The sequence below is a fragment of the Campylobacterota bacterium genome, assembly GCA_040752835.1.
Lineage (GTDB): Bacteria > Campylobacterota > Campylobacteria > Campylobacterales > Sulfurimonadaceae > Sulfuricurvum.
Genome location: JBFMGG010000007.1, coordinates 341766 through 398089 on the forward strand (window position 1 = coordinate 341766; position 56324 = coordinate 398089).

59 protein-coding genes (2 of these 59 cut by a window edge) are annotated in these 56324 nt (G+C 54.5%); 34 read left to right on the plus strand and 25 right to left on the minus strand.

The window, feature by feature from the left end; translation table 11 throughout:
- The 4 genes in view from AB1763_07745 to AB1763_07760 are tightly spaced (at most 57 nt apart) and all read left to right on the plus strand, a layout consistent with a single transcriptional unit that may run on beyond the window.
- On the plus strand, nucleotides 1-43 hold the end of the coding sequence (locus AB1763_07745; protein MEW5832712.1) for a TOBE domain-containing protein. It extends 401 nt beyond the left edge of the window; the window shows 43 of its 444 coding nt (coding positions 402-444); the start codon falls outside the window, past its left edge; its stop codon occupies nucleotides 41-43.
- Between the two features lie 57 nt (nucleotides 44-100).
- Nucleotides 101-475, plus strand: a complete 375-nt coding sequence (locus tag AB1763_07750; GenBank protein ID MEW5832713.1) for a 4Fe-4S dicluster domain-containing protein — start codon at nucleotides 101-103, stop codon at nucleotides 473-475.
- 12 nt (nucleotides 476-487) lie between these two features.
- Entirely contained in the window at nucleotides 488-865 is a 378-nt protein-coding gene (locus AB1763_07755; GenBank protein MEW5832714.1) for a NifB/NifX family molybdenum-iron cluster-binding protein, read from the plus strand.
- 4 nt (nucleotides 866-869) lie between these two features.
- The gene (locus AB1763_07760) at nucleotides 870-1268 is read left to right on the plus strand and encodes a 4Fe-4S dicluster domain-containing protein (protein MEW5832715.1); all 399 of its coding nucleotides are present in this window, start codon (nucleotides 870-872) and stop codon (nucleotides 1266-1268) included.
- A 53-nt stretch (nucleotides 1269-1321) separates the two neighbouring features.
- Here AB1763_07760 and nikR read toward each other — a convergent pair whose 3' ends face one another.
- Entirely contained in the window at nucleotides 1322-1735 is a 414-nt protein-coding gene (gene nikR, locus AB1763_07765) for a nickel-responsive transcriptional regulator NikR (GenBank protein MEW5832716.1), read from the minus strand.
- Between the two features lie 144 nt (nucleotides 1736-1879).
- Here nikR and AB1763_07770 point away from each other — a divergent pair, with 144 nt between their 5' ends.
- A complete protein-coding gene (locus AB1763_07770; GenBank protein ID MEW5832717.1) occupies nucleotides 1880-3919 on the plus strand; it encodes a TonB-dependent receptor in 2040 nt (679 codons plus the stop codon).
- Nucleotides 3920-4008: 89 nt separating this feature from the next.
- Nucleotides 4009-4284, plus strand: coding sequence for a hypothetical protein (locus AB1763_07775; protein ID MEW5832718.1), 276 nt, complete (start codon nucleotides 4009-4011; stop codon nucleotides 4282-4284).
- Nucleotide 4285: 1 nt separating this feature from the next.
- Here the strand turns inward: AB1763_07775 and AB1763_07780 are convergent, their stop codons facing one another.
- Nucleotides 4286-5164, minus strand: coding sequence for a DMT family transporter (locus AB1763_07780; GenBank protein ID MEW5832719.1), 879 nt, complete (start codon nucleotides 5162-5164; stop codon nucleotides 4286-4288).
- A gap of 110 nt (nucleotides 5165-5274) precedes the next feature.
- On the opposite strand from AB1763_07780, the gene AB1763_07785 reads away from it, so the two are divergent.
- Genes AB1763_07785 through AB1763_07795 form a run of 3 tightly spaced genes read left to right on the plus strand, consistent with a single transcriptional unit; the run spans nucleotide 5275 to nucleotide 8365 of the window.
- A complete protein-coding gene (locus AB1763_07785) occupies nucleotides 5275-7449 on the plus strand; it encodes a SulP family inorganic anion transporter (protein MEW5832720.1) in 2175 nt (724 codons plus the stop codon).
- 46 nt (nucleotides 7450-7495) lie between these two features.
- Complete coding sequence (locus AB1763_07790) at nucleotides 7496-8047, plus strand: hypothetical protein (GenBank protein ID MEW5832721.1); 552 nt, start codon at nucleotides 7496-7498, stop codon at nucleotides 8045-8047.
- 15 nt (nucleotides 8048-8062) lie between these two features.
- Nucleotides 8063-8365: a helix-hairpin-helix domain-containing protein gene (locus AB1763_07795; protein ID MEW5832722.1), complete on the plus strand. Its 303-nt coding sequence runs from the start codon at nucleotides 8063-8065 to the stop codon at nucleotides 8363-8365.
- Here the strand turns inward: AB1763_07795 and AB1763_07800 are convergent.
- From AB1763_07800 to AB1763_07820, 5 genes are all read right to left on the minus strand, one after another.
- Complete coding sequence (locus AB1763_07800) at nucleotides 8362-9756, minus strand: response regulator (protein ID MEW5832723.1); 1395 nt, start codon at nucleotides 9754-9756, stop codon at nucleotides 8362-8364. The genes AB1763_07795 and AB1763_07800 overlap by 4 nt on opposite strands.
- Nucleotides 9756-11921, minus strand: a complete 2166-nt coding sequence (locus AB1763_07805; GenBank protein MEW5832724.1) for an ATP-binding protein — start codon at nucleotides 11919-11921, stop codon at nucleotides 9756-9758. Before AB1763_07805 ends, AB1763_07800 begins: the two co-directional genes overlap by 1 nt.
- Entirely contained in the window at nucleotides 11918-12472 is a 555-nt protein-coding gene (locus tag AB1763_07810; GenBank protein ID MEW5832725.1) for an SCO family protein, read from the minus strand. Before AB1763_07810 ends, AB1763_07805 begins: the two co-directional genes overlap by 4 nt.
- Nucleotides 12473-12608: 136 nt before the next feature.
- Nucleotides 12609-12938, minus strand: coding sequence for a hypothetical protein (locus tag AB1763_07815; GenBank protein MEW5832726.1), 330 nt, complete (start codon nucleotides 12936-12938; stop codon nucleotides 12609-12611).
- The gene (locus AB1763_07820; GenBank protein ID MEW5832727.1) at nucleotides 12938-14122 is read right to left on the minus strand and encodes a NifS family cysteine desulfurase; all 1185 of its coding nucleotides are present in this window, start codon (nucleotides 14120-14122) and stop codon (nucleotides 12938-12940) included. Before AB1763_07820 ends, AB1763_07815 begins: the two co-directional genes overlap by 1 nt.
- Nucleotides 14123-14418: 296 nt before the next feature.
- Here AB1763_07820 and AB1763_07825 point away from each other — a divergent pair, with 296 nt between their 5' ends.
- Nucleotides 14419-15480 carry a hypothetical protein gene (locus tag AB1763_07825; protein MEW5832728.1) on the plus strand — a complete coding sequence of 354 codons (1062 nt, stop codon included), beginning with the start codon at nucleotides 14419-14421 and terminating at the stop codon, nucleotides 15478-15480.
- Nucleotides 15481-15674: 194 nt separating this feature from the next.
- On the plus strand, nucleotides 15675-17936 hold the full coding sequence (locus AB1763_07830; GenBank protein ID MEW5832729.1) for a glutamine--tRNA ligase/YqeY domain fusion protein: 2262 nt from the start codon (nucleotides 15675-15677) through the stop codon (nucleotides 17934-17936).
- A gap of 51 nt (nucleotides 17937-17987) precedes the next feature.
- Here the strand turns inward: AB1763_07830 and clpX are convergent, their stop codons facing one another.
- Genes clpX through AB1763_07855 form a run of 5 tightly spaced genes read right to left on the minus strand, consistent with a single transcriptional unit; the run spans nucleotide 17988 to nucleotide 21654 of the window.
- Nucleotides 17988-19202: an ATP-dependent Clp protease ATP-binding subunit ClpX gene (clpX, locus tag AB1763_07835; protein ID MEW5832730.1), complete on the minus strand. Its 1215-nt coding sequence runs from the start codon at nucleotides 19200-19202 to the stop codon at nucleotides 17988-17990.
- Nucleotides 19202-19798: an ATP-dependent Clp protease proteolytic subunit gene (locus AB1763_07840; GenBank protein ID MEW5832731.1), complete on the minus strand. Its 597-nt coding sequence runs from the start codon at nucleotides 19796-19798 to the stop codon at nucleotides 19202-19204. Before AB1763_07840 ends, clpX begins: the two co-directional genes overlap by 1 nt.
- 10 nt (nucleotides 19799-19808) lie before the next feature.
- Nucleotides 19809-20642 carry a hypothetical protein gene (locus AB1763_07845; GenBank protein ID MEW5832732.1) on the minus strand — a complete coding sequence of 278 codons (834 nt, stop codon included), beginning with the start codon at nucleotides 20640-20642 and terminating at the stop codon, nucleotides 19809-19811.
- Entirely contained in the window at nucleotides 20639-21157 is a 519-nt protein-coding gene (locus AB1763_07850) for a hypothetical protein (GenBank protein ID MEW5832733.1), read from the minus strand. Before AB1763_07850 ends, AB1763_07845 begins: the two co-directional genes overlap by 4 nt.
- A gap of 56 nt (nucleotides 21158-21213) precedes the next feature.
- Nucleotides 21214-21654 (minus strand): hypothetical protein, encoded by a 441-nt coding sequence (locus tag AB1763_07855; protein ID MEW5832734.1) that lies wholly within the window; start codon nucleotides 21652-21654, stop codon nucleotides 21214-21216.
- Between the two features lie 216 nt (nucleotides 21655-21870).
- On the opposite strand from AB1763_07855, the gene nifB reads away from it, so the two are divergent.
- The 19 genes from nifB to AB1763_07950 all read left to right on the plus strand — a co-directional run bounded on the left by nifB (nucleotide 21871) and on the right by AB1763_07950 (nucleotide 39135).
- Nucleotides 21871-23286, plus strand: a complete 1416-nt coding sequence (gene nifB, locus AB1763_07860; GenBank protein MEW5832735.1) for a nitrogenase cofactor biosynthesis protein NifB — start codon at nucleotides 21871-21873, stop codon at nucleotides 23284-23286.
- A gap of 10 nt (nucleotides 23287-23296) precedes the next feature.
- Nucleotides 23297-24412, plus strand: coding sequence for a homocitrate synthase (gene nifV / locus AB1763_07865; protein ID MEW5832736.1), 1116 nt, complete (start codon nucleotides 23297-23299; stop codon nucleotides 24410-24412).
- Entirely contained in the window at nucleotides 24403-25230 is an 828-nt protein-coding gene (locus tag AB1763_07870; protein MEW5832737.1) for a GNAT family N-acetyltransferase, read from the plus strand. The genes nifV and AB1763_07870 overlap by 10 nt, the downstream gene beginning before the upstream one ends.
- Before the next feature lie 42 nt (nucleotides 25231-25272).
- Nucleotides 25273-25464 carry a CCE_0567 family metalloprotein gene (locus tag AB1763_07875; GenBank protein MEW5832738.1) on the plus strand — a complete coding sequence of 64 codons (192 nt, stop codon included), beginning with the start codon at nucleotides 25273-25275 and terminating at the stop codon, nucleotides 25462-25464.
- A 10-nt stretch (nucleotides 25465-25474) separates the two neighbouring features.
- On the plus strand, nucleotides 25475-25753 hold the full coding sequence (locus tag AB1763_07880; protein MEW5832739.1) for a hypothetical protein: 279 nt from the start codon (nucleotides 25475-25477) through the stop codon (nucleotides 25751-25753).
- The gene (locus AB1763_07885) at nucleotides 25753-26190 is read left to right on the plus strand and encodes a GNAT family N-acetyltransferase (protein ID MEW5832740.1); all 438 of its coding nucleotides are present in this window, start codon (nucleotides 25753-25755) and stop codon (nucleotides 26188-26190) included. Before AB1763_07880 ends, AB1763_07885 begins: the two co-directional genes overlap by 1 nt.
- 217 nt (nucleotides 26191-26407) lie before the next feature.
- Entirely contained in the window at nucleotides 26408-27304 is an 897-nt protein-coding gene (gene nifH, locus AB1763_07890; protein ID MEW5832741.1) for a nitrogenase iron protein, read from the plus strand.
- A 114-nt stretch (nucleotides 27305-27418) separates the two neighbouring features.
- Nucleotides 27419-27778 carry a hypothetical protein gene (locus AB1763_07895; protein ID MEW5832742.1) on the plus strand — a complete coding sequence of 120 codons (360 nt, stop codon included), beginning with the start codon at nucleotides 27419-27421 and terminating at the stop codon, nucleotides 27776-27778.
- A gap of 11 nt (nucleotides 27779-27789) precedes the next feature.
- A complete protein-coding gene (nifD, locus tag AB1763_07900) occupies nucleotides 27790-29256 on the plus strand; it encodes a nitrogenase molybdenum-iron protein alpha chain (GenBank protein ID MEW5832743.1) in 1467 nt (488 codons plus the stop codon).
- A 31-nt stretch (nucleotides 29257-29287) separates the two neighbouring features.
- On the plus strand, nucleotides 29288-30832 hold the full coding sequence (nifK, locus tag AB1763_07905; protein MEW5832744.1) for a nitrogenase molybdenum-iron protein subunit beta: 1545 nt from the start codon (nucleotides 29288-29290) through the stop codon (nucleotides 30830-30832).
- A 356-nt stretch (nucleotides 30833-31188) separates the two neighbouring features.
- Nucleotides 31189-32217: an ATP-binding protein gene (locus AB1763_07910; GenBank protein ID MEW5832745.1), complete on the plus strand. Its 1029-nt coding sequence runs from the start codon at nucleotides 31189-31191 to the stop codon at nucleotides 32215-32217.
- A complete protein-coding gene (locus AB1763_07915) occupies nucleotides 32214-32918 on the plus strand; it encodes a response regulator transcription factor (protein MEW5832746.1) in 705 nt (234 codons plus the stop codon). Before AB1763_07910 ends, AB1763_07915 begins: the two co-directional genes overlap by 4 nt.
- Nucleotides 32839-34251, plus strand: a complete 1413-nt coding sequence (locus AB1763_07920; GenBank protein ID MEW5832747.1) for a TrkH family potassium uptake protein — start codon at nucleotides 32839-32841, stop codon at nucleotides 34249-34251. Before AB1763_07915 ends, AB1763_07920 begins: the two co-directional genes overlap by 80 nt.
- On the plus strand, nucleotides 34248-34898 hold the full coding sequence (locus tag AB1763_07925) for a TrkA family potassium uptake protein (GenBank protein MEW5832748.1): 651 nt from the start codon (nucleotides 34248-34250) through the stop codon (nucleotides 34896-34898). The genes AB1763_07920 and AB1763_07925 overlap by 4 nt, the downstream gene beginning before the upstream one ends.
- A 91-nt stretch (nucleotides 34899-34989) precedes the next feature.
- Nucleotides 34990-37053, plus strand: a complete 2064-nt coding sequence (locus AB1763_07930; GenBank protein ID MEW5832749.1) for a diguanylate cyclase — start codon at nucleotides 34990-34992, stop codon at nucleotides 37051-37053.
- A 42-nt stretch (nucleotides 37054-37095) separates the two neighbouring features.
- Nucleotides 37096-37320 (plus strand): hypothetical protein, encoded by a 225-nt coding sequence (locus AB1763_07935; GenBank protein MEW5832750.1) that lies wholly within the window; start codon nucleotides 37096-37098, stop codon nucleotides 37318-37320.
- A gap of 76 nt (nucleotides 37321-37396) precedes the next feature.
- The gene (locus tag AB1763_07940) at nucleotides 37397-37807 is read left to right on the plus strand and encodes a hypothetical protein (protein MEW5832751.1); all 411 of its coding nucleotides are present in this window, start codon (nucleotides 37397-37399) and stop codon (nucleotides 37805-37807) included.
- A 160-nt stretch (nucleotides 37808-37967) separates the two neighbouring features.
- The gene (locus tag AB1763_07945; GenBank protein ID MEW5832752.1) at nucleotides 37968-38798 is read left to right on the plus strand and encodes a serine hydrolase; all 831 of its coding nucleotides are present in this window, start codon (nucleotides 37968-37970) and stop codon (nucleotides 38796-38798) included.
- Nucleotides 38799-38919: 121 nt separating this feature from the next.
- Nucleotides 38920-39135 (plus strand): hypothetical protein, encoded by a 216-nt coding sequence (locus AB1763_07950; GenBank protein ID MEW5832753.1) that lies wholly within the window; start codon nucleotides 38920-38922, stop codon nucleotides 39133-39135.
- Between the two features lie 119 nt (nucleotides 39136-39254).
- Here the strand turns inward: AB1763_07950 and AB1763_07955 are convergent, their stop codons facing one another.
- The 5 genes from AB1763_07955 to AB1763_07975 all read right to left on the minus strand — a co-directional run bounded on the left by AB1763_07955 (nucleotide 39255) and on the right by AB1763_07975 (nucleotide 41788).
- Nucleotides 39255-39590, minus strand: a complete 336-nt coding sequence (locus AB1763_07955; GenBank protein ID MEW5832754.1) for a hypothetical protein — start codon at nucleotides 39588-39590, stop codon at nucleotides 39255-39257.
- A 76-nt stretch (nucleotides 39591-39666) separates the two neighbouring features.
- Complete coding sequence (locus tag AB1763_07960; GenBank protein MEW5832755.1) at nucleotides 39667-40632, minus strand: glycosyltransferase family 2 protein; 966 nt, start codon at nucleotides 40630-40632, stop codon at nucleotides 39667-39669.
- 163 nt (nucleotides 40633-40795) lie between these two features.
- The gene (locus AB1763_07965) at nucleotides 40796-41095 is read right to left on the minus strand and encodes a GIY-YIG nuclease family protein (GenBank protein ID MEW5832756.1); all 300 of its coding nucleotides are present in this window, start codon (nucleotides 41093-41095) and stop codon (nucleotides 40796-40798) included.
- A gap of 25 nt (nucleotides 41096-41120) precedes the next feature.
- Nucleotides 41121-41312, minus strand: a complete 192-nt coding sequence (locus AB1763_07970) for a hypothetical protein (protein ID MEW5832757.1) — start codon at nucleotides 41310-41312, stop codon at nucleotides 41121-41123.
- A gap of 62 nt (nucleotides 41313-41374) precedes the next feature.
- Nucleotides 41375-41788: a rhodanese-like domain-containing protein gene (locus tag AB1763_07975; protein MEW5832758.1), complete on the minus strand. Its 414-nt coding sequence runs from the start codon at nucleotides 41786-41788 to the stop codon at nucleotides 41375-41377.
- A 241-nt stretch (nucleotides 41789-42029) separates the two neighbouring features.
- On the opposite strand from AB1763_07975, the gene AB1763_07980 reads away from it, so the two are divergent.
- The 4 genes from AB1763_07980 (at nucleotide 42030) to AB1763_07995 (ending at nucleotide 45777) form a co-directional block, all read left to right on the plus strand.
- Nucleotides 42030-42287, plus strand: a complete 258-nt coding sequence (locus AB1763_07980; protein MEW5832759.1) for a hypothetical protein — start codon at nucleotides 42030-42032, stop codon at nucleotides 42285-42287.
- Nucleotides 42287-43816 (plus strand): AarF/UbiB family protein, encoded by a 1530-nt coding sequence (locus tag AB1763_07985; protein ID MEW5832760.1) that lies wholly within the window; start codon nucleotides 42287-42289, stop codon nucleotides 43814-43816. Before AB1763_07980 ends, AB1763_07985 begins: the two co-directional genes overlap by 1 nt.
- 96 nt (nucleotides 43817-43912) lie before the next feature.
- Complete coding sequence (locus AB1763_07990) at nucleotides 43913-44518, plus strand: class I SAM-dependent methyltransferase (GenBank protein MEW5832761.1); 606 nt, start codon at nucleotides 43913-43915, stop codon at nucleotides 44516-44518.
- 35 nt (nucleotides 44519-44553) lie between these two features.
- On the plus strand, nucleotides 44554-45777 hold the full coding sequence (locus AB1763_07995) for an HD domain-containing phosphohydrolase (GenBank protein MEW5832762.1): 1224 nt from the start codon (nucleotides 44554-44556) through the stop codon (nucleotides 45775-45777).
- Nucleotides 45778-45786: 9 nt separating this feature from the next.
- On the opposite strand, the gene AB1763_08000 is transcribed toward AB1763_07995, so the two are convergent.
- From AB1763_08000 to AB1763_08035, 8 genes are all read right to left on the minus strand, one after another.
- On the minus strand, nucleotides 45787-46908 hold the full coding sequence (locus AB1763_08000) for a HAMP domain-containing sensor histidine kinase (protein MEW5832763.1): 1122 nt from the start codon (nucleotides 46906-46908) through the stop codon (nucleotides 45787-45789).
- Entirely contained in the window at nucleotides 46901-48559 is a 1659-nt protein-coding gene (locus tag AB1763_08005) for an EAL domain-containing protein (GenBank protein MEW5832764.1), read from the minus strand. Before AB1763_08005 ends, AB1763_08000 begins: the two co-directional genes overlap by 8 nt.
- Nucleotides 48552-49232 carry a response regulator transcription factor gene (locus AB1763_08010; GenBank protein MEW5832765.1) on the minus strand — a complete coding sequence of 227 codons (681 nt, stop codon included), beginning with the start codon at nucleotides 49230-49232 and terminating at the stop codon, nucleotides 48552-48554. Before AB1763_08010 ends, AB1763_08005 begins: the two co-directional genes overlap by 8 nt.
- Nucleotide 49233: 1 nt before the next feature.
- Nucleotides 49234-50415, minus strand: coding sequence for a response regulator (locus AB1763_08015; protein ID MEW5832766.1), 1182 nt, complete (start codon nucleotides 50413-50415; stop codon nucleotides 49234-49236).
- An 18-nt stretch (nucleotides 50416-50433) separates the two neighbouring features.
- A complete protein-coding gene (locus AB1763_08020) occupies nucleotides 50434-52203 on the minus strand; it encodes an EAL domain-containing protein (GenBank protein ID MEW5832767.1) in 1770 nt (589 codons plus the stop codon).
- On the minus strand, nucleotides 52193-53362 hold the full coding sequence (locus tag AB1763_08025) for a HAMP domain-containing sensor histidine kinase (protein MEW5832768.1): 1170 nt from the start codon (nucleotides 53360-53362) through the stop codon (nucleotides 52193-52195). The genes AB1763_08020 and AB1763_08025 overlap by 11 nt, the downstream gene beginning before the upstream one ends.
- Before the next feature lie 69 nt (nucleotides 53363-53431).
- Nucleotides 53432-55513 carry a WD40 repeat domain-containing protein gene (locus tag AB1763_08030; protein MEW5832769.1) on the minus strand — a complete coding sequence of 694 codons (2082 nt, stop codon included), beginning with the start codon at nucleotides 55511-55513 and terminating at the stop codon, nucleotides 53432-53434.
- 18 nt (nucleotides 55514-55531) lie between these two features.
- Nucleotides 55532-56324: the 3' portion of a response regulator gene (locus AB1763_08035; GenBank protein ID MEW5832770.1), read on the minus strand. 14 nt of this gene lie beyond the right edge of the window; only the last 793 of its 807 coding nucleotides appear in the window; its start codon lies off the right edge, out of view — the gene reads right to left on this strand; its stop codon occupies nucleotides 55532-55534.

Here is a 56324-nt window from a genome sequence, read left to right on the forward strand (position 1 = left end):
GCTCTCGTATGAAAAATGCAAAGAGAAGCTGTATCCGGTTTAGTACGGATAAATCGCGACAGAAGCGTATTAACCTTTACCATCCGACAAGGAGTTTACAATGGCGGTAATGATTAACGATTTGTGCATCAACTGCGATGCCTGTATCGAGGTGTGCCCGGTGGGCGCAATCGTAAGCGAAGGCGATTCCCCGCGCAGCGACTGGGAATACACCTACGTCAAACCCGAAAAATGCATCGAGTGCGTCGGCCATGCCGAAACGCCCGCCTGTGCGGCCGAGTGCCCCACCGAGGGGTGCATCGTCTGGGATATGCCTTACACGGCCGAATACAACGACTATTTCGTCAACAGTGCCGATTACGTCATCGGCGAGTCGAAAAAACGGGGGGTACTGACTCCCGAGGTTTCGCCTCAGCCGTTCAAGGAAGAGATCTCCATCGCCGCGCGCGAAGCGCACGAAGCGGTCGCGGTCTAAGGGGAGGGGACCGTGCTCGTCGCGTTTGCCTCTTCCGACGGCGTTTTTGTCAATCAGCATTTCGGGTGGTCGAAAAGTTTTGAACTCTACCGCGTAACCCCCCAGAGCGCCGAATACGTCAAGACGATCGACAGTTCCGAAGATGCGATCGCCGACGAGCACGAGAAACTCGCCTACAAAATCGGTACGGTCAGGGAAGCGGACATTCTGTATTGCTCGCAGATCGGGCCGACGGCATCGAAACTGGTGCTGGCCGAAAAAATCCATCCCCTGCGCTGCGGCGAAAACGATCGGATCGACGACTCGATCGCCAAGCTCCAGGAACTGCTGCTGGGCAATCCGCCCCCGTGGCTGTTGCGTATTCTACACACTTCAAAAGACAAGGGGTAACATCATGTCCGTTATCATCAACGATACCTGCATCACCTGCGATGCCTGTTTACAGCAATGTCCCGTGGGGGCGATTCTCGACGATGCGCACAACCCGGTAGGGGAAAAACGCTATTACGTCCAGCCCGAGAAGTGTGTCGAATGCGTCGGCATCTATGACGATCCGCAGTGTGCCGCGATCTGCCCGAGCATCGGGTGCATCACGTGGGATATGCCCTTTAGCGCGGCTTTCGATGAACATTTTCGCAACGAAACGATCTACAAACTGGGAAGGACGAAAGAGGGAATCCTCAAATCGCCTCTTTACAAAGAAAAACCGTGCCGGAGCGACATCCCCCTCGAAGATCGCGGGGTGGGGCGTCTTGTGCAGGAAGAACCGGACGGTCTCGAAGAAGCGGGGTGAGGGCGGCGCCTGGACGAGCGCTTCCCGTCGAATCCTTTTCCCCTGCCGGACACTCAGAACGTGGCGGTTTTCGTCAGTTTTGAAAAATTGATCCCTTTGAGGCCGCTGATTTTGCCGGCCAGCTCTTCCACCTGATGCGCCGTACCTTTGATCATAATCGTTTCGAGGCAGTTATGGTGATCGATGTGGATGTGGGTATTGCACAGTACCTGCGCATCGGTATCGTGCTGAAAATCCGTCATTTTTTGAAGAAGATCACGCTGGTGATGGTCGTAAATCAACGTCAATACGCCGATGACTGCATCTTCCCCGCTATTCCACCGGTCTTCGACGATCTGCTCGCGGATGAGGTCACGGATAAATTCCGAACGGGAAACGTACCCCTGATTGATAATTTGGTTGTCCAGCGAGATCAGCAGCTCTTCGGGGAGCGAAACGCTGAACCGTATGATTGCGTCGTTGGCCATCTCCGCTCCTGTCCGTTTTTTCCCCGTCATTATAGCAAACACCGTGTCGGGAAAAAGTCAATGAACAATCATTCAGTTTATTTTAATGGGGAGAGGATAATAATACTAAAATAAAAAAAATATTACCGATCGAGGGGGTGGAGCGTGGATCATCGGGTTGCCGGCCGCATCTTTGCCGTTTTGGGTGCCGTTTCTCCGTTATACGCAGGGGGAGAACAAACCATCTCCGACATCTTTGTTCCCGGCGTCACCGTCGAGGCCGCTGCCGACGCCGCTGCGTCCCGCACCTCTGCGGGAGAGGGGACGGTGAACGCCCGGCAGCTGGAGGAACGTCCGCTGCTCCGTCCTGCCGAAGTGCTCGAAACGGTTCCGGGATTGATCGTGACCCAGCACAGCGGCGACGGCAAAGCGAACCAGTATTTTCTGCGGGGGTTCAGCCTCGATCACGGGACCGATTTTTACACCACGATCGAGGGGATGCCGACGAATCTTCCCACCCATGCCCACGGGCAGGGGTACAACGATCTCAATTTCCTGATCCCGGAGCTGATTTCGCAGATTACGTATAAAAAAGGGCCCTATTATGCGTCGGAAGGAGATTTTGCCTCCACCGGAAGCGCCCGTATCCGCTACGCCGATCGGTTCGATGCGGGTCTGGTGAGCGTCACCGGGGGGAGTTTCGGCCACCGAAGGGTGTTGAATATCGACTCGTTCGAAGCGGACGGGGGGACGCTGCTGTACGCGCTGGAATATTTTCATAACGACGGTCCGTGGGATCATCCCGAAGGGTACGAGCGTTTCAACGGTGTCGTGAGCTATACGAAAGAATCGGCGAATCGGCGGTACAAAATTACCGCCATGGGGTATCGCGGAGAATGGGACGCGACGAACCATGTTCCCGTTCGGGCGATCGACAGCGGCCTGATCGGACGCTACGGTTCACTGGATACTTCAGACGGAGGTACAACCCACCGTTACAGCCTGTCGGGAGAATACGAACGCCGCGACAGCCGAGGCGTGACGAGCCTGAACGCATACGTCATCGATTACGGGCTTGATTTGTATTCGAATTTCACGTATTTTCTGAACGACCCCCTACACGGAGACCAGTTCCGACAAAAAGACGCACGCACCATTCTTGGCGGTGAAGCGAAACGGACCGAAGCAGGGTCTTTTTTCGGTGCCGATTCGATTCGCACGTACGGTTTGCAGCTGCGCCACGACGCGATCCGAAACGTCTCCCTCTCCAACACCCAAAACCGCGTATTCGTCAGCCCCGTGACCTCGGACCGTGTCGATGAGAGTGCGGCGGGAGCGTACTGGCAGGAGGAGATCGAAGCGGCAGACAAAGTGCGGGTCACCCTCGGAATTCGGGGGGACACCTACCGTTTCGGCGTCGAAAGCGGGGTCAATCCCGCCGATTCGGGAACGGTCCACGATTCGATCCTGAGCCCGAAACTGGGATTGATCTTCGGACCGTGGGGCCAAACGGAGATATTCCTCAACGGCGGGTACGGATTTCACAGCAACGACGCCAGGGGGGTGACGAAGGAATCCGATCCGGCCACGCCGCTGGTACGGACCAAAGGGGCCGAAATCGGCGTACAAAACCGCTCGGTGAGCGGCTTGCAGACGGCATTGTCGTTGTGGATGATGCAAAGCGATTCGGAACTGGTCTTTGCCGGAGACACCGGCGGGACCGAAGCAACCGGCCCTTCGCGACGGATGGGAATCGAATGGGCCAACTACTGGACCCCCGCACCGTGGTTTATCCTCGATGCCGATGCCGCAGTCTCCCGCGCCCGTTACAGGGATCCCGCTTCGGCAGGAGGGAAATACGTTCCCGAAGCGATCGAGCAGGTGGTATCGCTTGGAGCGGCCGTAACCGACTATAACGGTTGGTTTGGCGGGCTTCGGCTCCGTTATTTCGGAAGCCGCGCGCTGAACGAGGAGAATACGCAGCGCTCGAAACCTTCGACGCTTGTCAATCTCAAAGCCGGACGCCGGATTGCGAAAAACGTTGATCTCGCGTTGGACGTGTACAATCTTTTCAACCGTAAAACCTACGATATCGAGTATTTTTACGAATCGCGGCTGGCGTCCGAAGCCGCGGGCGTTGCCGATCACATGGTCCATCCGGGCGAACCGCGTTCGTTTCGGATCAGGCTGGATATGCGCTATTGAGGCGGCGGCGTTTACCAAACCGGTCGATTCGTTGACAATTGTCTGCTAACATAACGTCAGACAAGTTAGAATTAGTAGAAGGAGACGCGATGCGTTTAGTAGTGTATGCGGTTGCCCTCATCATCGCTTTTTTGGTCTTCAAGGCGTTTTATCTCGATGCGTATCTCGCCGAACGCAAAGCAGCCGAAGCCAATGCCAGCGAAGAGACGAATGTCTCGACCCTGCCTGCGGCGCAGACTCCGCCAAACGTTCCGGCGGCTGAACCTGCCGAAACCAACACAACCCCTACCAAAGCCCCCTACAGCGATATGCCCCTCGAACGTGCGGGCGAGAAAATCGCCGAAACGATCGGCTCGAAATTCTGATTCAGCGGCTGCGGATCAGCAAAATACCGCTGAGGACAACCAGCGCTCCCCCCGCGATTACCATCGGGGTCGGCAGCGCATCCCCCAAAACGATTCCAAACGCCGTCGCAAACAAAACGACCGAATAACTCGTCGTGCTCACGATCCCCGCTTTGGCGTAAAAATAGGCGCGGGTCATAAAGATCTGTCCGTAGGCCGCCGCACTCCCCATCAGGACGATCCACAGCCAGTCACGCCCCTTGGGGATCACGAACGGGCTGAGGGCGAAGGCAAACAGTTCCGAGGTGTAGCGTTCCGCCGCGATCATGAGTGCCGCGGGGATCAGAACCCCGAAGATCATGAAGGAGAGGACGACCGTCCGTTCGTCGTAATGGGATTTGAGGCTTCGGACGCTGGTATAGGCCAGTGCCGAGAGGAACCCCGTCAGCAGCCCCATCGCGTGGAGGTACCCGAAATCGGCCCCGCTGAGCATCACTACCCCCGTAAAACCGACGACGATCGCTAAAACCGCCCGTTTGGAGAGGTGCTCCCCCATCAGAAGAAATGCGAGGATCGCCGTAAATATGGGTTCGGTTTTGGAATAGACGATGGCGTTGGAGAGGGTGGTCGCGCCGACCGTGTAGAAAAAGGCCAGCAAGGCCACCGTTCCCACAATGCCGCGAAAAACGAGGGTAAAGGGGCGTCCTCCGACGTTGCGGATCGGTTTGCGAAACGCGAGGGAAAGGATCAGCACCAGCCCGACGGCATTGCGCCAGAAGGTTACTTCGACCGATCCCATCGACGAGGAGAGGAGTTTGGCAAACGCGACGGTGAGGGCGAACAAAAACGAGGCGGCGAGCATGTAAAGGATGCCGAGCCGGGTATCGGGATGGAAAATCATGGGCGCGATTGTAGCACGAATCGCCCTCTTGGAGGCAAACTAATCGCCTTTTGGATACAATGGAAAGAAAAAGCGAAGAAGTTTGTCGAATGGTGAAGAAAACGGGATGGATGGGTGATTTTTGGGGCGGAACGGCGGCGATGCTCGTCGCGCTCCCCTCGGCGATTGCGTTCGGCGTCATCGTCTACGCCTCGATCGGAGGCGATTACGGCGCGTACGGTGCGATAGCGGGGATTTTGGGTGTCGTCGCGGTCGGAGGCATCGCCGCGCTGATGGGAGGGACGAACCGCCTGATTTCGGCTCCGAGTGCTCCGGCCGCAGCGGTACTCTCGGCGTTTTGTCTGGAATTTATCGCGCGCGGATACGGTGCGCAGAGCGTATTTACGATGGTCATGCTCGTTGCGCTGATGGCGGGGATGATCCAGATCGCTTTTGGGGCTGCAGGGCTGGGGAGGCTGATCAAATACATGCCTTTTCCCGTAGTCAGCGGCTATCTCAGCGGGGTGGGACTTTACATTATCGCCTCGCAGGCTCCCAAATTCCTTGGGCTCCCCGAGGAGGTCGGATTCTGGGACGGGGCGCTGAACCTTTTTATGTGGGAATGGCAAAGCATTGCCGTGGGGACCGCGACGGTACTGGCGATGCTCTATGCCGATCGGATCGTCCGGCACGTGCCGGCGGTCATCGCGGCGCTGGCGGCGGGAACGGCGGCCTATTTTCTGCTGGGGCTGGCGGACCCTGCGCTCTACCGCCCGAACAATCCCTTCGTCATCGGTACACTCGGCGGGAGCGGAGGTATCGATTTTTTCGGCGCCCTTGAAGGGCGTTTCGGTCTCCTGGCAGAATTCTCGTTGAACGATGCGGCATTGTTGCTGCTCCCCGCCCTGACTCTTGCGGCGCTCCTTTCCATCGATACCCTCAAAACGTGCGTGATCGTCGATTCGATGACCCACTCCTATCACGATTCGAACCGCGAACTGGTCGCGCAAGGGTCGGCCAATACCGTCTCAGCCCTCATCGGGGGGATGCCCGGATCGGGGACGATGGGGCCGACGATGGTCAATATCGCCTCGGGTTCGGAAAGCGCGCGCTCGGGGTTGATTGCCGCTTTGATGGCCGTGATCGCGTTTTGGGTATTGGGCAGCTTCATCGCCTGGATTCCCGTTGCCGTCCTCTCGGGGATACTGATTGTGATCGGGTGGCGGATGATCGACCGTCACAGCATCCGGCTGGTGCGCAACCCCAAGACGGCCTTCGATTTCATCATCATCGCGACCGTCGCGGTGATCGCCGTTTCGGTGAGCCTGATCGTCGCGGCGGGGGTGGGACTGGCGCTGGCGGTGGTGCTTTATATTATCCGCCAGATCGGGATGTCGGTCGTCTACCGGCGGATCGAGGGGACCGACGCCCGCAGCAAAATCGTCCGTAAACGGGACGAAGAGGCCATTCTGCGGCAAAGCGGGGATCTGTTCGCACTCTACGAACTGCACGGAACGCTGTTTTTCGGGACGGCGAACCAGCTGTATTCGGTGCTGCGCAACGACCTCGCCGACAAAAAATACATCATCATCGACATGAAACGGGTGCAGACGGTGGACATCACCGCGGCCCATATCCTGTTGCAGATCAAGGACATCCTGCACGAAAAAGAGGGATACCTGATTCTCTGCCGTCTGCCGCACAAGCTGCCGACGGGGGATGATCTGGAGATTTTTTTCAACCACGTCGGGCTCCTTAAACACATGAGTCCCGTCAAAGTATTCGGCGACCTCGACGATGCCATCGAATGGGTCGAGGAGAGGATTATCCGTGAAAATCGCGAGGTGGAATTCAGCGAACTGCCCCTTACGCTGGCCCATTTCGATTTTTTCCGGGGACGCCGCACCGATACCCTCGAAGAGATCGAAAGACTCGTCGAACTCCGTACGTTTCACAAAGGGGAAACGATTTTCGCTGCGGGCGACCTGGGATGCGAGCTGTTCCTGATCCGCCGGGGGCTGGTACGGGTAACGCTCCCGATGGGTGAGGGGAAAAGCATCCATCTCAATACGCTGGGGCAGGGGAACTTTTTCGGCGAATTTTCGTTTCTGGAAGGAAGCCCGCAGTACACGATGGCCATCGCGGCGGCCGATACGGACGTTTACGTGATCTCGCGCGAAGCGTTCGAACGCTTTTCGGAACGCCACAAAAAAGCGTCTTTCGAGTTTATGCGCAGCGTCGCGGCGGTGCTCGCCGAGCGGCTTCGATCGACGAGTACCGAGTTGGGGGACGAATACGAAGTTTAAGAACGGTTTTTGCTTGTAGGGCGTATACCGCCATGAGGAGTTTACCATGAACGTCTCGTCTGTATCCGGTGCGTCGGCAGGCTATCCGATACCGAACGCTTTCGAAACCCCAGAGGATGTTTCGGCCTATGCGCAGATTATGGCGCAGCTTTATCCGGTAGAGCCGTATCGCACCCGCGACGAAATCAATGCCGAAGACGCCGCGCTCGCCAAGTTCAAAGAAGACCTCAAAGTCAAAGGGGCCGCTTTGTTCCTGCAAGAACTCAACGAAGAGAAAATCGAAGCCCTCGTCGAAGAGTATCGCCAGAAACTGATGAAACTCAAAGAAGAGAATCCCGAACAGCCCATCGACGTGAACCAGATGGTCAGCGATTTTCGCAAACAGCTTTTGAAAGAACTGGCCGAAGCCCAGAAAGCCGAACAGTCCGAAAAAAGTTCGCCTACGGCCGAGGGGATGATGAGTGCCGATCTGCTCGAAAACATCAAAACGGCGCAATCCAAAGAGAAAACAGCCCTGCAGGGGGAAGAGGGATTTTTGGAAAAGATGCTGAACCCGCAGCCCCAGGAAAAGGAAAAACGCCCTGTTTTTAACCTTTGAAGCCAAGGAGACGCCATGAACCCCTCCAAAGTGATCCGCGAAAAAGTCGAACGGCTTACCGACCTCCCCAACATCGGCAAAACGATGGCGCACGATCTGATGCGCATCGGCATTTCCCGCCCCGCCCAGCTCGTCGGGGAAGACCCCTACGATCTCTACGTCCGGTTCTGCCGGGCGTTCGGGGAGCGCCAGGACCCGTGTGCCCTCGATGTGCTGATGTCGATCACCGATTTTATGAACGGCGGAGAGCCGAAGGTGTGGTGGGCCTATACTGCCGAGCGTAAACGCCGCTACGGGGAGCGGATCACGCTTGACTAGTCTTCGGGGAGGTCTTTGAAGCGTTCCTGTATCTCCAGAAAGCTTTCGAGATTTTCGAACATCAAATCGACCAGATTCGGGTCGAAATGTCTTCCCCGCTCCTGCCGGAAATAATCGAGGATACTCTCGATGGTCCATTCGCTCTTGTAGATCCGTTTGCACCCCAGTGCGTCGAAGACGTCGGCGATCGCGGTGATTCTTCCGAAAATGTGGATATTCTCTCCGCTGTTTCCCTTGGGATAACCCCTGCCGTCCCAGCGTTCATGGTGCTCGTTCGCCACGATCGCAGCCGCCTGAAGGAGCGGGTGGGGGGAATTCCGGAAAAAAGACGCCCCGATTTCGGCATGGCGTTTCATGATGTCGAACTCTTCTTCGGTCAGTTTCCCCGGTTTGTTCAAAATGGCGTCGGGAATCCCGATTTTCCCGATGTCGTGCATCGGGGCGATCAGCCAGAGCCGTTCGGCTTCTTCGCTCGAGAGGCCGCAGGCCTCGGCCAAAATTTTGGAATACTCCGCAACCCTGCGGACGTGCAGCGCCGTCTCTTTGGATCGGCTCTCCCCCACATATCCCAGCGTGATAAAGAGCTCTTTCTGGGTCGCCTCGACCTCTTCTTTGAGATCGAAAATTTCGGTGATGTCGTTTCGGACGCTGATGTATTCGACGATCTCACCCTTGCTGTCGAGGATCGGGCTGACGTACGAATCGACGATGTAGTGCCCGCCGTCTTTTTTGCGGTTTTTGACGATCCCGTGCCACGAGCGTTTGGAGCGGATAATGTCCCACATCTCCTTGTAGACTTCGCGCGGGACGTCGGGATGGCGGACGATCCGATGGTGCTTGCCGATGAGTTCGTCGCGCGTGAAACCGCTGATCTCGCAGAAGGTGTCGTTGACGTAGGTAATCACCCCGGCGAGGTTGGTTTTGCTGACGATGGAACTTTGGTCGACGATCTCTTTGTATTGTTTGAGAAGCTCTTTGTTTTCCGAAAGTTCACTGCTGAGCTGTTTTTGCGCGATCCGGAGTTTGAGCTGGGTGTTGACCCGTGCGGTGAGTTCGCGGCGCTGAAACGGTTTGGTGACGTAGTCCACCGCACCCGCTTCGAACGCGGCAATCAGGCTCTCTTCGTCGTTTTTGGCGGTCAGGAAGATGACGGGAATGTCCGAATGCCGGGGCGAAGCCTGCAGCCGCCTGCAGGTTTCGAGCCCGTCCATCACCGGCATCATCATGTCCAGGAGGATCAGGTCGATGTCGTTTTTATCGATCCTCTCAAGCGCCTGTTCGCCGTTGGTCGCATAAAGGATGCGGCATCCCTGTACTTCTTTGAGGATATTGGAAACAACCTGGATATTGCGGGGTTCATCGTCGACCACCAAAACGGTACACGATTGCATTATTCGGCTCTCCATTGTTTAAGATAGTTGGGATAGGCGTTCAGGAACTGTTCGACGGCGTTGACGTCGAAACTCTCCGCCCCTTCGCGCAGACGGTTGCCGTAGTCGGCAATCTCTTCGATCCCCTCTGCTTCGCCGATACGGGTGAAGGTGTCTCCGAGTGAACGGGCACTTTCCATATCGCCCGATGCGAGGGTGTCGGCGACGGCGGAGCGCAGTTCCAGAACCTGCCGGCGCACGGTTTCCCTGCCGCTTTGCGAAAGATCGACGCCCTGAGTCGCCGGGATCGGCGACAACGTACGGACCGAGTGGGGGACGAACTGACGTATTGTCCCCAGCAGGGCATTTTTGCTGACCGGTTTTTCGAGGAAACCGTCGAACGACTGCACGATCCGTTCGTAGTCGTGTTTCATCACCGATGCGGTGACGGCGACGACGGGGATGGGGTTTTCGGGATTCTCTTCGGCCCGCCAGGTACCGATCGCCTGCCAGCCGTCCATGTTGGGCATCCGTATGTCCATCAGCACGAGGTCGTAATGGCGGTTACGCATCCGCTCGAGCGCGACAAGCCCGTCCTCGGCTTCGTCGATCTCAAAGCCGTATTCGTGCAGGAACTCTTTGAGAAGAAGGCGGTTTTCGGCGATGTCGTCGACGATGAGGATCGTGCGGCGTTCGAAGACGAACTCCTGCGTGTGGTCGATCGGTTCGTCGAGGAACAGCGGTTCGGAGATTTCGAGGCCGTAGAGTTTGAGCGTGAAGGTGCTCCCCACGCCCACTTCGCTCTCCAGCCCCATCTCCCCGTCCATCAGCCGCGCGAGTTTGTCGCAGATCGAGAGCCCCAGCCCCGTTCCACCGTACTGGCGGCTGTCCTGACCGTCGTTTTGGACGAACGCGTCGAAAATCTTTTTGCGGCTGTGCAGGGGGATGCCGATCCCGCTGTCCTGGACCGAAAAGGCGAGGTCCACGCTCCCCTCGTCGGGCTGCGAGAGGTTTGCGACACGGAGCGAGACGCTGCCGTGATGGGTGAACTTGAGGGCGTTGGAAAGGAGGTTTAGGAGAATCTGGCGCAGGTGGATCTCATCGGCGATGATCCAGTCGGGGACTTTGGGCTCGATCCTGTAATCGAGGACGAGACCTTTTTTCTCCGCCGTTTCCTGAAAAAGCGTCACGATGTCTTTGATAAAAGCGTGAAGATTGACCGGGTGGTATTCGATTTTCATGTGCCCCGCCTCGATCTTGGAGAGATCAAGGATGTCGTTGATGAGCGAGAGCAGGGTCCGTCCGCCGTTTTTGATGGCGGTGAGGTATCCCCGCTCTTTGGCCCCTTCGATTTTTTGTTCGAGCAGCTCGGCAAAACCGATGACGGCATTGAGCGGAGTACGGATTTCATGGCTCATGTTGGCGAGGAATTCCGATTTGAGGCGGTTGGCCGAATCGGCTTCTTCTTTGGCGTGTTTGAGGTCTTCGGAGAGTTCGATCTGTTTTTGGAGCGCGCTTTGCAGGTCGCGCGTCCGCTCTTTGATCTCTTCTTCGAGGTGGAGGTTGAAGCGGTTGAGCTTTTCGTTGGAGAGATCCAGAGCCGCTTTCGCCTCGCGGATGCTCAGGAACTGCTGGATCGAAGAGCGGATGATGTAGCCCAGGACGATCGCTTCGGCGACGACCATCACGCCGTGCAGATAGACGTACTCGATCCCGCACCCGTAGCTGAAAATCATGATCGGGTGGCCGTCGATCGTGAACTGTCGGGACTGGAACCAGTTGAAGAGGAAATGGTGGGCGATGATCGTGATGCTCCCCAGCAGCATCGGGAGAGTGTCTTTGTAGATCGTCAGGATCGCCAGTCCGATAAAGACATGGAAATGCATCTCGATCCGCCCCAGATGCTGCTGGATGTAGAGCGCCGAGAACATCATCACCGCGACGGCGGCGATGAGGCGGAACCACACCGTTCCGCGCACGGTAACGTAGGCCAGGGCACTCAGCCCCAGGATGAGGGCGCTGCCGAAGATGCCGATCCAGTAGGTCGAATAGTAGCTCGACGTGACGAATACGGCGATGAACGCATGGGCGAGAAGGATGAGCATCATGTTCCGGTCGGCTTCGAGGTAATGGGCGGCAAGCTCCTCGCGGTCGCGTCTGCGCAGGACGGAAAACGGTGAAATCATCGGGTGTACCTTTGGATATCGTCGAGTACCGAAGCCTCGTGATAGGGGTGGGTGGTGTAGATGCGTTTGAGTTCGTACCCCGAACCGTTACGCACCATCAGGTAGAGGTTCGAGGAATGCGACATTTCCGACTCGCCGCTGATGGCGAGGTTGAAATCTTTTTCGAGCCGCGAGACCTGTCGCAGATCGGCATAGACCCCTTTGAAATCGGGATGGAAACTGCGGGCGAACGGTTCTGCCCATTGCGGGTCTTGCGTGGGGTTGAGGTTGACGAAATAAAACGAGACGTCGTCCGACCGGCGCTGTATTTTCCGATAGAGGGGGGCGAGTTCGTTCAGCGCGGGGATGCAGATCGAGGTACACCCGACGTAGCCGAAATAGACGAGGACGGCCGAAGCGGTTTCGTCTTTTAAAAACCACGGGTTCAGACGGTTGGCAGGGGCGTCGAGCGCATGGGCCTTTTCTCCCAACAACCCTGCCGAAAGCGGGAAAACGGCCAGCAGTGCGAGCATGCTCAGCAGGATAATGCTTCCGATGAGAGTCTGTTTCATCGCTGTCCCGGTATTCAGTATGTTCACCGATTATACCACCGGATAACGCTTTAATCTATATTTTATCCATCGCTATTTTGATAAATCGGTGATGCGTTACGATCCGAATCACTACGGCAAAACGGCAGCCGTTGCTTTAAAAGGAGGAGGGACGTTTGAGAAGATAGAGCTGCCCGTAGCAGTCGCAAAAGCGTTTGCAGCCGCAGGGGACGAACATGTTTTTTCCGCTGTAGAGCGCATAGCTGCCGAAGTCGGTTTTGATCACGTCGCCGCGAATGTCGAGGACCGTGAGGGTACGGACCAGCCGTTTATCGAGAGGGGAAAGCGGCGCGTGTTTTTCGCGTAGGGTATGCACCCACAGCACCTGCGCGGGGAGCGGCGTCCCCAGCAAAGCGGCGGGGTCCCATTCGCGCAGCGCCCCCAGCGATGAAAGCTCGTCGTCGGAGATATTGCGATACGGCCGCATCAGCCCACTTCGTTCGTGTAGGCGTAGGTCGACGAGATCGCGCGCAAGCGCTCGACCGCCTTGGTAAACACCTCGATGGTGTAGTCGATCTCATCGCTTGTCGTAAATCGGCTGAGGCTCAGGCGGATCGCCGTATGGGCAAGCTCGGGGTCCTCGCCGATGGCGGTCATGACCGGATTGGCTTCGAGCGATTCGGACGCGCACGCGCTTCCCGTCGAGGCGGCGATCCCGGCGCGGTTGAGATCCCACAGCATCGCCTCCCCCTCTATCCCGCGCAGCGAGATCAGGATCGTATTCGGGGTGCGGCGCGCGCGATCCCCCACGATAATCGTGTCGGGGATCAGGGCAAGGGCGTCTTCGAGACGGTCACGCAGGGCGCGCACGTCGCTGTTCATCTTGTCGATATGTCCGACCGACTGTTTCATCGCCAGCCCCATCCCGATGATGTAGGCGACGTTGAGGGTACCCGCGCGCAATCCCCCCATCTGCTCCCCGCCGTGGAGGAGATTGGGAAGCTCGCGCCCTTTTTTGACATACAGCCCGCCGATCCCCTTGGGACCGTGGAACTTGTGCGCCGAAAACGTCAGATAATCGACGGGGATTTTCGTGAGGTCGACACTGACCTTGCCGATCGCCTGCACCGCGTCGGTGTGAAACAGTATTCCCCGCTCTTTGGCGATGGCGGCCACTTCGTCGACGGGGAAGATCATCCCCGTCTCGTTGTTCGCCCACATCATCGAGATCAGGATCGTGCGATCCGTGATTGCTTCCTCAAGCCGTTCGGCGCTCACGTAGCCGTACTCATCGACGTCCACGAACGTCACCTCGACCCCCTGTTCTTCCAAAAAGTGCAGCGTCTCCAGCACCGAAGGGTGCTCGACCGCCGAAGCGATGATGTGGTTTTTGCTCGGATCGGGGAGGATATGTTTGAAAAAGATCCCCTTGAGGACGGTGTTGTTGCTCTCCGTCGCGCACGAGGTGATGAGGATGTCGTCCTCGTCGGGGGCGTTCAGCGCGTCGTACAAATAGCCCATCGCTTCGTTCAGGTAGGGGCGTACTTCCATGCCGTATTGGTGGAGGGAGTTCGGGTTTCCGTAAAGCTCTTCGAAGAACGGCTGCATCTTCATCTTGACGAGCGGGTCGAGTTTGGTGGTGGCGTTGTTGTCGAGGTAAACACGTTTCATAGATAGTCCTCAGTGTGTCGGAGATTATGAGGAGGGATTGCAAGATTTGTTCGAGAACTGGAGGAGAGGTGATTTTATTGCTTTCGATAATGTAAAATTCAAAATATTGAACATTTTTGATTCAGTCTTCCATGAATAATCAATGATGGCACACTTCTATCATCATATAAATTTTCTTATTTATTTTATTTAACAATGTAAACTAATAGCTTTAAACTCTTTATGTTTAGTCGCTCGTAAGCTGTATTGCATATAATGTCTAATAATAAACAGTTATTTATAAAGGAAAATGTCAGTTGGCAACCATTTACGCAATAAAAGGTTTATTACTAGAAGAAGTATTACTTAAGTTACTAAGAGAAACAGGTTATTTGACAGTAGATGATGCCACTGGTGATCCTACTTTAAAAATAGGTCGATCTGGTTTAGAAGTGAAAGGAAGAGGTTGGAATCATCAGATTGATGCGATAGCTGATTTCATTATGTCACCTCCTTTTTCATACCCAATAAGATTATTGCTTGAAGCAAAATTTTATACTTCTAAAGTTGGTATTGACATTGTAAGAAATGCTGTTGGTGTTTTGAAAGACGTAGACGAATATTGGGTATCAAACGATCGAAATCCTATTTCTAAACCTAGATATCATTACCAATATGCGATTTTTACATCTTCCTCGTTTACAAATCCAGCACAAAGGTACGCATTTGCTCAAGACATTTATTTGATCAAACTAGAAAATAATAAATACTTTTTACCTATTATTGATGCTATACGAAACTTAACTTTCCAAGACTTCCATGGAACATCAGATGATTCAATAAATATAAATATGTCAGAGTTGAGAAGGGCAATAAGACACAGTCTTAGAAGCAATGATCGGAATATATTGATGGACTATGCTACGAGTAATAGACTTGATCAAAGTATCTTTAATGAGATATTCCAATCATGCCACTCACTGAGTTTGTCATATCTAGGTATGTTAGGGAATAGGTTTCCTGTATTTTTAACACCATCACCAGCATTTGATATAAACTATTTACTAAGAAATCCACGAATCAGAATATGTTGGGATGACAACTATTGGTATTTGGTTAATGATCATGCGAATTGTAGACGCTTACGAGAAGAGGATATATTGTTTTCATTCGACTTGCCTGGTGAACTATTTGAACTGTATGCTGAAAACAATATGCTGACTCAACATCGGGCTTTAGAGTTGAAACGGGAACTGATGTCAAACATTCAAATTATTTTTAAAGACATTGAACGTGGAATCATGTCTTCTTTGGAATTGACACTTGATAATGACTGGATTGAGCGAATAAGGGAACATCTTAATACTGAAGACAGATAATAAACTCAAAAAGCCGTTTATACTCGCTCCCAAACTCAACGAGGACGTTGGGAACGAGAAAATCGAGTCTGGAATTGATGAGTTTTTCACCATCCTATTGAGAGATTCTGCCTCTGAATATCGTTATAATCGAACTAATTCGATAAAATACGGACTTTATTAAGTACAGCATTACGATTGAGAAGGTTTTTTATATGAGCGAGAGCAAAGATTTTTTACGGTCCATTGTCGAAGAGGATTTACAAGCAGGCAAATACAGCGAGGTGGTGACCCGTTTCCCTCCCGAGCCTAACGGCTTCCCCCACATCGGACACGCCAAATCGATCGCGATCAATTTCGGGATCGCGCGGGACTATAAAGGGCATTGTAATCTTCGGATGGACGATACCAACCCGACGACGGAAGACACCCGCTACGTCGAAGCGCTCAAAGATGCCGTAGAATGGCTGGGATTTGAGTGGGAGGGGAATGTACGCTACACCTCCGATTATTTTCCTGAACTCTACGAATACGCCAAACAGCTCATCAAAATGGGCAAGGCATACGTCGACAGCCTGAGCGAAGAGGAGATCCGCGAGTATCGCGGAACGGTGACCGAACCGGGACGTCGCAGCGTCTATGCCGAGCGGAGCGTCGAAGAAAATCTCGACCTGCTGGAGCGGATGAAAAACGGCGAGTTCAAAGACGGCGAACACGTTCTACGTGCCAAGATCGACATGAGTGCGGCGAATATGAAGATGCGCGATCCGCTGCTGTACCGTATCCGACACGCCCATCACTACCGCACAGGGGATGCGTGGCACATCTACCCGATGTACGATTACGGTCACTGCCTCTCGGATTATATCGAGGGGGTGACCCACTCCATCTGTACGCTGGAGTTTGAAAACAACCGCGACATTTACGACTGGGTGCTCGATACGCTGGGACTCAACCCCCCGCGCCCTTACCAGCACGAGTTTGCACGGCTCGGGATCAACTACACCGTCATGAGCAAACGAAAGCTCCTCGAACTGGTCAACGAAGGGTATGTGAACGGCTGGGACGACCCGCGGATGCCGACGATTGCGGGACTCCGAAGAAGAGGGTATACCCCCGAGTCGATTTTAAACTTTTGTCATCAGATCGGTATCGCCAAAGCCAACTCGATGGTCGACGTCGCACAGCTGGAGTTCTGCATCCGGGACGATCTCAATACCAAAGTGCCGCGCGTGATGTGCGTCCTCGACCCGCTCAAAGTGACGATCGAAAACTATGAGGGGAGCGAAGAGCTTGACGCTTCGTATTACCCTGAGGACGTCCCCAAAGAGGGGAGCCGGAAACTCCCGTTTTCGCGTGAGATCTACATTGAGCGCGAGGACTTCAGCGAGAACCCGCCCGCCGGATTCTACCGTCTCACACCGGATCAGCCAGTACGCCTCAAACACGCCTACATCATCACCTGCAAAGAGGTGATCAAAGACGCTGAGGGCAACGTCACCGAGATCATCGCAACATACCATCCCGATTCCAAAAGCGGCTCCGACACGAGCGGTATCAAGGTGAAAAGCGCTATCCAATGGGTCGAAGCGAACACCGCCAAAACGGTCGAGGTGAGACTCTACGACCGCCTCTACTCGTGCGAAGCGCCGGAGGGGGTCGAGGATCTCAACCCCGATTCGCTCAAAATCATCCAAAACGCCCTCATCGAACCCGCCGTCATCACCGAAAAACCCGACGTCCGTTTCCAGTTCGAACGTCAGGGGTATTTTTACGCCGATCCGGTCGACTATACCGACGAAGCGCCGGTATTCAACAAAATCGTAGGGCTTAAAGACTCGTGGAACAAAAAAGCCAAAGCCGAAGATGCCCCGGCTAAGAGTGAACGCAAGGCTCCGGAGAAAAAAGTCCAGGTTGAGGGTGAAGTGGCACCGATGAGCGAAGAAGAGCAGGCGCGATTTGACAAATACACGGGTGAACTGAAGCTCAATAGCGAAGTCGCCAACACCCTCGCACGGGATGAGAAACTCTCAGGCTTCTATGAAGCGGCGCTCGCGGCAAACGCCAGCCCGGTCACCCTCGCCAACATCGTCGCCAACGAAGTGGCGCGGGAGCTGAAAGAAAAGGGCTCTGCTGAGCTGAAATTCACCCCCGCGCAGATCGCCGAACTGGTCACAATGATCGATGATGAGATTATTTCAACCAAAATCGCCAAGCAGGTCTTTGAAGAGATGGTGCAAAGCGGCGAAAATCCCGCAGCGATCGTCGAAGCGCAGGGGCTGGTGCAGATCAGCGATCCGGCCGTGATCGGGCCGATCATCGATGATGTGATGGCGAAAAACCCCGATAACGTCGAAAAGTACAAAGCGGGCAATACGAAACTGTTCGGGTTCTTTGTGGGGCAGGTGCTCAAAGCGACGGGGGGAAAAGGAAACCCTCAGGTAGTTAATGATCTGGTAGCGCAGAAGTTACAATAAAAGCTGGATTTACCCGCAAGGGGCACAATGCCCGCATTCGCGGGAATGCCTTTACTCTTGCTCTTTTTCGGATTTGAACGTGTAGATCGGCTCTTGGGTCGGATCGTCGATCACCGCTTCGGTGATCGTGACGCTCTGCAAATTCTTTTTTGACGGGCAGCTGTACTGCAGCGGCAGCATCGATTCCTCGATAATTCCCCGTAATCCCCGTGCTCCGACACCCCGATCGATCGCTTTTTGCGCCACCGCTTCGAGGGCTTTATCGTCAAAGTTCAGCTCGATGCCGTCCATGTCAAAAAACGCCTGAAACTGCTTGATGAGGGCGTTGTCCGGTTCGGTGAGGATCTGGATCATCTGATCTTTGGTGAGTTCTCCCAGCTGCGCGATGACGGGGATGCGCCCGATAAACTCGGGGATCATTCCGTAGTGGACCAGCGCTTTGGCGTCGATCTTTTTGGGCTTGGCGGCAATGCCCGCCGTGCTTTTAGAAAATCCCACTTTGTTCGTCTTTTTCGTATGGGTGTCGGGGACGAGGCCGACGAATGCGCCGCCGCAGACGAAAAGGACGTGGGAGGTGTTGAAAAGTACCGTTTCGGTCGTGGAGTTTTTGCGGCTCCCTTTGACGGGTACGTAGACTTCGGCACCCTCGAGAATCTTCAATAATCCCTGCTGTACCCCTTCGCCCGATACGTCGCGCCCCATCGTAGAGCTCTCTCCTTTGCGGGCGATTTTGTCGATTTCGTCGATATAGACGATACCGCGCTGGGCGAGATCGATGTCGTAGTTCGCTGCGGCGAGGAGGCGGGAGAGGATGCTCTCGACGTCTTCGCCGACGTATCCCGCTTCGGTGAGGGCGGTCGCATCGGCGACGGCAAAGGGGACCTGCATGATTTTGGAGAGCGATTTGGCGAGCAGCGTTTTACCGCTCCCCGTCGGGCCGACGAGGAGGATGTTGGATTTTTCCAGCTCGACGTTGTTGTAGACCGGATTTTCGATCCGTTTGTAGTGGTTGTAGAGGGCGACGGCGAGGACCTTTTTCGCCTCCTCCTGACCGATGATGTATTTGTCGAGGAATTCGACGATCTTCTCGGGAACGGGGAGCTGCTGCTGCATCGCGGAGCGCTGCTCGTAGCGTACCTCTTTTTGTAATACTCCCGCACAGGTGGTGACGCACTCGTTGCAGATGTGGGTCGTCTCCGAAGAGAACATCTTTTTGACTTCGCTCTGGGGGCGTCCGCAGAACGAGCAGGTTTTCTCAATACTCATCACGCATCCTTTGGGGTGAATTTGGTGAGGATTTCATCCGCCAGACCGAACGCGATCGCCGCTTTGGCTTCCATGTAGTTGTCACGGTCGGACTCTTTTTCGATCACCTTGGTACTTTGTCCCGTCGCTTCGGCGAGGATGACATACAAACGGCGTTTGAGATTCAAAATATGTTTGGTGTGGATCTCGATGTCGCTCGCCTGACCCGAATAGCCACCCAGTGGCTGATGGATCATGATCTCGGCGTTAGGGAGCATGTAGCGGTGGGACTTTTCGCCGCAGGTAAAGAGGACCGCGGCCATCGAGGCGACCAGACCCATCGCGTAGGTATGGACGGGGGCGTTGATGAGGTTCATTGTATCGAGGATCGCCAGACCCGCCATCACCGAGCCGCCGGGGGAGCTGATGTACATGTGGATCGGCTCGTCCGGGTCCATCGCCTCCAGATAGAGCAGCTGGGAGACGATGACCCCCATCATGTGGTCGTCGATCGCTTCGGTAATGACGATGACGCGGTCGCCGAGGAGTTTGGAGAAGAGGTCGAAATAGCGCTCTCCGCGCGGGGAAACATCTTTGACGGTGGGAATGTAGGGCATCTTTGACTCCTTATTGCACGAATGCTTGGATGAATTCGCGAAGCGGCATTTTGATCACTTCGAGATGGTGTTTGTCGATAAACTTCTGCTCTTTTTTCCCCAACTCTTTGTCGCTGAGGACGTATCCCCCCTCCAGATCGAGGGTGAGTTCGTTGGCGACCATCCGGTCGGTGTCGCGGTCGAAAAAGGTCCCCAAAAAGAGGTATTTGCGCGTTTTACGATAGGTTTTGAGCACTTTGGGCACCGCGTAGCCTCCCATTGCCTCGGTGAGCCAGTCGACGTAATCGGCGTCGCTGATGACGAAACTGGGGTTGGGCAGAGGCGTACCCATCGGTTTGAAGAGGATTTTTTCCGCACTCTCCAGCGCCTCTTCGTCAACCAGAAAATACTTCTGATTCTCGACGTCGTATTCGTACACTTCGTAGCGGTAGTCGTTGCCGAATATCCGCGCTTTTCCGACGATCATGCAGTGCGGTGTGTAGGCCAGAAGCTCCTGGAACTTCGTGTCGCGGTTGGTGTCGATGAGGTAGCGCGGCGACATGTCAACGATCGCCTTGTGCAGGGGGGTGGGATCGAAGGGCTTGGTGTAGATGTGGTTGATGAGCTGGGTCATGTACTCCACACCTCGGCGCTGCTCTAGATGCATCGCGGCGCGCGAATACTCGTACATCAATCGGGGTGCCATCGCCCGCCCGCCGTTCATGGCGAGGATCAGCGAATCGCTGTCAAAGGGGACGTTCTCCCCCTCCTTGGTCGTGATCCCCTCAAACACGCCGATCCCGAAATAGGGGATCGTGGTCTGGTTGCGGATCTCTTTTTTGATCGTTTCGAGTGGGGTATTCATCCGTGGCATCCTTTTCCGGTGTAGCAGTTTTGGGCGGCGGCGATTTTGACAAGGGCGTTTTCGACCGAAAACGGTCCGCTCAGGTCGCGGAGAACCTCGTCGTAAAAAAGGGCGCCGTCTTTTGAAATCACAAACAGCGCTTTGGCGAACTCTCCGCCCAGCTCGCCGGGAGCGAGGCGGATGCCGTAGTAGTCGCCGAACGCTTCGTCCGCGTCGATCCCGAACCGCCATTCTTCCAGTTCGGGGTCGTCGTGTTTGTCGGTAGCGACAACGAGGGCTTTGGTGATCGCGTCCAGCGCGTTGAGGGAGAGGAGGTCGTCGAGCTCGCGCAGTTGGGTGAGCAGGGCCTCATCGAGAAACGGTGCGGTGACGATCAGCTGTGTCGCTCCGCTCTGGCCGCCGATGTGGAAGGTTTCGCCCGAAGCGTTTTTGAGCTCGACGCGTTCGGAAGCGTAACCGATATCGAGCGGCAGCTCTTCGAGCCGAACGGTGGACGTGTGGTAGCGGATCTGCATAAGCGCCTCCTGGATGCCTGTTGTGAAGGATCGATGCATTTTGTATTCTTGCGGCTTCATACCTGGTGGACGCAGCGGAGGTATCGGGTGATTTCGGTAGCGATGATGAAGTGCTCGACCGCCTCGGAAGCGGTTTTGAGAAACGGGGGGATTTTGTGGACCTTGATCCCGACGTGTTTCATCGCATAGAGGGTATTGATGCAGTAGTTGCCCGCGATGAGGACATTGCATTTTCCGAGGGCCTGGAGGAGAACGTAGTGTTCGCTGATGTGCGAAGGGTTCTGCATCATCGCGCATTCGCATTCGCACGCTTTCATCGTGGGATCGCTGATCATGGTTCCACCGTACCGCGCCCACGGATTCGGGCGGGTTTCGACGAAGCTGTAGCGGACCTCCTGCTGTTCGGAGAGGACCTCGTAAAAGGCGAACTGCGCGCAGGTACAGGGGTTGTCGTGGCTGAGCGATCGGTAAGGGTCCATCGGTACGGCGACGATCATCGGCTGCTCCTCGTTATTTCGGTATCGGAAGCAACGGTGCAATTATCGTTCTGCGAAACGGGGTCTCTCTGAAATGTCGCCGAATAGACAAAAATGTCACGATTGGGCTCGGGAAAGGGGAAAAAGATTAAGAACGGCGTTTGCATCACCCCTGATGAGAATGATTGCGCGCCGGATGAGGCACAGGATCATTGGATTTACATCAAGGAGAAACCTATGAGCTGTTCGTCTAGCCACAACGAAGCTTTTATGCCCGATGATATCAAGGAAAAGATCCACAACCATCCCTGCTATTCCGAGGGCGCGCATCACCATTATGCCCGTATCCACGTCGCGGTCGCCCCGGCGTGCAATATCCAGTGCAACTACTGCAACCGTAAATACGACTGTTCCAACGAAAGCCGTCCCGGCGTCACGAGCGAGCGGCTCACCCCTGAAGAGGCGGCGAAAAAAGTGCTCCTCGTCGGCGGTGAAGTTCAGCGCATGAGCGTGCTGGGGATCGCAGGTCCGGGGGATGCGCTGGCCAATCCGGGCAAAACGTTCGAGACGTTCGGCCTCGTGCGCAAATTCGCCCCCGATCTCAAACTCTGCCTCTCGACCAACGGCTTGGAACTGCCCGAATTTATCGATGAGATGGTCGAATACAACATCGACCACATCACCGTCACGATCAACAGCGTCGACGAAACCGGAGAGATCGGAAGCCAAATCTATCCGTGGATTTTCAAAAACAACAAACGCTATTACGGTAAAGAAGCGGCGCAAATCCTCCTCGAAAACCAACTCGAAGGGATGAAGCGCTGTGTCGAAAAAGGGATTTTGATCAAAGCCAACTCGGTTCTGATCCCCGGTATCAACGACAAACACCTCCCCGAAGTCTCCAAAAAGCTCAAAGAGATCGGGGTGTTCCTGCACAATATCATGCCGATTCTCTCCGAGCCGGAGTTCGGAACCAAGTTTGCCCTCGACGGTATCCCAAGCGCGACCGATCAGCAGCAGATGGAGGTGCAGGAGGCGTGCGGCATGGACATGAAACTGATGCAGCACTGTCGTCAATGCCGTGCCGATGCGGTCGGGTTGATCGGTGAAGATCGCGGGGCGGAATTCACCAAAGACACCTTTGCAGGGCTTAGTTTCGACGAGCTTCAGATCAAGTACGATCTCGAAGCACGCCAGGCGGCTCAGGCAAAAATCGAAGAGTTCCGGTTTTTCCTCGATCAGGCCAACGAACGGGTGCGCAAAGAGAAAGCGGAACTCAGCTCGGATGGGCATACCATCCTCGTCGCCGTCACCACTGCGGGGGAGGGGATGATCAACCAGCATTTCGGCAGCGTACGCGAATTCCTGATCTACGAAGCGGGAGATCGCGGTATCCGATTTATCCACCACCGTAAAGTCGAAGCCGAATACTGCGCGGGGCCGGACGGCACCAATCCGTTGCAGCCGATTCTCGACCGTCTCAAAGACGTGAAACTGATCCTGACCGCCAAAATCGGCGGATGTCCTCAGGGGGATTTGGCGGCAGCCGGGATTGTTGCGGATCAAGACTACGCGTACCAGCCGATCGAAGCCTCGGTGCTGAAAGCGACTCGAAAATATTTTAACCTTCCCGAAGAGTTAGAAGTAAACTAAGGAGCCTATCATGGCGCTCATCAACGACACCACTCTGCGCGACGGGGAGCAGGCTCCCTACGTCGCGTTCAATACCGCCGAGAAAATCCGGATCGCGACGCTGCTCGATGCGTGCGGAGCGGACGAACTCGAAATCGGTATCGCGGCGATGGGCGAACGGGAACGCGACGACATCAAAGAACTTTTGGATTTGGGGCTCGGGGCGCGGATGATGACATGGAACCGGATGAAGATGGAGGACCTCGACGCCTCGCTGTCGTGCGGGGTGCGGGCCGTCGATCTCTCCATCCCGATTTCGGATCTGCTGATCGGGGTGAAATTCGGAGGGAACAAACGGAAAGTCCTTGGGGAGCTCGAATCGGTCGTGAGGGCGGCGAAAGGGGAAGGGCTGTTCGTCTGCATCGGGGGCGAGGACAGCTCACGCGGCGACAACGGATTTATTCGCGACGTGATGGAACTCGCCCGCGAGTGCGGAGCGGACCGTTTCCGCTACTGCGATACGGTGGGGATACTGACCCCGACACAGACCTATAATACGATCAAAACGCTGTGCGCGTACGATCTGCTGCCCATTGAAATGCATACCCACAACGATTTCGGCCTGGCCAATGCGAACGCCCTCAGCGGCCTCGATGCGGGGGCCGTGAGTCTCAATACCACCGTCATCGGGTTGGGAGAGAGGGCGGGGAACGCCTCGTTCGAGCAGATTCTGATGGCGCTGCGTCGTCTGTACGGCGAAAACCGCATCATCGATCCGGTCAAGATCAAAGAGCTGGTTTCGACGGTGTCGAGTGCGGCGAATATGCCGCTGCTTCCCAACGCTCCCGTAGTGGGTGAGCGCCTTTTTGCGCATGAAAGCGGCATCCATGCCGATGGGATGATGAAAGATTCGCACGCGTACGAGCCCTATGAAGCCGAAGAGGTGGGATGCGTCCGCGAGTTTCCGATCGGCAAACATTCGGGCAGTGCGACGATCCGCTACCACCTCGAACGGATGGGAATCAGTGCCGATACGCGCATCCTCTCTTCGCTGCTCCCCAAAATCCGTGAGATCGTCACGGCGCGTAAACGGGTACTCGAATCGTATGAGCTCAAATCCCTCTATCAGGAAGCGGTATGTTTATAGGATGGCTCAAATACGCCGACGTCGCGGAACTGGCCAAAATTGCCGAGGAAGCGGGGGTGCTGCTCGATGGGTACCATATCAAACTCATGATGATGCACGCGCCGCATTTGTGCTACGGTGCTTATGAAGAGGGGCGGCTCGTCGGGGCGGCCATCGGGGTCGTGTACGAGAAAAGCGCGGCCGTCAAATATTTCATGGTTCGTCCCTCGCATCAGAATCTGGGGATCGGGCAGCGTCTGTTCGAGACGCTGCTCGGAGCGCTGGAAAGCGAATCTCCGGCATTGTCGCTTCTTTCGAGCGCGGCGATGCGCCCTTTTTTCGAAGGATACGGATTTGGGGCCGCATGCGAAGTGGGACGGTTTCTCAACGTCGGGAAAGTTCCCCCGTTCAGTTTTACGAACGCCCAGGCCAAGGAACTCGACGGCGGAAACTTCGACGCGATACTCCGCCGGCTCGATTACGAGACCTACGGCGAGGACCGGAGTGCCTTTTTGCTCGATGAGATGGAGCGGAACAGTTCTCTCAAATTCGCACTGCCCAATTCGTTTCAGCACTCCAGTGTCATCAACGCGCGCGGCGTCTACCTGGGGCCGTGGGAATGCCGCGAAGGGTTCGAAGAGGAAGCGGAGAAGATGATGCGCGGCGTTTTGTATTTTCGCGGGCTCAAAAAAGTGATTGCCGACGTGCCGCTCCAGAACCGCGCCGCCGTCGATCTCTACGAACGTTACCACTTCCAGTGCAAAGAGACGTTTTATCAGATGGTGCGGGGCGGGGGCCAAACGGTGAAATTCGAAAACATCTACGCCTTTTCACTCTGATTTGAACGATAAATGCATTCAACCTACAAACAAGGAGCCGTTATGTCTGAAGAAATCGATCCCAAAAAAGAGCTGGCCAAGCTCAAACGCCTCGCGACCGAGGTCGCATCCCAGATCCACGACATCGTCGAAGATACCCTCTGGAGCGATTACGTCAAAATGCCCGATCTCGCCGCACAGCTTTACGACGCCGTGAAAGCGGCCAACGACTATAAAAAGGCCCACTCCCTCTAAGGGGGCTTTCATGGCGACGAAAGAGGAAGTGCTCGCCCTGGAGATCTGCGAATGCGGCGGCAAGAGCGTCGCCGAAGCGATCGTCATCTTCCAGGAGACCGACCTGCCGTACAAAAAAGCGAAAAAACTCGTCACCGAGTGTGACAAGAGCTGCTGCCGCGCAGCCCTTCTCAGACTTTTTGAAATGAGTTATTTCGGGACGTTCGATTATGATGAGATCGAGCGGCTGATTCAGCTGCGCCATGATAAACTCGCGGAAATTCTCGAGAGGATGAAAACGGGCCGATGATGATCCGCCGTGCAACGATGGACGATCTCGAAGCGATGGGAACGCTGTTGTGCGAGCTCTTCGCCGTCGAAGACGATTTTACGATTGACGTTGCGGCGCACCGGCGGGGGCTCGCGCTGCTGATCCAAAACGAGAACGCGGCAGTGTCGGTCGCCCTGAGCGGGGAGAAAATCGTCGGGATGGCGACGATGCAGCCGCTGGTGTCGACTGCGGTGGGCGGAAACGTCGGGCTGATCGAAGACGTCATCGTCACCGAATCGTATCGGGGCAGGGGGATCGGCAGAATACTGCTCGAAGAACTCATCGCCGAGTCGCGGCGCAGGGGTTACCGCCGTATCGCGCTGGCGGCCGATCGCCGCAACGGACGAGCCATCGCCTTTTACCGCCGTTACGGTTTCGTCCCCGGTAACATGGGGATGCTCTACCGCCTCGACTGATCGTCTCTTTCCACCCTTTTCATACCGGACCGCTTTACCCACCGTCGCTTTAGAGGGAAAAATCCCCCTCCTGCAAAACCCGTTCCTACAAATTTGTCTTTAATGCGGCATTTTGTCGCGTCAGATTGGAAAATGTCGCAAAAAACCGTAGAACACCCCTTGCAATAACTACAGCGAAGTTCAACACAAGGGGTTTAAGATGGCTGGAAGCGAAAGCTTGCGTCAAATCGCATTCTACGGAAAAGGCGGGATCGGTAAATCTACCACTTCCCAAAACACATTGGCCGCTATGGCACATTACTTCGGTAAAAACATCATGATCGTCGGTTGTGACCCGAAAGCGGACTCAACCCGTTTGATTCTCCACGAGAAAGCGCAAAACACGATTCTGCAGCTTGCTGCGGACAACGGGACCATCGAGGACGTCGAGATGGAAGAAGCGCGTCTTTGGGGTAAAGGGCTTTTCGCTCCCGAAACTCCGGGCGGTTGGATCAACTGCACCGAGTCGGGCGGACCTGAGCCGGGAGTCGGTTGTGCGGGACGCGGTGTTATCACGGCGATCAACTTCCTTGAGGAAGAGGGCGCATACGATGAAGACGGTCTTGATTTCGTTTCGTACGACGTTCTCGGTGACGTTGTTTGCGGCGGATTCGCGATGCCGATCCGTGAAGGTAAAGCACAGGAAATCTACATTGTCATGTCGGGTGAAATGATGGCGATGTACGCGGCGAACAACATCTCAAAAGGGATCTTGAAATACGCGAACACCGGCGGAGTACGTCTGGCAGGTCTTATCTGTAACGCCCGTATGACAGACCGCGAATACGATCTGGCCCTCGAGCTCGCAACCCGTATCGGAACGCAGCTCATCCACTTCGTACCGCGTAACAACATCGTTCAGCACGCGGAACTCCGCCGTATGACGGTTGTCGAGTACAGCCCATCATCCGATCAGGCGAAAGAGTACAAAGAACTCGCCCGTAAAATCGTCTACAACGACATGAAAATCATCCCGACTCCGGTCAGCATGGATGAGCTCGAAGACCTCCTCCTCGAATTCGGTCTCGAAGACGCGGTGGACGAATCGATCGTCGGTAAAGCAGCCGAAGCGTAATGTGAAAGGGGTCAGGATGATTTCTTGACCCCGTAGGGTAAAAGCGGTGCGGGGCTCTGCCCCGTCGCGTATAACATCTTTAATGAAAAGAAAAGAACAGAAAAAGGAGACAAGATGTTTATTTTAGGTTTTCACTTCCCAGCAGATATGGGAAACAAAATTCCGGACGAAAAAGTGGTTGAAAAACTGAAAGATGTCGATACCAGCGGTATCAACGAGATCAAATTGCTGATGGGGACCAAAGAGAAAGACAAACAATGGCTCAGCTACACGAACAAAAACACGTTCCTGTTCAAAGCCATGGTTCACTACTTCAAAGAAGAGAACCCCAACAACGAACAAAAGTACATGATCTACATGAACCGTTACCAGATGTCGGAAATCTCCAAACGCCTTGATGCGGGTGACGATGAGACCATGGCACTGTGCAAAAACCTCGATTCGATGGAACAATTCCGTATCGAAGTGGCCTGAGGAGGTGTACCATGGGTCCAGAAACATTAGAAGCCAGACAGAAAGCCGCCGTTGAGGAGATCCTCAAGGCGTATCCCGAAAAAGCGGCCAAAAACCGTGAAAAGCACCTCGGGGTCGGTTCGCCGAACGACGAGAGCCAGAAAACGTGCGGCGACGTACGTTCCAACAAAAAAACCGTTCCGGGCGTCATGAGCCAGCGCGGATGTGCCTATGCGGGGTCCAAAGGGGTCGTATGGGGTCCGGTCAAAGACATGATCCACATCAGCCACGGTCCGATCGGATGCGGTCAGTACAGCCGTGCGGGTCGCCGTAACTATTACATCGGGGTAACCGGAGTCGATACGTTCGTTACGATGAACTTCAGCTCCGATTTCCAGGAAAACAGCATCGTTTTCGGGGGGGACAAAAAACTTGCCCTGTGTATCGACGAGATCGAAACGCTTTTCCCGCTTAACAACGGAATTACCGTCCAGTCGGAATGTCCGATCGGTCTGATCGGGGACGACATCAACGCCGTGGCGAAAGTCAAAGCGGCTGAGCTGGGCAAAACGATCGTTCCGGTCAACTGTGAAGGGTTCCGCGGGGTTTCCCAGTCGCTCGGTCACCACATCGCCAACGATACCGTTCGCGACTACGTTTTCGATGCCGACGTCAACCTGACAACGGACGATGTCGTCGCAACGGACTATGACGTCGCTATCATCGGGGACTACAACATCGGCGGTGACGCATGGTCGAGCCGTATTCTCCTCGAAGAGATGGGACTTCGCGTTGTGGCGCAATGGTCGGGAGATGCGACGCTCAAAGAGATGGCGCTGACGCCGAAAGTGAAATTGAACCTGCTTCACTGCTACCGTTCAATGAACTACATCAGCCGTCACATGGAAAAAGAGTACGGGATCCCCTGGGTCGAGTACAACTTCTTCGGACCGACTCAGACGATCAAATCGCTTCGCAAAATCGCGTCGTTCTTTGACGAATCGATTCAGAAAAAATGCGAAGAAGTGATCGCCAAATACCAGCCGATGATCGATGCGGTCATCGCGAAATACCGCCCGCGTCTCGAAGGGAAACAGGTCATGCTGTTTGTCGGCGGACTTCGCCCGCGTCACGTTATCGGTGCGTATGAAGACCTGGGAATGGAAGTGATCGGAACCGGTTACGAGTTTGCCCACGACGACGATTACAAACGGACCAAAGAAGAGATTTTCCGCTCGACGGTCATCTACGATGACGTCAACGAATACGAACTCGAAGCGTTCGTCAAAAAACTTCAGCCGGACCTCGTCGCGTCGGGGATCAAAGAGAAGTACGTATTCCAGAAAATGGGTCTGCCGTACCGTCAGATGCACTCATGGGATTACAGCGGACCTTACCACGGGTACGACGGATTCGCCATTTTCGCCCAGGATATGGATCTTGCGATCAACTCTCCGGTATGGGCACATTCCAAAGCACCATGGGAGAAAGAGGGGTGACCCCCTCTTTTTCTGACATAAGGAGAATGAGATGCAAAACGTAGAGAAAATCGTAAACGGGAAAGACCTGTTTCAAAAACCCGAATACCAGGAAGTCCTGGCCAACAAAAAACAGTTCGAGTCTTCCATGCTCGCGATCAACCCGGCCAAAGTGGACGAGATCGCCGAATGGACCAAAACGTGGGATTACCGCGAGAAAAACCTCGCCCGCGAAGCGATCACGATCAATCCTGCCAAGGCGTGCCAGCCTCTGGGTGCGGTCATGGTTGCTCTGGGCTTTGAGGGGACGATGCCTTATGTCCACGGCTCACACGGCTGTGTCGCGTATTTTCGTTCCTACTTTACCCGTCACTTCAAAGAACCGACACCGTGCGTATCGGACTCTATGACAGAAGACGCGGCGGTATTCGGCGGTCTGGTCAACATGAAAGAGGGGCTCAAAAACTGTGCCGCCATCTACAAACCCAAAATGATCGCCGTTTCGACGACGTGTATGGCCGAAGTCATCGGGGATGACCTTGGGGCATTCATCACGGGTGCCAAAGAAGAGGACGGCGGAGAATTCCTCCCTGCCGATTATCCGGTACCGTTCGCCCATACCCCATCGTTCGTCGGCAGCCATATCACGGGTTATGACAACATGATGCACGGGATCATGAGCCAGCTGACCGAAGGTCAAAAAGGGGAAACCAAGGATCGGATCAACATCATCCCCGGTTTCGAAACCTACATCGGAAGCCTCCGCTCGGTCAAAAGCATCGTCGAAGCGTTCGGAACCGATTACATCATGCTCGGTGACCACTCCGACCAGTGGGACATGCCTGCGGGACAGTACCAAATGTTCCAGGGCGGAACGAAACTTGAAGACGCCAAAGACTGCATCAACTCGAAAGCGACGATCAGCCTTCAGAAATACGCGACCGCCAAAACCATGAAAATGGTTCAGAAACGCTGGAAGCACGAGGGTGGGTTCTCTAATCCGATCGGCCTGAAAGGGACCGATGAGTTCGTGATGAAACTCGCCGAACTGACGGGCGCGGAAGTACCTGAAAAACTCAAAATCGAGCGCGGCCGTCTGGTCGACGCGATGCAGGATTCCTATCCGTACATGCACGGCAAAAAATTCGCGATCTGGGGCGACCCCGATTTCCTTCTCGGCGTGGTTTCATTCCTCCTCGAGATGGGTGCGGAGCCGACGCACGTTCTGTGCCACAATGCACCCAACGGCTGGGCAGAAGAGATGAGAGCGCTGCTCGATACCTCTCCTGCCAAAGACAGCCTGAACGTATGGGCCGGAAAAGACCTGTGGCACATGCGCAGCTTCCTCTTCACCGAGCCGGTCGATTTCATGATCGGTAACAGCTACGGTAAAGAGCTGATGCGCGATACGGGTACCCCGCTGATTTACGTCGGGTTCCCGATTTTTGACCGCCACCACCTCCACCGCTACAGCATCAGCGGTTACGACGGGGCGCTGAATCTTCTTACCTGGATCACGAACAAAGTTCTCGATCAACTGGACGAAGAGACCAAAGACATCGCGTCTACCGACTACTTCTTCGATATCGTCCGCTAAGAGGATATTATTTGAACGCCAGTGGAGCAAAGCCCCACTTGGCTTCGCTAGCCGCTATGGCACATGTAGCGTAGCGGAAAGCTTAGCCGTAGGCGACAGCAAACGCTTGCCTCTTCGAGGCAGAATCTGTCCCCTTGCGGGACACACTTCATTGATTTTCGTCATTTCTCCGCGTCTGCGGAGATTTTTCTTCCAAAAATTTTGATTTTTCGTTGATTTTTTCGCCACTATAATTTGCTGAAACGATGCAAGTGGGGTAATATGTCTGATCATATGTGGACAGTGGTTTTCGAATCGCTTTTTTTATTTGTATTGGTTATTATTTTTTTCATCCGACTGGTAAAGACACTTCATAAATGACAACATTCGTTTTTCCCTATCGCCATTACGTCGTCGCGTTGGTACTTTTATTCGTGATAAGCGTCACGAGTGCACTGTTCGGCGCCGTTATGGGACTTACCAATATCGCGCTGCTCTATCTTTTGCCGGTTCTCGTCATTGCGTTGCGCGGAGACATGAAAGCGACGACAATTGTGACGGCGATTACCGTCGTGGTTTTCGACCTGCTGAACGTTCCGCCGCTGTTTAGCTTTAGCGTGCACGATTTGGTCCACGCGTGGAGCTTCATCCTTTTTTTCCTGGTCGGATACACGATTACCTATCAGGCCAAGCGGATCCAGGCCAATGCAATCAAAGAGATGTTTCTTGATACCTTGTCGCACGATTTGAAGACTCCGCTTTCCTCACTTCTGGGGAATGTTTCCTTGCTGCTCAAAGACCATCCGGTCGATTCGCAGACACGACGTGCTTTATTGCTGCAGATCAACGATTCCGGACAGCGGATCAACCGTCTGGCATCGAACCTTCTCGATAGCGCACGGCTCAAAGACGGAAACGGGGTACTGCGACCCGAATGGTGCGATTTCGAAGACATTATCGGTGTCGCGTTGCAAGAATTCCGGTATCACCCCAACCAACATCGTATCGAGGTGGTGATTGATCCCGACACGGCGCTGTTTTGGGGCGATTGCGCGCTGCTGGTACGTCTGATGGTCAATCTGATGGACAATGCGCTCAAATATACCGAAGAGGGGAAGCGGATCCGGATTACGGTAGCGACGGATCGGAAAACGATCACGCTCCTCTTTTTCAATGAATCCTCCCCCATCAAAAAAAGCGATTTGAAAAACCTGTTTGAGCGGTTCTATCGTATCGATGACCGTGCCGATGTCGGCGGAAGCGGTATAGGGCTGTCGATTTGCCGCGATATTGCCGCAGTGCACGGCGGAACAATCGACGCGCGTAATTGTACGGGCGGAGTCTGTTTCGAAATCCGCCTCCCCATCCGCAAAGCATCGGACCATCCCATCGGAGAAGCATTATGAAGGTTCAGGAACTGGTTCTGATCATCGAAGACGATGAAGCGATCGCCCGTATGCTGAGCCTGTCGCTTCGTCAGCAGGGATATAAAACGCTGATGGCCACGGATATGCAAAGTGCCCACCGTGCCTTTCGTGCGAACCGTCCCGATTTGATATTGCTGGATCTGGGGCTTCCCGACGGTGACGGCAAAACGATGATCCGGACCATACGTACCCAAGCGGCGGTCCCCATTATCGTCATATCGGCACGTCATGAGGAAAAAGAGGTGATCGCTTCACTGGATGCCGGAGCGGACGATTATGTGTTCAAACCCTTTTCGCTGGATGAACTTGCCGCGCGTATGCGCTCCGCGCAGCGCCGTTTTCAAGGGTTGTCACCTTCTGTCAACATCATCAGTTGCGGGGATATCATCCTCGACATCGCCGAACGCAGTGCCCGAAAAAGCGGCGAATATCTTAAACTGACGCCGACGGAATACAATCTGCTAAAATATTTCATGCTCCATCTCAATCAGGTCCTTCCGTACGCGCGTATACTCAAAGAAGTATGGGGTGTCGGGTATCAAAACGAGATGCAGTATCTGCGGACGTATATCAACTCCCTGCGCAAAAAAATCGAAACGGATGCGGCGCGTCCAGGGTATATACGCACCGAAATGGGTGTCGGATACCGTTTTATCTGCGATACGACAACTCCCGAATAAAGGATTTCCCATACATACCCGCGAATTAAAACTGATCGTCTACAGCTTCATCGGCCTGATCCTTTTTGGAACTTTGCTGCTTTTGATGCCCTTTTCCCATAACGGCGAACTTCGCTTTATCGATGCCCTCTTTACCTCTACTTCCGCGGTATGTGTGACGGGGTTGATCGTCAAAGATACTCCCGTCGATTTTACACCCATTGGGCAGACCGTCATCATGCTTCTGATCCAGATCGGGGGGCTTGGGTATATGACCGCCGTGACCTTTCTGGCCGTAGTGCGCCGCCAAAAAATCGGCTATCGGGACCGCCTGATCCTGCAAGAATCGCTCAATTATCCGGGAATGGACGGTTTGGTACGGTTTTTGAAGATCGTTTTCGGATCGATTTTTATCATCGAAGTGATCGGGATGGCCGTCCTGACCCTGCGGTTCTGGGCGGACATGCCGCTTGAGAAGGCGGCTTGGTACGGGGTGTTTCATGCCGTTTCGGCCTTCAATAATGCCGGATTTTCTCTTTTCAGCGATAACATGATGGGATACCGGGGCGACTGGATCATCAATCTCACCGTGCCTGCACTGATCATTTTGGGAGGGCTGGGATATCTGGTTTTGACCGAGCTTTACCATTTCCGAAAAAAAGAGATTTTGCGCCTTTCCACCCATACCAAAATCGTCCTGGTAATGACGGCGATTTTGATCGCAGCAGGTATGGGACTGTTGCTCTCGCTGGAATGGAACAATGCGTTTCAATCGCTTTCATGGGATGAGAAATTGCTTGCCGCGTGGTTTGCGTCGGTCAACTACCGCACAGCCGGTTTCAACAGCATCGACCTCTCGACGCTGAGTGACGCCAACCTGTTTTTTTCGACGTTTTTCATGATGATCGGAGGGGCTCCGGGCGGTACGGCGGGGGGGATCAAAATCACCGCCGTCGCATTGGCGTTGATCGGTGTTTGGTATACGCTTCGGGGAGATACCCACGTCCATGTTTTCCGTCGTTCCATCCCGTCGTACCAGATCCACAAAGCCTATGCGATCATTTTCGTCGCTTCGTTTTACGTCGTCGTATCGACCGTATTGCTGAGCGAAGTTGAGAGGCTTCCGTTTTTGCGGACACTGTTTGAGGCGTGTTCGGCGTTTGGAACCGTGGGACTCTCAACGGGGAACGGAGGGGTGCTCAGCTACAGCGCGCTGTTCAGCGACGCGGGCAAGCTCAATATCATTTTGTTGATGTTTATGGGACGGATCGGGGTGTTTGCCTTTACGGTCGTTATCGTCGGAAAAGCGGTGGAAAGCCGCATCAAATACGCAGAAGGAAAGGTAGTACTATGAATAATTATGCGGTCATCGGATTGGGAAAATTCGGATTTCATGTTGCCAAAGGGTTAGCCCAGCAGGGGCTGAGTGTTATTGCCGTCGATCAGGACGAAGAACAGATCCGGGAGATCAACGAATTCGTGCAGGATGCGATCGTGCTCGATTCGACCGATATCCGCGCATTGCGCGAAGCGGGAATCGGCAACGCCGACGTCGCGGTGGTGAGCATCGGCGAGAACATCGAAGCGAGCATCCTGACCGTCATGGCGCTCAAAGAACTGGGCGTTGAAACGGTCGTGGCCAAGGCGATCACGGCAGTACACGGGCAGATCCTATCCAAGCTCGGCGCGGCCAAAGTAATCTATCCCGAGATGGAATCGGCCAAGAAGATCGTCAAAAAAATGGTCAAAAACATGCATTACGAAACGATCGATCTCTCCATTACGATGAAGATCGCCAAACTGACCGTCCCTTCGTTTTGGGTCGGCACGTCGGTATTGTCGCCCGTTTTCGAAAACGAGTACGAAGTGAAACCCATCGCCTACAAACACGGCGGGATATGGTATACCTCCTTTGAACAAGACGACGTTCTGGAAAAAGGGGACATCCTCGTCGTCCTCGGCAACACCGCCCACATCGAGGCGTTGAGTAAAAAAATATAACGCGGAGAATAGTAATTATTTATAACTAAATTATATAATTCAGAGGATCGACAGCTTTTCGGAGTACGATGGTGTCATTAAAGGGGTTGGTATGACTCTGATGCACAACATGACGATCACCCGGCGTACCGTATTGTGGCTGGTGGCGATATCGGCCGTATGGTTTACCGTTTTGGCGTTCGTCGTCCTTCAGGTCCGCGAGAGGGTCCGTCACGACGGCCTCACCGAAATCCGCAACGTCCTTCAACACAAAACCGAAGCGATCGGGCGTTACGTCGCCTCGCAGAAAACCTCTCTGGACAATCTGGGCTACATCATCGACTTCGAATCGCGCCACCACGCGATCTTCAGCCGTTCCTTCTGGAAAGACCCTCCGGCCGAATGGAATGCCGTCGTTTCGGATTTCGCCAAACAAAACGGCTTTTACGATATATTTATCATCTCGGTGCAGGGTGATATCCTCTACAGCGTCAAAGAAGAGAGCGATCTGCATACCAACCTCTTCAACGGCCCCTACCGCGACAGCGAACTCTCCACGGTGTTTAAAAACGCCCTGAGCAATGTTCTTCCTTACATTTCCGATTTCCGTTATTATCCTCCCAGCCGCGATTATGCCGCGTTTATGGCCAAACCCATTCTCAAAGAGGGAAAAGTGATCGGCGTGGCGGCGGTGCAAATGGATAACCGTGCCATCCATGCGGTGATCAACGATTACCGCGAACTCGGCAAAACGGGGGAAGTGATCGCATCGGTATACCGTAGCGGAGAATGGATCGCCATGGCTCCGCCCCGACACGGCGGATACCAGGCCTATGGCCCCATGCACGAACCTTCGTGTTTTCCCGCCGATGAAGTGAGAAAAGGGGAAAAAGGGGAAAAATACGCCCTCAACCAAAAAGGCTCCAGCGTCGCCGTGGCGTGGGATTACATCGAAGAACTGCGGTGGATCGTCGCGGTCACGATCAACGAACAAGAACTCCTGAACGGCTGGTATAAGCTGATGACGTCGCTGATGGTCATTTTTTTCAACGGCGTGTTTCTGATCGGTTTCATGGTGGTGATGGCGTTCCGTTCGTTCTCCGGGCCGATCCAGGAATTGACCAACAAGGCCAAACAGCTTAGTGAAGGGGATTACGATATCGATCTCAACGCCTCGAAATACGATTACGAATGGCAGATCCTCGTGGAGGGGTTCAAACAGATGTCGTTTGAAATCAAGCACAAGATCGCGCAGCTCAACGAACTCAACCAAAGCCTCGAAGAACGGATCCGTGTGAAAGCGCAAACCCTGCAGGAATACATCGACATCGTCGACAAATACGTCATCACCTCGCGCACCGACAAATATGGCAATATCACCTACGTTTCCGAAGCGTTCTGCAGGGTAAGCGGTTATTCAAAAGAGGAACTGATCGGCAAAAATCACCGTATCGTGCGCCATCCCGATATGTCCCCCGAACTGTTCGAACAGCTTTGGACGACCATCGCGGCGGGCAGGGTCTGGAAAGGGGAGATCAAAAACCGCAGGGCCGACGGGAACCACTACTGGGTCGACACGACCATTACCCCCACCGTCGAGAACGGCGAGATTGTGGGCTATACGGCCGTGCGGCATGACATTACGGACAAAAAAATGATCGAAGAGATGGCGGTGACCGACCCGATGACGGGGCTTTACAACCGCCGCCATTACGTCAAAACGATCCAAAAAGAGCTCAATCGGGCCAAACGCAACCGTTACACCCTCGCACTGATGATGATCGACGTGGACAACTTCAAGCTTTACAACGATACCTACGGACACCAGGAAGGCGATGAAGTCCTGAGCCGTATCGCCGCGATCCTGAAAATGTATACCTCGCGGGGCGGAGAGTGCGCGTTCCGCCTCGGGGGCGAAGAGTTTGCGATTCTCGTCGGCAGTATGGAAGAGGCCGAATACTACGATCTCGCCGAGCGGATACGCAGGGATATCGAGTCATTGCGGATCGTCCATGAAAAAAATCCTCCCTCCCGGTACGTCACGATTTCGGTCGGAATCGCCCTGCGCACCGCCGATTCGGCGGTCGGTTGCGAAGAGCTGTACAAACATGCCGACGCGCAGCTGTACCGTTCAAAAGAGCTGGGACGTAACCGGGTGTCGATGGAAACGGTCTAGAACGCCGATTGCAGTCGATGAAAAAAGATCGGGAGGATACGTATGGAACATCACGTCGTTATCGAAAAACTTTGCAGCTGCGCCAAAAAAGAGGGGTTCAGCCAGATCAGCACCTACGGTGACAAACCCTCGGCTCTCGAAGCTGCCCGGACGCAGCTGGCCTACATGCAGGGGCGCTTTTGCGGAAAACACGAATTCGAGCTGGTCGAGGTCGACGACCATTACGTGATCGGGATGGTCAGCGGCTGCGGCTGCGGCGGAGGATGAGTCCTGTTAGACTTGATTGTTGAGCGGGCACCCTGATAAAATTGCATTCCCGCAAATCAACGACAAGGTTTATGAATTGAGCATCTACGCATTACAGTCCCCGGCCGGCGGTTTTTTGGATGAAGATTTAAGGCATTTCAACAAAACGTTCGACGACTGGTGCGTGCAGTTCGATAACTACGAAGACGCCAGGCTTATCGCCGAGACCCTCGACAAAAACCTCTATGCCGAAGTGGTGGAAATCACCCCGCTTAGTTATCCGAAATATTTTTTTCCGAACTTGCAGGGGATCATCCATGCCACGCGAGAAGTGGACGGCAATATCGTCTGCATCGTCGAACCCTTCACCGGATCGTATTTTCGCCTTGCGGTATGCAATCTGAAAACCAAAACCGTCAAGCTCACCCCTTCGCGCTACAAAAGCACCATGAGCGTGGAGGGGGCGTTTGCCAATTTTAAAACGCGGGAAAGCGGCGACCCTCTCTAGGGCTGGCGTAAGGATGCCACTTGCCATTTCGCCTCAAATGGGTAAATACGGGACATTGCGCATCGATGCGGGCCGCTTTGGCATGGCCCCTAATCCGATGTTGAAGTTTTTTTGGTCATCATTGGAAAGAGTATTTTCCGACGTAAGAGTTTTTGTAAGCATGATGAGCCGATATTTTTTCCTGATAACGATATTTTTTACCTTTTCCCTCAACGCCCAGATCGACAAAGACGAAATGGACAGACTCAAAGTCGACGCGCTGATCGTCAAAGACCTCAAATCCGATGCGATGGTCTATTCCAAAGAAGCGTTCAAAGAAGTCAAGCCCGCCAGCCTGACCAAAATCATGACGGCGATCCTGGCGCTGGAGCAGGGGTATCTGTACCGCCCGGTGGTGATTACCTCCGAAATGGTTCGGGTCGAACCGACCAAAGCGGGATACAGGGAAGGGGAGATGGTCATCCTTGAAGATCTCGTAAAGGCGGCCATGATCGAGTCGGACAACGACGCCGCGATGGCGATCGCGGTCGCCGTAGGCGGAAGCGTGGAGAAATTCGTCGAAATGATGAACGCCAAAGCCTCACTGCTGGGGATGAACAATACCCTGTTCACCAACCCCTGCGGCTACGACATCGGCAACCACCACTCCACCCCGATCGATCTTCTCAGACTTGCCGAATACGCGATTCAAAATCCCCGGTTTAACGAAATCACGCGGATGAACCGCCACGAATACGCCGAGCTTATTTCAGGCCGCCCCTTTGTCGCCAAGACCCACAACCATCTTCTGAACCGTTACGAATACGCCGTGGGGGTTAAAACGGGTTACACTTCCAAAGCGGGCCCCTGTCTGATCGCCCGTGCCCAAAAAGACGGAAAAGACTGTCTGATTATCATGCTCAATGCCAAAGAAAACCGCTGGAGCCTCGCCCGCCAGATTTTCGAAAAGCTCTTTGTGCGTCCAGAGGATCAACCTTCCGACAAAGTATAGCGGTCGGATCGTTTTTTATCCCGTTTTATTTGGTTTTGCAACACAAATTTGGTATAAATCCATAAATTTATTTCTGTATTCGGCTCGGTGTGAGCTCTTAATCGAGAGGTACCATATCACTATGATGCAAATTACAACGGCACATCAAACCCCTACACCCGTAGAAGCAAACCAAATCGCCGATTCGGTGATGCAATCGAACAAACCGGCTTCGGAAGCCGTGATGGAATTTTTGGCCGCCCAAATCAAACGTAATGAAGATCAAACCAAAAACGATCTGAGCCAAATGATTGCGCAAACGACGGGAAAAGGGATGAATCTTAACGTAATGGCGTGAGGGGGTTCCCTCCTTGCGAGGGAACGTTTATTCCACGCATCCGAACGTGAGGTTCGTGATGCGGTATTCTTTGTGGCCTTTCGGACGGAACCGAAACCATCTTTTGAGTAAACGGATCATCATGCGTACCTTTCATGCAAAGAAGAACCCTCTTTGTCATCTAACAGCACATGCTCATGAATGAAAGTGAGCGTTTCACCGATCACTTCGCCAATACTATCCGTATCCATGCCGGTGGACTCTTTTCGCGTGCTGCGAATGGCGGCACACAGTTCCGTGGCAGCAATACGTGGGAAACCCGATAAGTATGCCAGTTTGCGCATGAGAATTTTATAAGCGTTCATGCGCGAGCGTTCTCTTTCAGTTTTCTTTTGGCGTACAGCGATGTCGGCGTAAAGAAAATAGAGACGGAAAAAAAGGGCGATGGCCTCGTTTCGTTCGATGATACGGTTCATGCACGTAGTATAGGGCGATTCGGAGTTCGGGAACGATTATCTGGCAGATTGCCATATCCCTCCCTTCCGGAGGGTCTCAGAGAAACGGAAGCGCGCGGTAGAGTTTGAGGCCGAAAGATTTTTTGAGGGCAAGCCCGATGGGGTGACGGCGCGTGATGGCGAAAAGAGCGGTACGGTTGCGCAGCAGCAGGCGCAGCATGGAAGGGTTGAACCAGCGGTGCGGGAACGCGTCGTGTGCCTGTTTGAGACGAATCAGGGTGTCCCGGTCGCTGCGGGTCAGGGTGGGAATGTGCAGCAGTTCGTCGATCACTTCGGCGTTTGAGACGTGCCCCTGTGTTTTTTTGGCGTGTTTACGAGCGATTTCATGAAAGAGCGAACATTTTTGGCGACCGTTGCAGCTGAGGGTATTGGACGCATGCTGACGGTATCCTACGAGCGGCTCGTCGACGTAGGCGATTCCTCCGGCCGAAGCGGCGCAGGCGGCGATCCATGCATCGAAATGGATACGTGAGGGGAAGGGGAACAGGTTGGGAAGCAACGAACGGTGCAGCACCATAGCGTGTGCGGAAACACAATTGTCGTACACGAACGAAAGAGGTGTGGTAGCGGCGATAAAGCGGTTGCGCAGTTTTTGCGAAAGCGTTTTCCCGATCCTCTTGCCCCGGGCATCGATCAAATACGAATCGCTGTAGACAAGCGATCTGTCGCCGATGGCGTTCATGAGGGTTTCGAGCTTGTGTGCTTCCCATACGTCGTCCTGATCGCACAGTGCGATGTACTCGCCCTGCGCTTTGGCAAGAGCCGATTCGAAATTACGGACATAACCGAGGTTTTGGGGATTGACGTGCAGCGTGATCGGAAGAGAGGAACGATAGCTTCGGACGATTTCGACGGTATCGTCGCTCGAACAGTCGTCCTGAACGATGATTTCGGTCGGCTGAAGGGTCTGTGCCGCGATCGATTCCAGCTGCGCGCGGATATAGGCTGCACCGTTGTAGGTGGCGATAATAACGGATATAGTTTTATTAAATGTGTTTGACATGAATGTAATAATACTACCATTTAAGTATATAGATCAAGGGGATGGATCGGCAGGGCTGAATTCGCGGTTTAATGGCGAAAACGTTTACCATTGGTAACCCGTTACGCCAAACCGGAAAAAAAGAGCTGATGAAACCGATTACCGCTTCTTTACGGATTATTTCCTAGATTTGCTTGGAGCTTTCTAAAAAGGCTTCTTTTTGGGGGCGGGTCATTTTTTTGATCGCTTTTTCGCGTTTAAGCGCACAGCTTTTATCGCGGCAGGGTTCACGGTAGACGAGAGTCAACGGCCGACGTGAACGGGTATATTTCGCCCCTTTGGGAGAATCGTTATGTTCGGCCAGCCGTTTTTCGACGTTGCGGGTAATACCGGTATAGAGCGTACCGTCGCCGCAGCGAAGAATATAAACGAAGTAAGGAGAATTTTGATGATCGGAGATTACGGCAGAGACAGATAAATGCAAAAAAAAATCTTTATGAATTCGGACGTTACGCTTGAATGTCTATGTTTTGACCGATTCCGGTTAAAGCAGCGCCGCTCATCTTGTTTTCTTCTGTTTTTAAAGCTGTCTGTTCCGCACTTTGCAAAACGGTCAGAATATTATTGCCTTCCACTTCCACCGCTATTTTGAGTGCGTACAATCCGGCACCGGCATCGTTTTGACTGGAAACGGCATTCATGATTAAACCCTTTATTTGATCTGTACGGTATTATCGTTTAAAAATCGGAAAAATTGAGTACCTTATCGCCGATCAAGCGGGAGTCCTTCACTTTCCCACGCCCCGATTCCGCCTTCGAGATTTACCGGTTTAAATCCGTTACGCTGCAGTATTCGTGCGGCGGCGACGCTGCGCATTCCGCTTTGGCAATAGACGACGATCGTTTTGCTTTTGAACGGTTCGAGCTTGGGGAGATTGGTTTCGAGGGAGCCCAGGGGAAGCGAAGAAGCCCCCTCGATCCGCTCTTGCGCAAACTCTTCGGGGGTTCGGACGTCGAGCAATACGATGCCCCCCTCTTTTTGCAAAAGCGCCTGGGCCTGGGCGGGGGACACCGACTCGAAATCGGCAAGGATCCATCCCCGCATGTAGGCAAAATACCCGATGACACCCATCACTACGACCCAGGATAAAAGGTTCGTAATCCGTTTGAGTGCCATCGCCTGTTCTCTCTTTTCTGTTGTTGCGGGGGTATTGTAGGGGAAGAAGTTTAAAGTTTTCTGTAAAAGCCCGAGCTAGCGCTCTTCGTCGGGCATTAATTTAAGCGAAACGTTACGGAAAGGGACGCGTCCAGTAGAGTTTCGCCGCTGCAACGGATGTTACAGGTCAATCGACAAAAAAAGGGTATCAATAGGCTTTTTCAAATGTTATCATGCTGTATTACGACAAAAGGAGCCGATGATGTTCAAAGAACTGATGTATACCGGTCTGGGCGGCGCTTTGCTGTTCAAGGAAAAAGTCGAGGAAGAGTTGAAAAAACTCGAAGAAAAAGGGAAAATCAACACTTCCGATACGAAAAGTTTTCTCGAAAGCCTGAAAACGAAAGGGGAAAACGAAGAGAACCGTCTCAAAGACGAACTCAAAACGGCGATTCGTGAAGTGATCGAGGAACTGGGGATCGCGACCAAAAAGGACATCGAAGAAGCGCTCAAAAAGTGATGTCGTATTATTCTCCCCTGCGGTTGTGGCGGATATTTCTCCTGCTCCTTTCGCTTTATCTTCTCATCAAAAAAAGAGAGTCGTTTCTGGGGATCAGGCCTCTGAGTCCCCTGCGGCTACGCGAAACGATTACCGTTTTGGGTACGAGTTTCGTCAAGCTTGCGCAGGTGCTGGCAACCCGGAGCGATTTTTTCGACGAGGCGTATCTGCGCGAGCTCGGGACTCTGCACGATGATTTGCCGCCGATGAGCCCGGCCGAACGCAAGAGGGTGTTTGCGCGCGCGTTTCCTGCCGATCCGTTTGTCCGGTTCGAAGAAAAGGCCATCGCTTCGGCGTCGATCGGGCAGGTGCACGCGGCGTGGCTCGAAGGGGACGTGAAAGTGGCCGTCAAGCTGCGGCGGGAGGGGATCGAAAGACGCGTGCGCGCCGACATCCGAATTCTCAGAAGCTTTAACCGTTTTTTCCGTCCTCTTTTCTCCACTCTTACCCGCCACTCCATCGAAGCGGTGATCGAAGAGTTCGCCGCGATGATCGTGCGTGAATGCAGTTTCAACGAAGAGCGCCGCAATCTCGAAAAATTCAGTGCGATGTACGCACACAGCGGGATCGTTTTCCCTACGCATTATCCGCGCTGGTGCAGCGACGACGCGATCGTGATGAGTTTCGAGGAGGGGTGGCGTTTCGACGAACGCGAGCGGATCGGTGAGGCGGGGATCGATGTCGCCGTGCTGATCGAGAAACTGGTGCGGTTTTACACCGACCAGATGCTGGTGAAGGGATTTTTCCACGCCGATCCCCATCCGGGAAATCTACTGGTCCGTTCCGACGGTGCGCTGGTACTGCTCGATTTCGGAATGGTCAAACGGGTTCCCAACGACACCCGCATCGCAATCATCGAGCTGATCCGTTCGGCGAACGAACGCGACTTCGAAGGATACGTCAGTGCCGCCAAGCGACTGGGGACCGTCGCCTATGATGCCCCCTCTGCCGAACTGGCGGAGTTCACCGAACGGATGTTCGATATTTTCGGAAACGACGCCCTGGACAGTTCGAGTATGCAAAAACTGGCTTTCGACGTTCTGGATCAGACCCGTAACCTTCCGTTCAAACTCCCGCAGGAAGCGATTTATATCCTCCGCGTCAGTGCCATTATCGAAGGGCTGGGGACCACGTACATCGAAAATTTCAACGGGATCAAGGACATTCTTCCGATCTTGCAGCGCAACATTCCCCGTGCGCTGGGGATGAAAGATTCACTGGTGGAGACCCTGTTTGACGAATTTTCCCGATTGCCCGAGGATGTGGGCGCACTGCGCGAAACGCTGCGCCGTGCCAGCCGCGGAGAACTCGTCGTCGAACTCTCGCCCCGCCAGATGGAGCAGCTGCATGCCGACCTGCAACGTTCCCTCGCACCGATGTATGCGGCGGCGGGCTTCGCTCTGGGGGCGTTTGCGGCATGGATGTCGGGGTGGGAGAACGCGTCGTATGTTTTGATGTGTGCTGCCGCCTTGAGGATGTGGTTTCGTTAGCGGGGCCTATGCTACAATAGTCCTCCGAGATGAGGAATCCCCCCTAGAAAGGTCGCAAGCCCCCGATGAGATATTCTTTCCGCAAGGAAGATGCGTATGCCGCGCGTCGATAACAACCGGTTTTACGCCGCATCGCTCAAAAAATACGGCGTATCGGCACGGGGGGTGCAGTGGCGCAGCGAAGAGAATCAGCTGATCCGTTTCGAACAGATCGCCGCGCTGATCCTCCCCGCACCGGGGGCTGTACGCATTGCCGATGCGGGATGCGGATTCGGCGATTTCTACCGCTTTCTCTTCCCCGTACTGGGGGAAAAGCTCCATTACATCGGGATCGATTCGCACGAAGAGATGGTTCGGATCGCCCGCAAACGCGCCCTGGGCGAACTGCTCTGGCGCGACGTGTTGAGAGACCCTCTCCCCCCGGCCGATTATTACGTCTGCAGCGGCGCGCTCAACATTCTCACCCCCTATGAAGCCCAGCGGTTCATCCGCCGTTGTTACGAATCCTCCGGAAAAGGGTTCGTTTTCAATTTTTTGGAAGGGGCCGAACCCTCGAACACCTACAACTACATGAGTGCTGCGAACATCGAGCGGATGGCGCGCGAACTGAACGCGCGGTGCGTTTTGCGGCGCGGATATCTCCAGGGCGACTGCACCGCCGCTTTTTACAAACCGCACGATGCCACGCGATTGCAACAGTGATACGTGATAATCTCGCAAACGACAAAGGGGGAGAGATGAGCTACGTTTTAAACCTTCGGGAGGTGACGTATGCCCTTTCCGAAGCGCTCGATTACGTCGGAATCGACGATACGATGCACGGCAAGCGGGTAGCGTTCATGGCGGCCGAAATAGGCAAACGCCTCGGATGGCCGACGGAGAGGATCGACGATCTGATCGTGGCGGGAATGATGCACGACTGCGGCGTCTCATCGACCGATGTACACGACCACCTGGTCAGCGAACTCGATTGGGACAATTCGCAGGCGCATTGCATACGCGGCAGTGCGCTGCTCGAAAAAGTCGGTATCTACCGCAGCTACGCCTCTGCGATTTTTTACCATCACACCCACTGGGACGAACTGCCGCCGACGCTCGATCGGCTCACCATGGAAAACGCCAACCTGATCTACCTCGTCGACCGGGTCGATGCACTGCGCGTCCAGATCGGCGACGCCGATGCGCATCAGCGCGCACGGATCGGCGAGATAATCCGCAAATATGCCGGGAAAATGTTTTCGCCCGAGCTCGTCGACGCCTACACGTTCTGCGCGCAAGCCGATTCGTTCTGGTTCTACCTGGAGAGCGAAGCGCTCGGCGGGTATCTGCACGAATGGCTCGAAAACGGGACGCCCGAAGAGGTGCCTTTCGAGTCGATCAAAGCGATCGCGATGCTGTTTGCCGACGTCGTCGATGCCAAAAGCACGTTTACGACCGAACACTCCTACGGCGTCGCGTCGCTGGGACGCTACATCGCCGAAGGACTCGCTCTGGGCCGGGAAGTCGAGGAGAAGGTCGAGCTGGCCGCGCTGCTGCACGATCTGGGAAAACTGAGGGTGGCCGACGCGATTTTAAACAAGCAAGGTCCCCTGAACGAGGACGAGCGGCTTAAAATGAACCGTCACGGTTTCGATTCGCACATGATCCTGCGAAAAATCAAGGGGATGAACGACATCGCCCGGATCGCCTCACTCCATCACGAGTATCTCAACGCAAGCGGATATCCCTATCATCTTTCCGCAGATCAAATTCCGCTCGAAGCGCGGGTGCTGGCTGTTGCCGATATTTTTCAGGCGCTGATCCAGGACCGTCCCTATCGCAGCGGGCTCGATGCCCGCTCGGCACTTGAAATTTTGCGGCAGATGGTGCTGGAGGGGAGACTCGATTCCCGAATCGTGGCGTTCGTCGAAGCCGATCTGCAACGGTGCCATGAACACGCGAAAAAAAAGATCGAACTCTGAAAAAGGGCGCTAGTCGATAAAGCGGAGGCTGCAAAGGTCGTTGCGCGGCAGGGTGGCGATGAACGAAGAGCCTTTGGGCCCGACCGCCAGTTCGAGCGATCCCTTGAATTCTTGTTCGATGATGAGGCGTGCGACGTGCAGGCCGATACCGAAACCCTCTTCTTTGTTTTTCGTCGAAAAGTCGGGTTGGAAGATTTGTTCGCGGAGCGGCTCGGGGACCCCTCCCGCTTCGTCCCGGACGCTCAGATAGATGTGGCTTTGGTCTGAACGCGTCTCGAGGCTGATGAAGCGTCTTCCGGTGGTTCTGGAACCGGTGTAGGCGTCTTTGGCGTTGGCGACGAGGTTGATCAGGACCTCTTCGAGATCGGTCTGGTATCCGTAAATCTGGGCGTCTTGCGCCGGATGGGGGATTAGCAGCTCGATATCGTGCTGTTTGAGCTGTTCGCTCCACAGCGAGGCGATTCGCTCGAACAGTTCGCGGATCGAAAAAAGTTCTTTGGCGCGATGGACTTTCCCCAGGCTAAGGACGCTTTTGAGGATGTCCGACATCCGTTGCGCCTGATCCGAAACGATCTGCGCGCTTTTGGCGACGGATACGGATTTGATATTCTCTTCGATCCCCGTCTGGATCATCAGGTTGATCGCTTCCATGCTGATCAGATTGATCGGCTGGCGCCACTGGTGGGCGACCATCCCCAGCGAATCGACCAGACCCGAACGGCGTGAGCGCATTTTGAGGGCGTTCGTGTAGCGTTTATTCCCCCAGAGCGAGAGGAACAGTTTTTCGAGTTCGCCCATCACCGCATCGTATCGGAGGGTGAAGTGATCGGGGGTGAAACGGACCGTGTGGGTCAGCACGGCAAGCGGCCAGAACGCCTCTTCGTCCTCGTCGGGGGTGATGAGGCAGACGCTAAAGGCTCCATGACGCGCTTTGAGGGAACGGACGACGTTGAGGAGCGCGGCGTCGATACGCGGCGTTTCGACGATGAGCCCCACCGCATCCTCGGTGCTCATCGAGAGTTCCTCGAGCGTCAGGTCGACGATGCGAAACGCCGCGAGCATCGACGGCGTGGGGACGAACAGCGCGGAGTGGGTCTGAAGGCGCAGAAGGGCGGGTTTGCTGTCATTCATGGGGCACCTCGAACGGATCGCCTACGGCGTATCCCTGGATGTAGTCGATCCGGGCCGCATTAAGCAAGGCGATGTGGGCCGGATCGGAAATGTTTTTGGCGATCGCTTTGGACCCTACCAGATGGACGATTTCGACCATGCTGGCGATAATGTGTCCGATCCCCTCGTCGTGTGCGAGTTTTTCGGTCACTTTAGGGTGGAAGTTCATGTAGTCGGGTTTGAGCGAGAGGAGCAGGGGAAGGTCGAATTCACCCGCGCCGAAATGGTTGAGGATGATTTTATACCCTTCCCGCTGTAACTCGGAGACGGTGGAAGCGGGCGTTTCGTCGTAGAGGGTTTCGATCCCGTTGATGAGCTGAAACGCGATGTTGGCGGGAGCGATCCCGAAACGTTCGGTCCAAAAGCGGATGTAGGCGACGAGCCCTTCGTCGCTCAGGTCGTTCGACGAGAGGTTGATGACGACGAGCGAGCCCTGATCCAGCGATGGGTAAAGTTGCAGGGTGTTGCGGATCATGGAACGGGTGATCATCACCATCTGCCCCATGCTGATCGCGAGGTTCAAAAACGTATCCGGGCCGTAAAGCTGACCGTCTTTTCGGATGCGGATAAGGCTTTGGTACATTGCCGGTTGGAGGGTGCGGGCATCGACGATGGGCTGGAAAAGGGGGACGATGTCCTCGTGGACGAGGGCATTGAAAATCATCCGGAGAATGTCGCGGCTTGACGTGAGGGAGGGACCGTCGATCTCCCGAAGCGGGCGGTAGACGCTCACTGCGCCGCCGGAACGGTCGTTGGTCGTTTCCAGCGCCCGTTTGGAGTGCAGCAGGACGTTGTCGCTGCCCGATGCGATCCCGACCGAGAGGGTCGAGTTGAGGATGATTCCCCGTTCGGACGTGTGGAAATAGCGGACGACCGAGGTCATGTTTCCGGCGAGTTCGGCCGCGTAATCGGTATGTTCTCCCTCGAAGAGGAGGCAGAATTCATCCGTCGCAGTGCGGAAAAACTCCCCTTTGGGCTCGAAGACCAGACTTTCGAGCAGGCGGGAGAGTTCGCTCAGGTACTCGTTGGCGTACTCTTCCCCGACGAACGAAATGATGTTGTTAAAATGGTTCACCCGAAGGCGCATCAAGGTTACGGCAGAGGCGTCGTGATCGCCAATCCGTTCGGTGAGGGCGGGAAAAAGGTTCCAGCCCGTGATCGGGTCGAACGCCGATTCGGCGGGTGAATCGGCCACGTTTTCCAGGGAAAAAACCTTTTCGAGGGTGCTGAAAAGTTTGGGCATTGCCAGCGGTTTGAGAAGGTATCCCTGAACGTTCTGGGCGATCGCTTCGGCCATGAAATTCGCTTCGTCGTGGGCCGAGAGGATGACGACAGGCTGGGAGGGGGAGAGGGCACGGATTTCGCGGATGAGACGAAGGCCGCCGAGTTTGGGCAGCTCGAGGTCGGTGACGACGAGGGTGAAAGGGTCGGACGCTTTAAAACGGTCGTAAAAGAGGGCGAGTGCTTCTTCTCCGTCCGAGGCGATGACGTATTCGCGGAAAAAGACCCGCAGTATGCGGCTCAGCGATTCGGCAATTTCGGGGTCGTCGTCGATGATGAGAACCGAACGCGATTCCGCACCTTCTTTGAGCCGCTGGATCGAATTAGCCAAGTTCGCCCTTTTTCATAATGTACCCGAATCCCCTCATGTTTTCGATCAGCTCTTCTTTGAGCTTCTGGCGGACGCGGTTGACGAGGGACCGGATGGTGGAAGCTTCGGCATCCTCGCCGTCCCAGATGAACGAGCGGATGCTCTCATCGGTCATCACCTGCCCGAGATTGCTGACGAAAAGGACGATGAGGGCGTGCTCGCGCTTGGTAAATTTCTGCACCGTATCGTCGTAATAAAGGAGATTGGTCTCTTTGTTGAATGTATAGCGGTCGCTGAGACGGATGATGGGATCGGAAGCGGGTTCGGCGTTTTGCTGGCTCTGCGCACTCAGACGCTGGATACGGATGTCGAGCTCTTTGAGGTTGAACGGCTTTTTGAGGTAGTCGCTGCATCCAAGGTCGAAGGCGTCGGAGATGTATTCGATGTCGTGGTAGGCGCTGATGACGATTTTCGGGACGTCGGGATAGCGCAGCGCGATCGCTTTGAGACATTCGAGCCCGCCGACGAGGGGGGTGTTGATGTCAAGAATGTAAAAATCGTGCATTTTGGATTCGATTACGTCGAGTACTTCCTGACCGTTGTCGTAATGGTCGACCAGATGCCCCCGCGAGAGGAGATAGGTCCGGATCGAGCGCGCCAGCATGAATTCGTCTTCCAGCAACAGGATTTTCATATTACAGCCCCTTGTGTTGTTCGGAGGGTATTGTAGGCGAACTGCGTTGCATTAATGTGGCATTTTTGAAGAGGTAGCGAAACGAAGTCCCCCTTACGGGGGTGGAAGAGATCTCGATTTCGACGTTTTCCTCTCGGCAGATCTGCGCCACGATACTCAGCCCCAGCCCGTAACCGCCCTTGGTTTCCGACTCGCGGTGAAAGCGTTCGAAAATCTTTTTTTTGTCGTGGATGAGGGGACCGTGGTTGCGGATTTCGAAGTAGATGTCGTCGTTGCGCATTCCGACGGTGATTGCGATTTCGCCGGGTCGGTAGGAGTATTTGATCGCATTGGAGAGGGTGTTGTCCACCAGCCGGGCGAGTTTCAGCTCCGAAAACATGATGGAGGGGAGGTTGGGCTGTCCCGTACGCATCGAAAGGGTCAGTTCGTTTACTTCGGCGATGCAGGTGAAATACTGTTTGCGTTCGGCAATGTAGGAGACGAGATCGATCACGACTTTCTGGTCGGGGATACGGTCGCGTTTCATGAGATAGGTCATGTCTTCGTAACTGTTCTGGATGATCCTCGCCCCCGCTTCGATCGCGCTGAGCGATTCGTTTTCGATCCCCTCCATCCGAAGGAGGTCGATGTTGGTGATGATGACGGCCAGCGGCGTGTGGATCTCGTGGATCGCATTTTTGAGAAACCGGTCCTGATCGTTGAGGAGGCGCAGGGCGTATTCTCGCGATTCTTCGAGGAGTTTGCGGCTCTCGGCGAGGGCGTTGTCGTAATCGATCTGCTCGAGCATGTCGATGAGTGCGGTGAAAAGTTCGTCCTGGTTGATCGGTTTGAGAACGAAACGGTCGATCCCGCAGCGGATCGATTCGATGAACATCGTACTCTCTTCGGCCCCGGAGATGGCGATGACCCGCTGCAGCGGATCGATTTTTTTCAGTCTTCCGGTGAGCTCAAGGCCGCTGCTGCGTCCGAGGTTGACGTCGGTGATCACCAGCAGGGGGGAAGGGGATTCGCGGAACGCGTGGTAGAGATCGAGCGCCTCCTCGGGATCGGAGGCGGTTTGGATGGAGTCGAAAAAATGGGACAGAAGCCGCTGAAGGCTCTCCTGCATCAGAGGATCGTCTTCGACGATCAACAGCGATTTGCCGGAGGAGAGTTTTTTCAGACGTGCAGCCTCGGAGACCATGGTACCTCTTTGTGCAGATTAAACAGCTGCGGATATTATAGCTTCTTGTACGGGAAGTTTCGGTTCGACCGGACGGATTTTTTTCATGCAGGGGTCAAACGGCATCGGTGCGCCGAAGAGATACCCTTGCGATTCGCATACGCCGAGGCTGCAGATCCGCTCGTGCAGCGCTTCGGCAGAGACGTATTCCGCGATCGTCCTGATCCCCAGGCGCTCGGCAAACGTGGTAAGAAGTTCGACGATGCTCTGGGAGACGTAGTCGGTGGCGATCGTTTCGATCAGCGAGCCGTCGAATTTGATGTAGTCGACGTTGAGTTTGGCGAGATGTTCGAAATTCGAATAACCCGACCCGAAGTCGTCGAGAGCCACTTTGCAACCGAGTTCTTTCAGTTTGGCGAAAAAATTCTGAATTTCGGCATACGATTCGACCCCTTCGCTTTCGAGCAGTTCGAAGACGAGACGGTGCGGTTCGGGAAAAGAAGCGATCTGCTGGAAGAGGAATTCGCGGGTGGGGTGATGGGAGATGTCCTCGATCGAAAGGTTGATACTGACGCTGCATTCGGAATCTCTGAAATCGTTCAGGACCGACGCGATGACGAGTTTGGTGATCGTACGGTACATCTTCGTCTCTTTGGCGATCGGTAGAAACTGTACCGGAGAAAGAAACTGCCCATCGGGCGTCATGAGGCGCAGGAGCGCTTCGTATTTGACGATGCGCATCGTGGTATTGTCAATGATGGGCTGGTAAAACGGGACAAATCGGTTTTCAACGATTGCCCGTTTGATCGTATCGATGCACTTGAGCTTGTAGCTGTTGCCGTGGTTGTGGTGTTCCGCCGAACGATAGATGACGGTTCTCCCCTCTTTTTCGGCCTGGCGCAGTGCGAAATCGGCATGTGAAAGGCTCAGCTCGTCTCCGGGATGGACAATAGCGGCGTACATTTCCAGATACATTTTTTCCCCGGCCACGACGATTTCGGTCGCTTCGAAATGCTGGACGATAAGGTGAACGAGCGGTTCAAGACTCTGTACCCCCGCCGGCGAGAGGAGGGCGAAATGGGTTCCGCTGGTACGGTAAAGGCCGTGGTGCTCGACGTTCATCTCGTCGTTGACCAGACGCCGGAGGATGCTGGCGGTTTGTTGTAGAACGGCGTTTCCCGCATCATATCCGTACGTGTCGTTGAGATGTTTAAAGTCCCCGATTTTAAACAGGACGAGGGTATGGTTTGAATAGGTAAAAATATCCTGTTCCAGTTTTCCGAGCGAATACAGTCCGCTGATCCGGTCGAAGGTATAGGTTTGGATCGCTTCGCGGGTTTTGGTTTCGACGAGCTCTTCGAGATGTTGGCGGTATTGAACGTTCTCCCGCTCCATTTTGATCTTGCCGACCACTTTGTGGAGCGTAGCCATGGTCTGTTCCCGTTCCATCGGCTTGAACAGGTAGCCGTCGACGCCCAGCTGGATCGATCGGTGGAGGTAATTGACGTCTTTGTGGGCCGAGACGAGGAGGGTTGATAGGTCCGGATAGCGTTCCTTGATTTTTTCGATCATCGTAAGGCCGTCGAATTTGGGCATTTCGATATCGGTGATGACCAGATCGAAGGGAGTTTCAAGGGCCGCTTCAAGCCCTTTTTCTCCGTTGGATTCATGGCGGATATTTTCGAAAAAACGGCTCAGGAACGTGAGGTATTCGCGGCCGATAAGCGGGTCGTCCTCGACGTAGAGGACGTGCAGTCCTCTGGCGTTGTCGCGGATGGCGGCGATGAGTTTGGCGGGATCAGTCGACAAGGAGCACCTCCTGATCGGAATGGTCCGGGATCGAAAGGGCAAAGACGCTTTCGCCTGAGCCGCTGCTGACCCGGATCGTCCCGCCGAGGTGTTTTTCGACGATGATCGCCGACATGTACAGCCCTAGCCCCGTGCCGTGTTTTTCGTCCTTGGTGCTGAAATAGGGCTCGAAAATCCGGGTGAGGATCTCCTGCGCAATCCCCCCGGCGTTGTCGCGGACGAGGAAGAGCGCTTTTTGGGATTGCGGCCGGAGTTCCAGCGTGATGCGGGGATGCGGGATGCTGTTCTCGGCGAAGGCGTCTTTGGCGTTGTTGAGGATGTTCAAAAAGACCTGCAGCAGCTCGTTTTTGTAGGTCGTAAACGCCATCGAGCGATCGCCTTCAAAATGCAACCGGATGCGCTGGCTTTCAAAACTTTTTCCCAGGATGCTGCTGATTTCGTCGCACAGTTCGCCGAAGTTCATCCGCTGCGGGAGTTTGTTCGGCCGGAAAAAGTTTCGGAAATCGTCGATGGTCTGCGAGAGAAACTGGATCTGTTTGTCGATCAGCTCGAGGTCTTTGAGAAGCTGTTCCTCGTTCATTTCCCCCAGCTGGATACTGAGGATCGAGTTGCTGCTTACCAGCCCGATGATCGTGATCGGCTGGCGCCACTGGTGGGCGATCATGCCGATCATTTCCCCCATGATTGCCATGCGCGACTGGCTGATCATCAGTTTTTCGTTCGCTTCGTTACGGTGGATCTGATGCTCGAATGCGCCGCTGAGTTCTTGGAGCCGTTTTTCATTTCGGCACGCGTCGATGGCGTTGGCCAGTTTCGTCGTGAACGTGACGAACATTTCCCCGTAGGTTTGTGCCGCACGGGCGTCGGAGAAGAGAAACAAAAAATGCTCGATCCCCACCGGCACGTCCAAGACGCATCCCTCAACGCTCTTGTGGAGAGCGAAACCGTCGATGTCGGTGCTGAGCTTTTGGGGTAGAGGCACCCTCTGGCCTCTTGCGGCGAGAGGGGCCGAGGCGGGCGGAGCGGGAAGAAACATGCCCCCCGCCGCACCGGTTTGGGAGACGAAGGTTTCGACAACTTCGGCGAGCATGTCGTCGAGGTTGAGCGAATTGCCGATGGCGCTTAGGCAGGCGTAGGCGACCTCAATGGACGGTTTCATGTGCTCCCTTGCACGTTTGATACCGTAACTATAACGCCGTTGTGTGGCAATCACGTTGCAATCGCTTCCTCAGCGCAGCAGCCCGTACTGGCGCAGGAGCTTTTCGTATTCGTCGTCTTTGCCGAACTCTTTGAGGTAATAGGCGGCAATGGTGCGGGCCATCGCGAGGGAGTTTTCGGCGAGCAGGTGCGAGAGGCGGTTGAACGTCGCCTGTCGGACGCACTCTTTGATCTTGGCCTGGAAAAAGGCGATGGAAGCGTAGGGAGCCATGATCTGCTGCACCAGTTTGATCTCCCCTTTACCGACGGCGGCCATCGCGTCGCTCAAAACGGCATCGAAAGCGCGGTCGTATTCGGCAAATTCCCGCATCGATTCGAGGTCGGGATGGGCGGAAACGAGCTCATAAGCCGCCTGGATGTCGTCGGCGAAGATATGGGCGAGAAGGGTGCGGCGCAGCTGGATCGCTTTGCCGATTTCGGCAAGTTCATGGCGGTAAGGGAGGAAGACGGCGAGTTGTTTGATCCCCGCGATCGCGTCGTCGTAGCGGTTTTCGTCCACCAGGGAGCGGATCTTTTTGATCGACGCTTCGGCCAGGGTACATACTTTTTTGTAGAGCTCTTCGTGTTGCAAAAACGGGTTTTGTTCGGTGAGGAGAAAATACTCTTTGAACTTTTTCTCTTTGATCAATGCGTCGGACTGGAGGAAGACGGCATGATTTTTGAACAATGCGTGGATCATCTCTTTTTTCCCCGGCACGGAGGTGAAGGGTTTGAGCAGCTCCTGCGCTTTTGGGGCGTTGCGCAGCGGGTCGGACGAGAGGAGTTTTTTGGCCTCGGCGAAATGTTTGGTGAAATACAGTTCGAGTTTGCGCGCGCTGTCGGTTTTCGCCAGGTAGGGGGCTTTCTCGAGCATTCCGAACGCTTCGAGAAAGTTTTTGTTCTGCACCGTGAGCGCAAATTTTTCAAAATCTTTTTGTTTTTGCAGGAGAAATTCGAACTCTTTTTTGTATTCGCCATCACCCAGGAACGGCTCGGCAAACTCAAGCGCGGAGGCGGCGTTTCCGGTCGAGAAGCGGTTGATGATCTCTTTGAGAGTCTCCTCCCATGCTTCCTGGAACATCTCCGACATCGGGTGGATCGCCAGAAAGAGGTTTTTGTCGAGGCAGATTTTGGCCGTACGGTAGTTTTTGACCGACACCGCCTGCGCAAAATCGTCGATAAAAGCGTGCATGTCGATGACGTAGAGCCAGCCGTTTTCAAAGCCGATGTGGAGGGTCGAGCCTTCGATGTGGAGCGTGCCGATCCCTTTCTGGTCGAGTTTGAACGTCGAAAAGAGGGTGTTGTCGGAGAGTTTGACGATGTGCAGGTGGCCGCTGCGGGTCCCTACGATCGCGTAACGGCCGCTTTGGTCGAGGACGCACGACGTCGGCCACGAGGGGAAAAGCACTTTTTTGCGCATCTCTTCGGTTTTGAAATCGTAGAGGTAGGAATACCCCTCTCTTCCGACCGCGTAGAGGGCTTTGGAATCGTTGAAGAAAAAAGCGTCCTGGACTACGTCTTCGAGGTACGTATGGAGACGCTCTTTCTGGAACCTGAGGTTCAGAACGCTCAGCGATTTGTCGTAAGCCGCGCAGGCAAGATGGCTTCCCCCCTCGTCGACCGCTAGGGAGGAGATATAATCGGGGCGGGGTTTGAGCGACATGACCTTGCGCCCGTTCTCGGAGCTGTAGATGTAGACCTTTCCGTCGGTACCGCCGGTGATGAGGTATTGCCCCTCACGGCCGCAGAATCGCATGATCTCGGCCCGCTGGTCGTGCCCTTTGACGAAAAGGGGTTCAGGGGGCTCGGGAGGTTCTCCTTTGGTCTCTTCGCCCGAGGGGACGGGATCGTAGACGGGGCGGCACAGGGCACAGGCCCCGTTGTCCTTGGTACTGTAGGCGAGCACTCCCGTGGGGCTGAAAGAAGCCCCTTTCTGATAGGTGTGGAGCGGTTCGTCGGGTTCGCATACGGGGTCGTGACGCTTCATTTCCCAGCGCTCTTTGTCGACGGTATAGAAATTGCCCAGCGTATTGGCGAAATAGACGGCGTTGTCGTCCGCATGGACCGCTATGACGCTTCCTTGCACCTGGTAGGATCGGATGATTTTGATCATGGCACCGCTCCTTTCGTGTTACTCGCCCGAATCGATCAGGCAGAGAATGTAAAACCGTTTCGGTCCTTCCGTACGCATCCTTTTGAGTTTCAGACGATAGCTCGACGCTTCGAATTCAAACGCGAGCTCTCCCCCCATGTAGAGGTGTTCTTCTTTCCAGTCACAAAACGACGGGGAGGTCCTGGTCATCGCGTCGTGGAAAAAGAGCGATTTGAAATCGAGCTCTTTGGTGAGGAGTTTCGGATAATGTTCGGTTCCCGCGACGAGAGAAAGCAGGTCGCTGTTGCAGGCGGCGACGGTATCGTTCTCGTCGACGATGAGAGAGGGGAGCGGTATGTTGTCGACGAGGGTCTGAAACGAGAACTGAAAAGTGTGTTCGACCAGTTCACGCCGCTCGCTGCGCTCTTTTTCGGCACGGTAGTTTTCCTGTTCGATTTTCAGAGCGAGTTCGTAGAGGATCGTGTCGAGTTTGTCGAAGATAATCGGTTTGATCATGAAGTGTTCGACCCCGATTTCGATCGCGCGGAGCATATACGCCGCTTCGGAATGGGCGGTGATCATGATGCACTTTTGCGAGGGATTGATCTGTTTGATCTTTTCGAGCATGTCCAGCCCGTTCATGACGGGCATTGTCTGATCGGAGATGACGATATCGACCGGCCGGAGCGAATCGCGGTAAAAGGCCAGCCCCTCCTCCCCATCGGCGGCGAGGGAAACGTTTCCGACACTGTCACCGAGCATGTCGTAAACCATCTCGCGGATCAGCCGTTCGTCGTCGACAAACAGGATATGGAGTTTTTTCATGAGGTCG

What these genes read in the sequence shown, in the direction of transcription:
- AB1763_07750 (MEW5832713.1), top strand. Translation starts at nt 101, where the DNA reads ATGGCGGTAATGATTAACGATTTGTGCATCAACTGCGATGCCTGTATC.
- AB1763_07760 (MEW5832715.1), top strand. Translation starts at nt 870, where the DNA reads ATGTCCGTTATCATCAACGATACCTGCATCACCTGCGATGCCTGTTTA.
- nikR (MEW5832716.1), bottom strand. Translation starts at nt 1,735, where the DNA reads ATGGCCAACGACGCAATCATACGGTTCAGCGTTTCGCTCCCCGAAGAG.
- AB1763_07775 (MEW5832718.1), top strand. Translation starts at nt 4,009, where the DNA reads ATGCGTTTAGTAGTGTATGCGGTTGCCCTCATCATCGCTTTTTTGGTC.
- AB1763_07780 (MEW5832719.1), bottom strand. Translation starts at nt 5,164, where the DNA reads ATGATTTTCCATCCCGATACCCGGCTCGGCATCCTTTACATGCTCGCC.
- AB1763_07785 (MEW5832720.1), top strand. Translation starts at nt 5,275, where the DNA reads ATGGGTGATTTTTGGGGCGGAACGGCGGCGATGCTCGTCGCGCTCCCC.
- AB1763_07790 (MEW5832721.1), top strand. Translation starts at nt 7,496, where the DNA reads ATGAACGTCTCGTCTGTATCCGGTGCGTCGGCAGGCTATCCGATACCG.
- AB1763_07795 (MEW5832722.1), top strand. Translation starts at nt 8,063, where the DNA reads ATGAACCCCTCCAAAGTGATCCGCGAAAAAGTCGAACGGCTTACCGAC.
- AB1763_07800 (MEW5832723.1), bottom strand. Translation starts at nt 9,756, where the DNA reads ATGCAATCGTGTACCGTTTTGGTGGTCGACGATGAACCCCGCAATATC.
- AB1763_07805 (MEW5832724.1), bottom strand. Translation starts at nt 11,921, where the DNA reads ATGATTTCACCGTTTTCCGTCCTGCGCAGACGCGACCGCGAGGAGCTT.
- AB1763_07810 (MEW5832725.1), bottom strand. Translation starts at nt 12,472, where the DNA reads ATGAAACAGACTCTCATCGGAAGCATTATCCTGCTGAGCATGCTCGCA.
- AB1763_07815 (MEW5832726.1), bottom strand. Translation starts at nt 12,938, where the DNA reads ATGCGGCCGTATCGCAATATCTCCGACGACGAGCTTTCATCGCTGGGG.
- AB1763_07820 (MEW5832727.1), bottom strand. Translation starts at nt 14,122, where the DNA reads ATGAAACGTGTTTACCTCGACAACAACGCCACCACCAAACTCGACCCG.
- AB1763_07830 (MEW5832729.1), top strand. Translation starts at nt 15,675, where the DNA reads ATGAGCGAGAGCAAAGATTTTTTACGGTCCATTGTCGAAGAGGATTTA.
- clpX (MEW5832730.1), bottom strand. Translation starts at nt 19,202, where the DNA reads ATGAGTATTGAGAAAACCTGCTCGTTCTGCGGACGCCCCCAGAGCGAA.
- AB1763_07840 (MEW5832731.1), bottom strand. Translation starts at nt 19,798, where the DNA reads ATGCCCTACATTCCCACCGTCAAAGATGTTTCCCCGCGCGGAGAGCGC.
- AB1763_07845 (MEW5832732.1), bottom strand. Translation starts at nt 20,642, where the DNA reads ATGAATACCCCACTCGAAACGATCAAAAAAGAGATCCGCAACCAGACC.
- AB1763_07850 (MEW5832733.1), bottom strand. Translation starts at nt 21,157, where the DNA reads ATGCAGATCCGCTACCACACGTCCACCGTTCGGCTCGAAGAGCTGCCG.
- AB1763_07855 (MEW5832734.1), bottom strand. Translation starts at nt 21,654, where the DNA reads ATGATCGTCGCCGTACCGATGGACCCTTACCGATCGCTCAGCCACGAC.
- nifB (MEW5832735.1), top strand. Translation starts at nt 21,871, where the DNA reads ATGAGCTGTTCGTCTAGCCACAACGAAGCTTTTATGCCCGATGATATC.
- nifV (MEW5832736.1), top strand. Translation starts at nt 23,297, where the DNA reads ATGGCGCTCATCAACGACACCACTCTGCGCGACGGGGAGCAGGCTCCC.
- AB1763_07870 (MEW5832737.1), top strand. Translation starts at nt 24,403, where the DNA reads ATGTTTATAGGATGGCTCAAATACGCCGACGTCGCGGAACTGGCCAAA.
- AB1763_07875 (MEW5832738.1), top strand. Translation starts at nt 25,273, where the DNA reads ATGTCTGAAGAAATCGATCCCAAAAAAGAGCTGGCCAAGCTCAAACGC.
- AB1763_07880 (MEW5832739.1), top strand. Translation starts at nt 25,475, where the DNA reads ATGGCGACGAAAGAGGAAGTGCTCGCCCTGGAGATCTGCGAATGCGGC.
- AB1763_07885 (MEW5832740.1), top strand. Translation starts at nt 25,753, where the DNA reads ATGATCCGCCGTGCAACGATGGACGATCTCGAAGCGATGGGAACGCTG.
- AB1763_07895 (MEW5832742.1), top strand. Translation starts at nt 27,419, where the DNA reads ATGTTTATTTTAGGTTTTCACTTCCCAGCAGATATGGGAAACAAAATT.
- nifD (MEW5832743.1), top strand. Translation starts at nt 27,790, where the DNA reads ATGGGTCCAGAAACATTAGAAGCCAGACAGAAAGCCGCCGTTGAGGAG.
- nifK (MEW5832744.1), top strand. Translation starts at nt 29,288, where the DNA reads ATGCAAAACGTAGAGAAAATCGTAAACGGGAAAGACCTGTTTCAAAAA.
- AB1763_07910 (MEW5832745.1), top strand. Translation starts at nt 31,189, where the DNA reads ATGACAACATTCGTTTTTCCCTATCGCCATTACGTCGTCGCGTTGGTA.
- AB1763_07915 (MEW5832746.1), top strand. Translation starts at nt 32,214, where the DNA reads ATGAAGGTTCAGGAACTGGTTCTGATCATCGAAGACGATGAAGCGATC.
- AB1763_07920 (MEW5832747.1), top strand. Translation starts at nt 32,839, where the DNA reads ATGCGGCGCGTCCAGGGTATATACGCACCGAAATGGGTGTCGGATACC.
- AB1763_07925 (MEW5832748.1), top strand. Translation starts at nt 34,248, where the DNA reads ATGAATAATTATGCGGTCATCGGATTGGGAAAATTCGGATTTCATGTT.
- AB1763_07930 (MEW5832749.1), top strand. Translation starts at nt 34,990, where the DNA reads ATGACTCTGATGCACAACATGACGATCACCCGGCGTACCGTATTGTGG.
- AB1763_07935 (MEW5832750.1), top strand. Translation starts at nt 37,096, where the DNA reads ATGGAACATCACGTCGTTATCGAAAAACTTTGCAGCTGCGCCAAAAAA.
- AB1763_07945 (MEW5832752.1), top strand. Translation starts at nt 37,968, where the DNA reads ATGATGAGCCGATATTTTTTCCTGATAACGATATTTTTTACCTTTTCC.
- AB1763_07950 (MEW5832753.1), top strand. Translation starts at nt 38,920, where the DNA reads ATGATGCAAATTACAACGGCACATCAAACCCCTACACCCGTAGAAGCA.
- AB1763_07955 (MEW5832754.1), bottom strand. Translation starts at nt 39,590, where the DNA reads ATGAACCGTATCATCGAACGAAACGAGGCCATCGCCCTTTTTTTCCGT.
- AB1763_07960 (MEW5832755.1), bottom strand. Translation starts at nt 40,632, where the DNA reads ATGTCAAACACATTTAATAAAACTATATCCGTTATTATCGCCACCTAC.
- AB1763_07970 (MEW5832757.1), bottom strand. Translation starts at nt 41,312, where the DNA reads ATGAATGCCGTTTCCAGTCAAAACGATGCCGGTGCCGGATTGTACGCA.
- AB1763_07975 (MEW5832758.1), bottom strand. Translation starts at nt 41,788, where the DNA reads ATGGCACTCAAACGGATTACGAACCTTTTATCCTGGGTCGTAGTGATG.
- AB1763_07980 (MEW5832759.1), top strand. Translation starts at nt 42,030, where the DNA reads ATGTTCAAAGAACTGATGTATACCGGTCTGGGCGGCGCTTTGCTGTTC.
- AB1763_07985 (MEW5832760.1), top strand. Translation starts at nt 42,287, where the DNA reads ATGTCGTATTATTCTCCCCTGCGGTTGTGGCGGATATTTCTCCTGCTC.
- AB1763_07990 (MEW5832761.1), top strand. Translation starts at nt 43,913, where the DNA reads ATGCCGCGCGTCGATAACAACCGGTTTTACGCCGCATCGCTCAAAAAA.
- AB1763_07995 (MEW5832762.1), top strand. Translation starts at nt 44,554, where the DNA reads ATGAGCTACGTTTTAAACCTTCGGGAGGTGACGTATGCCCTTTCCGAA.
- AB1763_08000 (MEW5832763.1), bottom strand. Translation starts at nt 46,908, where the DNA reads ATGAATGACAGCAAACCCGCCCTTCTGCGCCTTCAGACCCACTCCGCG.
- AB1763_08010 (MEW5832765.1), bottom strand. Translation starts at nt 49,232, where the DNA reads ATGAAAATCCTGTTGCTGGAAGACGAATTCATGCTGGCGCGCTCGATC.
- AB1763_08015 (MEW5832766.1), bottom strand. Translation starts at nt 50,415, where the DNA reads ATGGTCTCCGAGGCTGCACGTCTGAAAAAACTCTCCTCCGGCAAATCG.
- AB1763_08025 (MEW5832768.1), bottom strand. Translation starts at nt 53,362, where the DNA reads ATGAAACCGTCCATTGAGGTCGCCTACGCCTGCCTAAGCGCCATCGGC.
- AB1763_08030 (MEW5832769.1), bottom strand. Translation starts at nt 55,513, where the DNA reads ATGATCAAAATCATCCGATCCTACCAGGTGCAAGGAAGCGTCATAGCG.